The 42,363-nt window shown below is 29.4% G+C and carries 33 protein-coding genes, 1 tRNA gene and 1 pseudogene; 20 read left to right on the top strand and 15 right to left on the bottom strand.

Translation table 11 applies throughout. The annotated features are described in order from the left end of the window. Positions 1–2,941: DUF11 domain-containing protein (locus Q0049_RS02630; protein WP_298116272.1), on the bottom strand; the 2,941-nt coding region annotated here is incomplete at its 3' end. Between the two features lie 477 nt (positions 2,942–3,418). On the opposite strand from Q0049_RS02630, the gene Q0049_RS02625 reads away from it, so the two are divergent. The 7 genes and pseudogenes from Q0049_RS02625 to Q0049_RS02595 all read left to right on the top strand — a co-directional run bounded on the left by Q0049_RS02625 (position 3,419) and on the right by Q0049_RS02595 (position 11,064). After that, entirely contained in the window at positions 3,419–3,901 is a 483-nt protein-coding gene (locus Q0049_RS02625) for a histidine phosphatase family protein (protein ID WP_298116269.1), read from the top strand. Positions 3,902–3,903: 2 nt separating this feature from the next. Continuing rightward, entirely contained in the window at positions 3,904–6,024 is a 2,121-nt protein-coding gene (gene ppk1, locus Q0049_RS02620) for a polyphosphate kinase 1 (protein WP_298116268.1), read from the top strand. A gap of 4 nt (positions 6,025–6,028) precedes the next feature. Beyond that, positions 6,029–6,919: an exopolyphosphatase gene (locus tag Q0049_RS02615; RefSeq protein WP_298116265.1), complete on the top strand. Its 891-nt coding sequence runs from the start codon at positions 6,029–6,031 to the stop codon at positions 6,917–6,919. Positions 6,920–7,583: 664 nt separating this feature from the next. Continuing rightward, positions 7,584–9,167, top strand: a complete 1,584-nt coding sequence (locus Q0049_RS02610; RefSeq protein ID WP_298116263.1) for a hypothetical protein — start codon at positions 7,584–7,586, stop codon at positions 9,165–9,167. 11 nt (positions 9,168–9,178) lie between these two features. Further along, positions 9,179–9,721, top strand: a complete 543-nt coding sequence (locus tag Q0049_RS02605) for a hypothetical protein (RefSeq protein WP_298116261.1) — start codon at positions 9,179–9,181, stop codon at positions 9,719–9,721. A gap of 106 nt (positions 9,722–9,827) precedes the next feature. Then, positions 9,828–10,043, top strand: a pseudogene (locus Q0049_RS02600) (exopolyphosphatase); the annotation flags it as partial. Between the two features lie 13 nt (positions 10,044–10,056). Further along, the gene (locus tag Q0049_RS02595) at positions 10,057–11,064 is read left to right on the top strand and encodes a proline iminopeptidase-family hydrolase (protein WP_298116259.1); all 1,008 of its coding nucleotides are present in this window, start codon (positions 10,057–10,059) and stop codon (positions 11,062–11,064) included. Positions 11,065–11,114: 50 nt separating this feature from the next. Here Q0049_RS02595 and pheT read toward each other — a convergent pair whose 3' ends face one another. The 4 genes from pheT to recG all read right to left on the bottom strand — a co-directional run bounded on the left by pheT (position 11,115) and on the right by recG (position 17,771). Continuing rightward, the gene (gene pheT / locus Q0049_RS02590; RefSeq protein WP_298116257.1) at positions 11,115–13,535 is read right to left on the bottom strand and encodes a phenylalanine--tRNA ligase subunit beta; all 2,421 of its coding nucleotides are present in this window, start codon (positions 13,533–13,535) and stop codon (positions 11,115–11,117) included. A gap of 109 nt (positions 13,536–13,644) precedes the next feature. Next, complete coding sequence (locus Q0049_RS02585) at positions 13,645–14,568, bottom strand: hypothetical protein (RefSeq protein WP_298116255.1); 924 nt, start codon at positions 14,566–14,568, stop codon at positions 13,645–13,647. A 112-nt stretch (positions 14,569–14,680) separates the two neighbouring features. Next, entirely contained in the window at positions 14,681–15,544 is an 864-nt protein-coding gene (locus Q0049_RS02580; protein ID WP_298116253.1) for a bestrophin family protein, read from the bottom strand. Between the two features lie 124 nt (positions 15,545–15,668). Next, positions 15,669–17,771, bottom strand: coding sequence for an ATP-dependent DNA helicase RecG (recG, locus tag Q0049_RS02575; RefSeq protein WP_298116251.1), 2,103 nt, complete (start codon positions 17,769–17,771; stop codon positions 15,669–15,671). Positions 17,772–18,008: 237 nt separating this feature from the next. Here recG and Q0049_RS02570 point away from each other — a divergent pair, with 237 nt between their 5' ends. The 3 genes from Q0049_RS02570 to Q0049_RS02560 all read left to right on the top strand — a co-directional run bounded on the left by Q0049_RS02570 (position 18,009) and on the right by Q0049_RS02560 (position 22,849). After that, positions 18,009–20,126 (top strand): M1 family metallopeptidase, encoded by a 2,118-nt coding sequence (locus Q0049_RS02570; RefSeq protein ID WP_298116249.1) that lies wholly within the window; start codon positions 18,009–18,011, stop codon positions 20,124–20,126. Between the two features lie 152 nt (positions 20,127–20,278). Continuing rightward, a complete protein-coding gene (locus Q0049_RS02565; RefSeq protein ID WP_298116246.1) occupies positions 20,279–21,430 on the top strand; it encodes a hypothetical protein in 1,152 nt (383 codons plus the stop codon). Between the two features lie 282 nt (positions 21,431–21,712). Further along, complete coding sequence (locus Q0049_RS02560; RefSeq protein ID WP_298116243.1) at positions 21,713–22,849, top strand: hypothetical protein; 1,137 nt, start codon at positions 21,713–21,715, stop codon at positions 22,847–22,849. A gap of 65 nt (positions 22,850–22,914) precedes the next feature. Here the strand turns inward: Q0049_RS02560 and Q0049_RS02555 are convergent, their stop codons facing one another. Together Q0049_RS02555 and Q0049_RS02550 are read right to left on the bottom strand one after the other, a co-directional pair. After that, positions 22,915–23,442 (bottom strand): hypothetical protein, encoded by a 528-nt coding sequence (locus Q0049_RS02555; protein WP_298116240.1) that lies wholly within the window; start codon positions 23,440–23,442, stop codon positions 22,915–22,917. Positions 23,443–23,445: 3 nt separating this feature from the next. After that, entirely contained in the window at positions 23,446–23,955 is a 510-nt protein-coding gene (locus tag Q0049_RS02550; RefSeq protein WP_298116237.1) for a hypothetical protein, read from the bottom strand. A gap of 151 nt (positions 23,956–24,106) precedes the next feature. Between Q0049_RS02550 and Q0049_RS02545 the strand changes: the two genes are divergently transcribed. From Q0049_RS02545 to Q0049_RS02530, 4 genes are all read left to right on the top strand, one after another. Next, on the top strand, positions 24,107–26,443 hold the full coding sequence (locus tag Q0049_RS02545; protein ID WP_298116274.1) for an ATP-dependent helicase: 2,337 nt from the start codon (positions 24,107–24,109) through the stop codon (positions 26,441–26,443). A 90-nt stretch (positions 26,444–26,533) separates the two neighbouring features. Next, positions 26,534–27,154 carry an L-threonylcarbamoyladenylate synthase gene (locus Q0049_RS02540; RefSeq protein ID WP_298116235.1) on the top strand — a complete coding sequence of 207 codons (621 nt, stop codon included), beginning with the start codon at positions 26,534–26,536 and terminating at the stop codon, positions 27,152–27,154. A 785-nt stretch (positions 27,155–27,939) separates the two neighbouring features. Then, positions 27,940–28,641, top strand: coding sequence for a sensor histidine kinase (locus Q0049_RS02535; RefSeq protein ID WP_298116232.1), 702 nt, complete (start codon positions 27,940–27,942; stop codon positions 28,639–28,641). After that, entirely contained in the window at positions 28,641–29,378 is a 738-nt protein-coding gene (locus Q0049_RS02530; RefSeq protein ID WP_298116230.1) for a LytTR family DNA-binding domain-containing protein, read from the top strand. Before Q0049_RS02535 ends, Q0049_RS02530 begins: the two co-directional genes overlap by 1 nt. Before the next feature lie 61 nt (positions 29,379–29,439). Here Q0049_RS02530 and Q0049_RS02525 read toward each other — a convergent pair whose 3' ends face one another. From Q0049_RS02525 to Q0049_RS02510, 4 genes are all read right to left on the bottom strand, one after another. Further along, on the bottom strand, positions 29,440–30,270 hold the full coding sequence (locus tag Q0049_RS02525; RefSeq protein ID WP_298116228.1) for an OmpA family protein: 831 nt from the start codon (positions 30,268–30,270) through the stop codon (positions 29,440–29,442). Positions 30,271–30,348: 78 nt separating this feature from the next. After that, a complete protein-coding gene (locus tag Q0049_RS02520) occupies positions 30,349–31,347 on the bottom strand; it encodes a glycosyltransferase family 2 protein (RefSeq protein WP_298116225.1) in 999 nt (332 codons plus the stop codon). Beyond that, positions 31,344–32,255: a hypothetical protein gene (locus Q0049_RS02515; RefSeq protein ID WP_298116222.1), complete on the bottom strand. Its 912-nt coding sequence runs from the start codon at positions 32,253–32,255 to the stop codon at positions 31,344–31,346. The genes Q0049_RS02520 and Q0049_RS02515 overlap by 4 nt, the downstream gene beginning before the upstream one ends. After that, complete coding sequence (locus Q0049_RS02510) at positions 32,255–32,701, bottom strand: type I restriction enzyme HsdR N-terminal domain-containing protein (RefSeq protein WP_298116219.1); 447 nt, start codon at positions 32,699–32,701, stop codon at positions 32,255–32,257. Before Q0049_RS02510 ends, Q0049_RS02515 begins: the two co-directional genes overlap by 1 nt. Positions 32,702–32,742: 41 nt before the next feature. On the opposite strand from Q0049_RS02510, the gene Q0049_RS02505 reads away from it, so the two are divergent. The 5 genes from Q0049_RS02505 to Q0049_RS02485 are packed head-to-tail and all read left to right on the top strand — an operon-like array spanning position 32,743 to position 35,773. Further along, on the top strand, positions 32,743–33,144 hold the full coding sequence (locus Q0049_RS02505) for a four helix bundle protein (protein WP_298116216.1): 402 nt from the start codon (positions 32,743–32,745) through the stop codon (positions 33,142–33,144). 17 nt (positions 33,145–33,161) lie between these two features. Next, positions 33,162–34,166 carry a DNA polymerase III subunit delta gene (gene holA, locus Q0049_RS02500; RefSeq protein WP_298116213.1) on the top strand — a complete coding sequence of 335 codons (1,005 nt, stop codon included), beginning with the start codon at positions 33,162–33,164 and terminating at the stop codon, positions 34,164–34,166. 20 nt (positions 34,167–34,186) lie between these two features. Next, positions 34,187–34,369 (top strand): CAL67264 family membrane protein, encoded by a 183-nt coding sequence (locus Q0049_RS02495; protein ID WP_298116208.1) that lies wholly within the window; start codon positions 34,187–34,189, stop codon positions 34,367–34,369. Positions 34,370–34,389: 20 nt separating this feature from the next. Next, complete coding sequence (locus Q0049_RS02490) at positions 34,390–35,037, top strand: rhomboid family intramembrane serine protease (RefSeq protein ID WP_298116206.1); 648 nt, start codon at positions 34,390–34,392, stop codon at positions 35,035–35,037. Positions 35,038–35,083: 46 nt separating this feature from the next. Beyond that, on the top strand, positions 35,084–35,773 hold the full coding sequence (locus Q0049_RS02485) for an SIMPL domain-containing protein (protein ID WP_298116204.1): 690 nt from the start codon (positions 35,084–35,086) through the stop codon (positions 35,771–35,773). Positions 35,774–35,934: 161 nt separating this feature from the next. Here Q0049_RS02485 and Q0049_RS02480 read toward each other — a convergent pair. The 3 genes from Q0049_RS02480 to Q0049_RS02470 form a co-directional block, all read right to left on the bottom strand. Next, positions 35,935–36,015: transfer RNA gene (locus Q0049_RS02480), tRNA-Tyr, on the bottom strand. A gap of 151 nt (positions 36,016–36,166) precedes the next feature. Next, positions 36,167–37,315, bottom strand: coding sequence for a TlpA disulfide reductase family protein (locus tag Q0049_RS02475; RefSeq protein WP_298116201.1), 1,149 nt, complete (start codon positions 37,313–37,315; stop codon positions 36,167–36,169). Between the two features lie 107 nt (positions 37,316–37,422). After that, positions 37,423–38,586, bottom strand: coding sequence for a TlpA disulfide reductase family protein (locus Q0049_RS02470; protein ID WP_298116198.1), 1,164 nt, complete (start codon positions 38,584–38,586; stop codon positions 37,423–37,425). 159 nt (positions 38,587–38,745) lie between these two features. Here Q0049_RS02470 and Q0049_RS02465 point away from each other — a divergent pair, with 159 nt between their 5' ends. Continuing rightward, positions 38,746–40,710 (top strand): endonuclease, encoded by a 1,965-nt coding sequence (locus Q0049_RS02465; RefSeq protein ID WP_298116195.1) that lies wholly within the window; start codon positions 38,746–38,748, stop codon positions 40,708–40,710. A 147-nt stretch (positions 40,711–40,857) separates the two neighbouring features. On the opposite strand, the gene Q0049_RS02460 is transcribed toward Q0049_RS02465, so the two are convergent. Next, a partial coding sequence (locus tag Q0049_RS02460; protein WP_298116193.1) for a T9SS type A sorting domain-containing protein occupies positions 40,858–42,363 on the bottom strand: 1,506 nt, incomplete at its 5' end.

Here is a 42,363-nt window from a genome sequence, read left to right as displayed (position 1 = left end):
TAATTGGAGCCACACCAACAGGTACAGTTACAATAGCATTATCACAATTAGAAGGATTAAGAACTTCACATATTCTATAAGTAAGTGTATAAGTTCCAGCAGGCGTACCTGGAGCAACGTTTACAGCTCCAGTTAGAGGATTAACAGAAATACCAGAATTAGAACTACTAATTTGAGTAATTGTTACAGTTGATAATGTTGCAACACTTCCATTTAAGAAGTCATTTGCTAAAACATTTGCAACCGATACTCCACCTGTATAACCATTAACTAAAACACCAAAATCATCTCTAGCATCAATTGGAGCATTAAGAGGTAGTGGGTTTATTGAAGATGTATTGTTAGCTGGATTTGGATCAACCTCATAAATAAATACTGTAGCAGTATTGTTATAATTGTTATTATTACTAGTAGGATTTACGGTTGCAACAATGGATAATGTTGCAGAAGAACCTGTAGTCAAGCCTCCAGTAATTGTCCATACTCCAGTTGTAGAATTATAAGTACCAATACTAGGTGTGGCACTTACAAATGTATAAGCACCAGTTGGTAATAAATCATTAGCGGTAAAAGTTCCCAAAGTATTGCTTGGTCCATTATTAGTAACTAATAAATTAAAAGTTACATTGGTTCCAATAATTGGGTTCAAAGGTGTAGCAGTTTTTACAATTGCTAAATCTATAATTGGATTAGGAACTCTTGTAACTGACGAGCAATTATTTGTATTATTAGATTCAAGTTGCGTTCCTGAAATACATGCCGTATTTGTATAATCTGCTAAAGTTGAATAATTTGGATTCGCTACAGCAGTTACAACAAGATTAGCAGTTGCGCCACTTGCAAGGTTACCAATATTCCAGTTAGGATTTGTCCATGTTCCAGTTGAAGGTGTTGCACTCGAAAGAGTAAAACCTACAGGTAATGCGTCTGTAACTACTACATTTGTTGCATTACTCGGACCATTATTTGTAGCTGTTATTGTAAATGTTACCGTACTATTAACACTAAAATTTAATGGACTAATACTTTTTAACACAGTTAAATCAGTAACAGGTACAGGTGTTGTACTAACTGATGAACAATCATTACCAGATACAGGATCTGTATTGTCACCATTAATACATGCCGTATTAAGATATGGTCCACTTGCATTTACAGTAGCAGTTATTGTTAATGTAGCTGAAGCTCCACTTGCAAAATTTCCAATAGTCCAGTTTGGATTTGACCAAGTACCAGTGCTTGCAACAGGTGTTCCAACTAATGTATAACCCGCAGGTAATACATCGTTTACAACAACATTTGTATCATTACTTCCTCCTAAATTTGATGCTGTAATTGTAAACGTTACTTGACTTCCTACATTTGGAGTAGCATTATTTACCGTTTTTACGACTCTCAAATCAGAACAACCTTTAAAAATAGTTGTTGTTACACTAGAGGAGCTTAATCCCCAACCATAGGTATTTAAAACACGAACATTTCCATAATCATTACAAGTTATTCCATCAGTTTCATTTGTTCCAACAGCAGGAGCAGGAATAGTTTGTGACGCATTAGAGTTTCCACTCCATGCTCTAGCAGGACTTGGTGTTCCTGTAATTGTATTGTTGATACCAGAACCAGTTAAATTATTTTCTTGAGTTGAACCATCAGTAGCACATGTTGTTCCTACATTTGTAAGTTGGGTATCATCCCAATACATTTGTGAATTTGCTATTGCAACTGGTGCTATTGATTGTACATTAAATCCATTCTTATTTAATTCAGCATCATGGAGTGGCATATTATATCTTCCTGCTAAATAAAATAGTGTTAAAGTCATACTTGAACCATCAGCTACTGGATTACCTAAGCCATCTAAACCATCCCAAGAAAGAGTATTATTACCAGCTAAAACTCCAAAGGCTTCAATTAATCTATCCGATGAACCTAATTGAAATCCTGGTACGCCATTCAAATCGATAACTAATCTAACATCACCTGGTTGCGAAATGTTATAACCAATATTATATGGACCACAACCAGAAATCGCAGGATTTAAAAAGGTTGGAGGTGATGGAATTGCCGCAGTTGGATAAAGAGTACTATCAGGTAAATTTAAGAATATCTTAAAACCATTTGCAAGTGCTGGTGCTGTTAATGAATTTATGGATCGTCTAGTGATATTAAATGCACCAACAGGATTTACCCCGTAACTATTTACAGCTAAATTGTATGCAATTGGTTGAAAACCTGGTCGGAAATCAATAAATAATACAACTTGATCAGCAGTGTAAACATAAAAATTAGGTTCAGAACTTGCAGTTACTAAATTTCCATAGTTTGTATCAACAGCAACTAAACCCCATTTATCAGAGTGTACACGACCATTTCTTCTAACTCCAGCTGTAGTTGCAACTGTCATATCAAAAAGTGCTGCAACAGCTCTATCAGCGTTTGTAGTTAATGGTGTAACACCACCATCATTACTTCTGTAAATTTCAATCCAATGTTCCCCAGTTACAGTTGGGTTAAAAGTTAAAGGAGAATAACCCGTCGTAACGGATCCAATATTTGGACCAATTAGTGCTCTAGCATGCGTGTCAATACTTCCTGCAGAACCCAAAGTACTATTCCACAATGCTGTTACAGCCACAGTTCCATCAGGTCTTCTAATTCTATAGTAGACATTATTTAATCTTGGAACTGCACCAACAGCATATTGTCTAAAGTCGAAACCAAAGTACAATCTCTCAGTTGCTGCATTTGCAATGTTGAAATAAATTCTATTGTCTTCACTACAGTTGTAGAATGAACCACTCTGTAAATCAGGTGCACTTAATACCGCAGTTATGTTTGCAGCATTAGGCGAAAGTGTTGGAGTACCTTCGGCAAATGATTTTGAAGTAAATAAAATTGTAATCAATGAAAGGATAAACGAATACTTGTTTATTGTTTTCATAAGCTGGGTTTTAGGCATAAATTGTATCATGCTATATTTATTTTTTGTTTGGGTTTCATTGTTAAAAAAGTTATTAACAATGAGGCAAAATTTTACACGGTCCAAAAATAGTTTCAAATATTTCAATTTTACTATTTTATCTATGAATTACATTAAAACTCGATAAAATGTCATTTTTTAATCAAAAATCTTTGTAATCCCTTATTATTACTAACTTTTTTACATTATTGTTGTAGATTTTGTTCTACTTTTTTTGTGCTTTTTTTTATATTTTTGTATCATAAAAGATGATTTTTTGGATTCATCAATTATTTGTCGAAATTAGAAAGCATTTTTATTATACACAAGAAAATAATCGATAAAGTGCAAAAAATAACGGATAAATGGTTTAAAATACAATATTTAACTTAAAATTTCTTACAATAATTATTTGTTTTATTCAATTATTTGTATTGTTAATAACTAAAAAGTGAAATGATGAAAAAAATAATACTCATACGACACGCTAAAGCATCATTGGAATATTATCTAAATGATTTTGATAGACCACTATTAGAAGTTGGAATAGATAAATCCATTAAAGTTGCCCATAAATCAAAATTATTTATCGACCATGATTCATTAATTATATCAAGTAGTTCAAAAAGAACTTCTGAAACTGCAAAAATATTTTTAGAACATTGGAATATTGACATCACAAAAGCTACTTTTTTGAAAAGTCTCTACACTTTTGATGTTAATCAACTTGAACAAATTGTTAAATCTTCTTCAAATAGTTATAATAATCTTATTCTTTTTGGTCATAATAGCGCAATTACAGATTTTGTTAATAAATTTGGAGATATTTTTATTGATAATGTTCCTACATCTGGATTTGTATCAATTATATTTGAAACAACAAGTTGGGACGATATTAATAGAGGTAAAACCAATAAAATTATTTTTCCACGTGATATTTAATTATGAGTTTAGAAAAAAATTACAACTACATAGATAGAGAAAAAAGTTGGCTAGCATTCAATGCTCGTGTATTACAAGAGGCAGCAGATGAGTCAGTTCCATTATTAGATAGATTGAGGTTTTTAGGAATCTTTTCAAATAATTTAGATGAATTTTTTAGAGTTCGTTTTGCAGCAATAAGAAGGTTAAGTCTTTCGGGTAAAACAGGAGAGAAAGTACTTGGTGGTATTTCAGCGCAACAGCTTGTAAAAGATATTACCGATATAGTAATTAAACAACAATCTGAAAGTTTAAAGGTTTTAAGTATCATTGAAAAGCAGCTTGAAAAAGAAAATATCATTATTGTTGATGAAAATGAACTTTCTCAAGAACATCAAAATTTTGTTCACGATTTTTTTATCAATAATGTTAGTCCTGAATTAGTTACCATTATTCTTAATGATTTAGATGAGTTTCCACTTCTAAAAGATACTGCCGGATATTTAGCAGTTAAATTAGTAATGAAACCTGATTCTAAATCTAAAGTTTTAGGATTAGTAAAACCTAAAAAAGAAATTCGTTATGCTCTCATTGAATTGCCAAAAAATATTAATCGAATTGTAGTACTTCCTGCTGTTGGAGAGAAAAAGTATATTATGCTTTTAGATGATGTAATTCGTTATAATTTAAATAGTATTTTTAATATTTTCGATTATGAAAAAATTGCAGCACACATGATTAAAATTACTCGTGATGCTCAATTAGATATTGATAGTGACATGAGTAAGAGTATGTTACAAAAAATTGCAACTTCCGTTAAAGATAGAAGAATAGGTGAACCAGTTCGCTTTGTTTATGATAAAACCATCGATAAAGATACACTTGCTTTTTTCTTAAATAGAATGAAAATTGAATCTACTGATAGTATAATTCCTGGAGGAAGATACCACAATAGAAGAGATTATATGAATTTTCCAAGTCTTGGAAGATTTGATTTGCTTTACCAGCAAAAAAGTCCGCTTCCTGTAAAAGGTCTTTCGCTAGAAGGAAGTATTTTAAGTAAAATTAATCAAAAAGATTATCTAATTTTTGCACCTTATCAATCCTACGCATACTTGATTAAGTTTTTGCGTGAAGCTGCTTTAGATCCAAAAGTTACTTCGATTAAAATTACACTTTATCGTTTAGCAAAAAACTCTCAAATCATTAGTTCTCTTATCAATGCAGCAAAAAATGGAAAACGAGTTGTTGTCCAAATTGAGTTGCAAGCTCGTTTTGATGAAGCAAATAATATTTCTTATGCCGAGCAAATGCAGCAAGAAGGAATTGAACTTATCTTTGGAATTAAAGGTTTGAAAGTACATAGTAAAATTTGTGTTATCGATAGACTTGAAGAAGGAAAAACCAAACGATATGGATTTATTTCAACGGGAAATTTCAACGAAACAACAGCAAAATTCTATACTGATGTAACTTTGTTGACGGCACATCCTCAAATTTTGAAAGATATTTCTAAAATATTTGAATTCTTTGATATTAATTATAGATTACATCGTTATAAACATTTAATTGTTTCTCCTCATTATTCACGTTCAAAATTTTATAAATTAATTGATAGAGAAATTTTAAATGCTCAAGTTGGAAAATCGGCTTATATTGACTTGAAAATGAATAGTTTATCTGATTTTGAAATGATTGATAAATTGTACGATGCAAGTAACGCTGGAGTGAAAATTAGATTGCAAATTAGAGGTATTTGTTCCTTAATTCCTGGTGTAAAAGGAATGAGTGAAAACATTCAAGCCATCAGTTGTGTTGATAATTATCTGGAACATTCCAGAGTATTTATTTTTGGTAATGAAAATAATCCTGAAGTGTTTATTTCATCTGCCGATTTTATGACTAGAAACCTTGATGGTAGAGTAGAAGTAACATGTCCAATATATCAAGATGACATCAAAAAACAACTAATCGATACTTTTGAAATAAGCTGGAAAGGAAATGTAAAATCAAGATTACATTCAGATAAATTAGACAATAAATATAGAGGAAGAAAAGAAAACGAAACTATTTTTAGAGCGCAACACGAAATCTATAATTATTACAAAAAACAACAAGAAGAGGAAATAAATAACAAGTTTTAATTAAATGATTTCAATAAAAAAATATGCAGCAATTGATATTGGTTCTAATGCCATGAGATTGCTGATAACTAATATTGTAGAACAAGAAGGAAAGGAAACGCAGTTTAATAAATCGGCATTAATTCGTGTGCCTATTCGTCTTGGTCAAGATGCCTTTACCGTTGGTGAAATTTCAGAAGAAAATATAAATCGAATGGTAGATGCCATGGAAGCTTTTCGCCTTTTAATGAAAGTTTATAAAGTTGAAAAATATAAAGCTTGTGCCACTTCAGCAATGCGTGAAGCTTATAATGGTAAAGAAGTTACTGATATTATAAAACAAAAATCTGAAATTGATATCGATATAATTGATGGAAAAGTTGAAGCCGCAATTATTGCTTCTTCAGATTTGAATAGTTTTCTCGCTTCAGATAAAACCTATTTATATGTAGATGTTGGTGGTGGAAGTACTGAATTTTCTTTGTTTTCTGAAGGAAAAATGATTGCATCAAAATCATTTAAAAATGGAACAGTTCGTTTGCTTAATAATATGGTAAATGATATCGTTTGGCAAGAAATTGAAAAATGGATTAAAACTAATTGTGAACCTTTTGATAATATTGCGCTAATTGGTTCGGGTGGAAACATCAATAAAATCCATAAATTATCAGAGAAACATCAAGACAAACCTCTTTCATTTTTATATTTGAATTCGCAATATCAATATTTGAATTCTTTAACTTATGAACAACGAATTGCCGAATTAGGTTTAAATACTGATAGAGCAGACGTTATTATTCATGCCATGAGAATATATTTAAGTGCTATGAAGTGGAGTGGAGCACGACAAATTTATGTACCAAAAATTGGACTTTCTGATGGAATTGTAAAAGCAATGTATTATAATAGAATTTAATTGTTTAGTCGTATTTTAATACGTTCCAACATACTTTTACCACGTTAGGTAACGTATATTAATACGTTCCGTGCTACTTTTAATACGTTCCGAACCTATAATTATACGTTCTTGACCACATTTAATACGCTACCTTACGTATAAAAATACGTTACCAGCCACTTTTAATACGTACAGACACGCATTAAAACCACCTCAAGACGTATTAAAATACGTTTTTTTTAAGTCCTGCATTCAAAATAGTGTTACTTTCAAAAAAACTATTATATTTGAATATAAATACTAATAAAATGATACCATAAGATAAATTTAAATTAAATACAATATTATAGCGTTTCGCTTTACAATTCCTTTCAGAGAATACGACCATATTTAAAGTAGTAAGGGAAAAGTAATTTAGAAATGTCTGCGTTAAGCGCAGGCGTTCTATTTGCTTTTACTACTGCCTTTGGTCGGGCTCTCTGGAAAGTATAATTTGAATGTCCTGCGCTGTTGTTTTATAAATACGCAGACTATGAAAATTGACCAACGACTAAAAGTTAGAAAAAAAATCCCTCCATAATTTGTTGTTCTTTAATGACTTTGAAAAAAAAGTTACAACACGTTCCAACCTTTTTATAAAAAAGGTACTCATATATAATTATAAACCTTAAACAACAAGATTATGAATCAAAAATTAAAAAATGTAAAACACTTTTTATACATTTGTATAACAGTTTTACTACTAAACAGTTGCACAGAAGAGAAAGAATTTATTGAAAATGCTAACACTGAAAATCAATTAATACTTAAAACAGTAAATTTAAAAACACTAACAAATAAACCTTTAGATATTGTAAAATTTCAAAGAAAAATTGAAGCTAGAAACAAGGCAAAAACAGAGAACAGACTTGTTTATGATTCTGTAAATAATTTTTATATTGACGAAGATTTTGCAAAATACATTGAATATAACGGCAAAATATCTTATACGATACCTATAAAAAGACATAGTTCAGAAAAAATAGAGAATATTTTATTAAACGAAAAAGAAAGCGGAAGTTATGATATTTATTTAGTTAAATATGATTTTACACCTGAAGAGTTAAAACAATTATCTTTAGCTGAAATAAATCAAAAACAGCCAATTTATATTTTATCTGAGTTTGATGAAAACGGTTTAATGTCTGCAAAAATAGCGAACCCAATGGATAATATTATTTGTACAACTTCCTATACTTGGCAATATGCTAGCGAACCACAAGGTGGTCAATCAACTCTAGCTCCTCTATGGTCTTGGCAATTAATTGCAAGCGGTTCGTCTTGTTATACTTATTATGATGATTCATATAGTACAGGAGGAACTATGTCAACATCAGGAGGAGAAAACAATTCAAATAACACAGGATTTTCAGGGCAAAGCGGAGCAGGAACGGGTTCATCAACAACAAGTAACACAAATACTGTTTATACAATGCCTCAACCGTTTGTTGATATTGAAGATGATGATCATACAGATGACATTTATTTTGAAACAATGATTGATAGTGTGTTAACAAATACTAATTTAGGACCTTGCAGTACTACAATTGTTAATAATTTTTTAAATGGATCTATACCTACAAGCAAAAAATTAACTAAAATTTTGGATAGATTAAATTTAAAAACAGGACCACAAACAGGTTATACTTTTGAAATTAAAACGGACGTGTTGACAGGCACTGATTTTGGTTCAACTTATAATAGAGTTGATCCATTAACAAATCTTAATATTCCATTTAATTATTTAGTCATAATTGATTCAAATTTTAATCAAAATGGTACACGAATTGCAAAAGCTAATGTAATAGTTCATGAATTAATTCATGCTTATATTTTGAGTTTAATTGATGATAATTCTTTACAGCTTGCACCTTATCTTGAACCAAGTGCAGATTTAACTAATTTATCAATTATTTTTAACGCTATTGAACGAAAAAAATATGGTTTGAATCCTAACTATTTTCAACATAATGAAATGGCACAATCCTTTATTTCTGTAATTGCAGAAGCAATAAAAATTATTGATGGAGGCACGCAACCAAATCAATATTATCAAGATTTAGCTTGGGGTGGTTTAACAGATACAGGGGCATTCCTTACGTTACATCCTGTTGGAACTGCAAGCTATCAAAGAATAAAATACACTATACTATCTGAAAATACTAACACACCATATCCAACAGCTTTAGCAGGAACAATAACACCAAAAAGTACACCATGTCCATAGTAAATAAAATAATGTCTTTAATCTTTATTGCTTTAATTACATCATGCAATACTCATAAAAAAAATATCATTAATGATATAAATAATAATGATGATTATAAAATTATTAATCTACTTTTTAATAAATATTCTGACACTGTATTTTATAATGATGCTAAAACTTTATTTATTGTCTATGAAGATTCTATGATGTTAAACAATCGATTTAGAACCACTAAAGAAGATAAACAAAAAAACGTTGATGAAGTTTTTTATAAATATATTGATAAAAATAAAATTCAAAATAAAAAATTTGTTGTTGTATCAAATGATGAATATAATTATAAAATAGATTATCCAAAAACACCATTCAATTCTAAACCTGATAAACATAAATTTGTTATAAAAGAATTATATTACAATGACACTAAAACTGAAGCGTTTCTAAATTATTGTGAAGTTGTTTACACGCCTATTTATGGAACTGTATGGAATAATACATGCTATGAGATGAGATATAAAAAGGAAAATGGAAAATGGATAGAATTAGGAAACTTCAATAGAAAACTAAATTAGTCTAAAAGCGATTTCAATAAAAAGTAATCGCTTTTTCAAAAAAATAGAAAATTATATCTAAATGAAGCACAAAATATCCATAATAAAAATAATTTCGACACTAGTTTTATACTTAAATTCACAATATCAATATTTAAATTCTTTGACTTATGAACAACGAATTGCCGAATTAGGTTTAAATACTGATAGAGCAGACGTTATTATTCATGCCATGCGAATATATTTAAGTGCTATGAAGTGGAGTGGAGCTCGACAAATTTATGTACCAAAAATTGGACTTTCTGATGGAATTGTAAAAGCAATGTATTATAATAGAATTTAAAAATAAATTTGATATGAAAGCTAGTCATTTATTCAGCTATTTTACTCTCTTTTTTTTGTTGATTTCTTGTAAAAATGAAGTCAAACAAAACGATTATTTTAATGCGACTTCGGAAGATAATATCAAAGTTGGCGGTGTAAAAATGGTTACTATTGATACACCAAAAGGGAAGTTTAAAGTTTGGACAAAACGCATTGGTAACAATCCTAAAATTAAGCTGTTATTGTTAACTGGTGGACCAGGACTTTCACACGAATATTTAGAATGTGTAGAAAGTTTTCTTCCAAAAGAAGGAATTGAATTTATCTATTATGACCAACTTGGAACTGGTTTTTCAGAAAATCCTAATGATACTACAATGTGGGATTTACCTCGTTATGTTGAAGAAGTGGAGCAAGTTCGTAAAGCTTTAAATCTTGATAAAGACAATTTCTTTTTGTTAGGACATTCTTGGGGTGGAATTCTAGGAATGCAATATGCTTTAAAATATCAATCAAATATGAAAGGATTGATAGTTTCTAATATGATGGCTAGTTGTCCAAAATATGGAGAATATTCTAAAGTTTTAGAAAAACAAATGAATCCAGAAGTTTTAAAAGTGATTAAAGATTTAGAAGCAAAAAAAGATTACTCAAATCCAAAATATATGGATTTGTTAATGAATAATTTTTATAACCAGCACATTCTTAGAAAACCTGTAAACGAATGGCCAGAACCTGTAAATCGTGCTATGGGAAAAATAAATTCATCACTTTATATTACAATGCAAGGTCCAAGCGAATTAGGAATTTCGGGAAAATTAACAAATTGGGATGTTTCAAGTCAATTACCTTCTGTTACTATTCCTACTTTAGTCATTGGAGCAAAATACGATACAATGGATCCAGAATACATGAAATGGATGTCCACTCAATTTAAAAAAGGAACTTATCTTTACTGTAGTAATGGAAGTCATATGTGTATGTATGACGATCAAGAAACTTATTTTAAAGGACTAATTGACTTCTTGAAAAAGGAATAAAAAAAATCCCGATTTTTATAAAATCGGGATTTTTTTTAATTATTTAATTTCTATCTTAAACTTGCACCAAGTTCTGTTTCAAAATTGTGTTGTAATTTACTCATGATTTTGTCAATTTGAACATCAGTTAATGTTTTTGTTGCATCTTGAATAGTGAAACTTACAGCATACGATTTTTTTCCTTCAGGCAAGTTTTTACCTTCATAAACATCAAATAAATTAATGTCTTTCAATAATGATTTTTCAGTTTGACGCGCTACATTATATATAGAGTCAAAAGTCACAGCAGTATCAACTAGTAAAGCAAAATCTCTTCTCACTTCTGGATATTTTGGAATAGCTGTAAACTTAATTTTATTTGATAATAATTTGATTACCAAATCCCAATTAAACTCAGCATAAAAGACTTCTTGCTTGATGTCAAAATGTTTCAAAATCGATTTTTTAACCGTTCCAAGTTCTACTAAAACATCATTACCCATTCCTATAGCGACACCTTCTGCAAAGAAGTCACTTTTTACTGGCAGATTTGTAGTTTTGTCAAATCCCAATCTTGATAAAATTGAATTTACATATCCTTTAAATAAAAAGAAATCGGTTGGTTTTTGAGCGCTAGTCCAACTCTCATTACTTCTGTTTCCGGTAATAAACAAAGTCAAATGTTTCTTTTCATTATATCCTGAAAGTAATTTTCTATAACTTTTTCCGAATTCAAATAATTTTAAATCACTGTTTCTTCGGTTTATATTGTATGATATTGCTTCTAATCCTGAAAATAATAAGGATTGACGCATTGTTGATAAATCATTGCTTAAAGGATTTAACATTGTTACATTATATTCTTCTTTTAACATTTCTGAAAGTTGAGTATATTCAGGCGTAGTCAATGAATTTGCCATCATTTCATGAAATCCAAAAGAGTTCAATTGAGCAGCAACAATATTTTGTACTTTATAATCTTCAGTTCGAGATGATTTTGCAACCGTTGCATTTAATTTTTTAGAAAAGCTGATGTTGTTATATCCATAAACTCTTAAAATTTCTTCAATAACATCTACTTCTCTTTGAACATCAACTCTGTATGATGGAATGATTAATCCTAAACCAGCATCGGATGAATTATTTACTTTAATATCTAAAGAAGCAACAATTTTTTTGATGGTTTCCTTTGGAAGTTCTTGTCCAATTAACTTGAATGCTTTTTCATAATTCAAGAAAACAGTAAAATCTTCAATTTTCTTTGGATAAATATCAATAACATCCGAAGTAATTTCGCCTCCAGCAACTTCCTGAATCAATAATGCGGCACGTTTCAATGCATATTCAGTTATTGAAGGATCAATTCCTCTCTCAAAACGGAACGATGCGTCAGTACTCAAAGTGTGACGTTTTGCCGTTTTTCTAATCGTTACCGGATTGAAATAAGCACTTTCTAAAAATATTGCCGTTGTGTTTTCTGTTACTCCAGAATTTTTTCCGCCAAAAACTCCTGCCAAACACATTGGTCCTTTATCGTCACAAATCAATAAATCTTCTTCATGTAAAGTTCTTTCTACATCATCAAGTGTGACAAATTTTGTTCCTGCTTCAACTGTTTTTACAGTAACTTTTCCGTTAATTTTTGAGGCATCAAAAGCATGAAGTGGTTGACCTAATTCATGTAAAACATAATTAGTAACATCAATTACATTATTTTTAGGAGTTAACCCAATTGCTTTTAATCTATTTTGTAACCAACTTGGAGATGGTTTTATAGTAATTCCCGAAATAGTAACACCACAATATCTTGGAGCTAAAGTAGCATCTTTTACATCAACATCAATTTTTAATATACGTTTGTCAACTTTAAATTTTGAAACCGAAGGTGTAATTAATTCTAATGAAGCATTTTTTTGAATTAATGCAGCACGTAAATCACGAGCAACACCCATATGTGACATAGCATCGGCGCGATTTGGAGTTAAACCAATTTCAAAAACTTCATCATTTTCAATATTGAACACCTTTGCAGCTGGAGTTCCAGGAACTAAACTTGAATCAAGAATCATAATTCCATCGTGACTAGTTCCAAGACCAAGTTCGTCTTCTGCACAAATCATTCCGTGGCTTTCTTGTCCGCGAATTTTTCCTTTCTTGATTTCAAATTCGTTTCCGTCTTTGTCAAAAAGTTTTGTTCCAATAGTTGCTACAGGAACTTTTTGACCAGCATCAACATTACTTGCACCACATACAATTTGAACAGGAGTTCCATTGCCTAAATCAACCGTTGTAATTTTTAAACGATCAGCATCAGGATGTTTTTCGCATGTTAACACATGTCCAACAACAACTCCTTCTAAACCACCTTTTACCGATTGATATTTTTCAACTATTTCAACTTCAAGTCCTAAATCGGTTAGCATTTCTGAAACTTGTTCTGAACTTGAATCGATTTTTAAAAACTGTTTAATCCAATTGTATGAAATTCGCATTGTATCTTATTATTTTGAGCGTGCAAATATAGGTAATATTCAATTATTTTCAAGTATCAAATTCTGATAAATGAAGTAATTTAAACTATAAAATGATGAAAAGTAGTTTTTAGTTTGGTAAAACCATAAAACTAGTATTATCAGGATTGAAAATGTGAAAGAAGGAATTAAAATCAGTATTTGAAATTAAAACACCATCAAGTGGAAATTTTGTAATTTCCGAGTTAACCATCACATCACTATCTTTTTCAATAAGTTTTATCTTTAATAAAGAAGGATATACTTTTTTATAAACTAAGCTATAAATATTTTCCGAAGGATTGTTAAGGTATATTTGAACTACAGAATTTGTTTTATCAACATTATCAAGGATTACGGCAAAATCTTTATTACCGTCATTATTGAAATCGCCATAAATTAAACTGTTATTAAAACGTTCTGTATCTTCTGCAAACTTATATTCTATATTATCAATAAATAAATTACTTTCAATAGTTGACTTAATTGCTGATTCAATTTTAATAGGTTCAATTTTCTTTTCCTTTGGTTTGTAATTCTGAAATTCTTCCTTCTGAATAATGTCGTCTTCATGAATATAGCCAACTGGTTTTTCCGAAAGTAAAACAGGTTCTTTAGCATAAATAGCTATGAATTTTCCACGTTTTTCTCTTTCTAATAGTGTTTCGTCGATATCTTCAACGTCACTTTCTTCATCAAGATTTTTAGTATATACTTTTGTTCCAAATTTCAATTTGTATATTGAATTATACATTGCTTTATTTGGAGTTCTTCTCACGTCAGCATCTTCTGTTATGACATAATTTTCTTTAGCACAAAATCCAAATTTTGCTAACGTGTCATCTTTTACATCAGCGTTGTAATATTCGTAGTCGTCCTCTGTTAGAACTCTTCCATTAGCATCAGTTCTAACTTCTTTTTTTATGAAAATGAAATATATTAAAATCCCAACAAGAATAGTTGATACTATTATTATTGGCTTCTTAAATTTAGAAATAAAATTCAGTACTTTCATAAGTGCAAAATTACTCTTTTATGTTAAAGTTTCACTATATGATTTGTAGTAGTTCATCTACAATTAGATAGATTTAAAAAGCTAATATACTAAAAAATGTTAAAATCAATGATTACAGTAATTCTTCAACATGTTTTTTAATATTTGAGGCAATTTTTGCTGTTGGTAAATCATTTGCATCACCACCAAATGGATCTTCAATTTCTTCAGCAATTAACTCTAAACTTGCTAACACATAGAAAATAAAAATGACAACAGGAATGGTATAATATCCTAAACTAAATACATAACCAAAGGGTAAAGTCATTACATAAAAGAATATGAATTTCTTTATAAAAGCACTGTAAGAATAGGGAATAGGTGTGTTTTTAATTCGTTCGCAAGCGCCACAAACATCTGTAAAAGACTGTAATTCAGAATTAATAATTATCAATTGATCGCCAGAAATTTTTCCAGATTGATGTAAGTCATTAATTTTTTTAAACAACATTCTAGCCACTTGATTTGGACGATGCTTGTGATGGTCAATTTCTAAATCTAATCCTTCAAAAAGCATTTGTGTTACCTCTTCATTACTTAAATGTTTTTGCAAAACAGAAGCATAGCCAGGAATCATTCGCTTAAAATAATTTCGGTCATTTTCATCTTTTAAAATTGCAGAAAGTTTAATTGCCAAATTCCTTGAATTATTAACTAATGAACCCCATAGTTTTCGTCCTTCCCACCAACGGTCATAAGCTGTGTTGGTTCTGTAAGCAAGTAATAACGAAATTACAAAACCTAACATTCCATGCATTATTGTAATATTTTTTACGTGACTATCATCGGATAATTTCCAATACTCTATTTCTAAATAACCAATGATTCCCGAATAAATTCCAATAAAAATCATCATCGGAAGTAATTGTCGAAACGTATCCGATTTGTGAAATCTGAAAATAAAAGTTAACCAGTCTTTTGGGTTGTATTGTACCATTTGTGTAGTTTAAAAAGTTTATGTGTTTAAGAGTTTAAAAGTTTAAAGGTTTAAAGGTTTAAAAGGTTTTGTAATCTATAATCTGTAATCTGCAACCTGTAATCTGAAACCTGCAATCTGAAATCTAACTTATATAATTCCAAATATTTTTTTTCGCACTCATTTCTATAAAAATGTTTCTAAGATTTTGATGTTCTGGTTTTTCCATTGCTGCATCATCTTTTAATAATTTTATAGCATATTCTCGTGCTACCATTAAAATATCTCGGTCTTTAACCAAATCAGCAATTTGTAAATTTAAGATGCCGCTTTGTTGTGTTCCTAAAATATCTCCTGGACCACGAAGTTTTAAATCGACTTCTGCAATTTCAAATCCATCGTTAGTTTTACACATGGTTTCTAATCTAGTTTTACTGTCGTTACTTAATTTGAAACCTGTCATCAAAATACAATAACTTTGATCAGCACCACGACCAACGCGACCTCGCAATTGATGCAACTGAGATAATCCAAATCGTTCCGCACTTTCTATTACCATTACACTTGCATTAGGAACATTTACTCCAACTTCAATTACCGTTGTTGCAACCATAATATTGGTTTTTCCAGCTACAAATCGTTGCATTTCAGATTCTTTTTCGGCAGGTTTCATTTGACCATGAACTATTGATATGAAATAGTGTGGTAAAGGAAAATCTCTTGAAATACTTTCATAACCATCCATCAAATCTTTGTAATCTTGTGTAGAACTTTCATTAATCAATGGATATACAATATAAACTTGCCTTCCTTTAGCAATTTCATCTTTCAAGAATTTCCAAACCTTTAATCGGTTAGAATCAAAACGATGTACTGTTTGAATTGGTTTTCTTCCTGGAGGCAATTCGTCAATTACAGAAATATCTAAATCGCCATACAAACTCATCGCTAAAGTTCTCGGAATTGGAGTAGCCGTCATGACCAAAACGTGTGGTGGAATTTCATTTTTCTTCCATAATTTACTTCGTTGTTCTACACCAAAACGATGTTGCTCATCTATTACTGCTAATCCTAAATTATGAAATTTTACTTTATCTTCAAGCAACGCATGTGTTCCAATGATAATATCTAAACTGCCATTTTCAAGTTCCTCATGAATGATTTTTCTTTCTGAAGTTTTGCTTGAACCAGTTAGAATTTTTATATTAATATTTAAATCTTTAGCCAATTCAGATAATCCAATAAAATGCTGATTAGCAAGAATTTCTGTTGGCGCCATCAAACAACTTTGAAAACCATTATCTTTTGCTAAAAGCATACACATCAAAGCCACAATTGTCTTTCCTGAACCCACATCGCCTTGAAGCAAACGATTCATTTGGGCATTGCTTCCCATGTCGTTTCTAATTTCTTTAATCACTCTTTTTTGAGCATTGGTCAATTCAAATGGTAAATGATTGTTGTAGAAATCGGTGAAGTTTGTCCCAACTTTATCAAAAGGATGTCCTTTAATTTTATGTTTCCGAATTAAGTTTTTGGTAATTAATTGCAATTGAATGAAAAATAATTCTTCAAATTTCAATCGAAATTGTGCTTTCGCCAAAAGTTCCTGACTTTTCGGAAAATGAATATTGAACATTGCCTCATTTTTAGAAATAAGTTTTAAATTTTCTAAAATATTGGAAGGTAATGTTTCTATAAATTGGGCTTTAGTTTCAATAAAGAGTTGTTGCATGGCTTTGTTTACAACTCTATTGGTAATGCCACGTTGCGTAAGTTTTTCGGTACTTGGATAAACGGGTTGCATCGCACTTCTCAAGCTAGCTTTGTGTTCTGCTAACAATTCCATTTCTGGATGTGCCATGGAATATTGTCCTTTAAAATCGGCTATTTTTCCAAAAATCACATACGTTTCATTGAGTTTCAAACTTTCACGAATCCATTTTACACCTTGAAACCATGTTAAATCCATTTGCCCAGTTTCATCAGTAAATGTGGCTACCAATCGTTTTTGATTTTTACCAAATTCAACCGTTTTTACATGAATTATTTTACCAATAATTTGAACTTCGGCAGTTGTTCCTTGCAATTGGTTGATTTTATAATAGCGAGTTCTGTCAATGTATCTATTTGGAAATAAATTCATTAAATCTCCATAACGATGTATGTTGAGTTCTTTCCGTAGCAATTCGCCACGAGAAGGACCAATACCTTTCAGATATTCTATTGGAGTTTGTAATGGATTCATTTAAATAGCAATTGCAATTTCAAAATTCAATTTCAATAGAGCGAAGATAAGGTTTCAAATTCAATTTCAAAATTCAATTTCAAAAACAATGTCAAACTGAGCTAGCTTACACTGAGTTTATCGAAGTGAAGTGAAAATATCAATTTCAAATTGAGGATTTTATAAATTTCTCAAATTTGTATTTCTAAAGTTTAATTTGATTCTCAATAACTATATTTGTAATTCAATAATAATTCTATGAAATATTTAATTCTTCTCTTCTTTTCATTTCTTTCTTTTAGTCAACAAATTTCAAAGGTTGATTTTATAAAATGTGATGCAAATGTTCAGCCAAATTTTAAAACTAAATCTGTTTATGGAGAAATCACTTATGAATTTAAAGTGCTTTCCGAAATTGATTCCATTAGAATTGATGCAAAAAACATAGATTTTAAAGAGGTTTTGATTAATGGAAAATCTGTAAATTATAAAAATAATAAGAAGGAATTAATTCTATTTGAAGGATTTAAGAAAGGTAAAAATAAGGTTTCATTTACTTATAATGCTATACCAAAACAGACTATATATTTTACAGGAATTGATAAAGGACAACAAATTTGGACTCAAGGACAAGGGAAATTCACAAGTCATTGGTTGCCAAGTTTTGATGATGTAAATGAGAAAGTAATTTTTAATATTAGTGTTACTATTGTTGAAGAAATGAACGCTATGTCAAAGTTTACAGCTATTTCTAATGGTGTTTTAACTGAAACAAAAGTTGCTAGAAGTTGGTCAGAAGGAGATAATTATTTGTCGTATAAATTCAAAATGCAACGACCAATGTCATCCTATTTAGTGATGATTGCGATTGGAAATTTTCTTCATAAAACAGAATCTTCAAATAGTGGTATTCCATTAGAAAACTATTATAAACCAATGGATGAAGATAAATACCAATACACTTATAAAGATTCGAAAACTATTTTTGATTTCCTTGAAAAAGAAATAGGGGTGAAGTATCCATGGAAAATTTATCGTCAAGTTCCGGTTGAGGATTTCCTTTATGCTGGAATGGAAAACACATCGGCGACTATTTTTTCACAAGATTATGTAGTTGATGAAAGCGGATTTAATGATAGAAATTATTTGAATGTAAATGCACATGAGTTGGCACATCAATGGTTTGGCGATTTGGTTACAGCAAAATCGGGTAAACATCATTGGCTTCAAGAAGGATTTGCAACATATTATGCATTGCTTGCGGAACGTAAGGTTTTTGGTGACGATTATTTTTATAATCAATTATATAGTTATGCTAATCGATTGAAAGTTGCTGCAAAAACAGATACAATTCCTGTAATGAATGAAAAAGCAAGTTCGTTAAGCTTTTATCAAAAAGGTGCTTGGGCTTTACATTATATTAAGGAATCTATTGGAGAAAAGAAATTTAGAAAAGCGGTTAAAAATTATTTGAAGCGATACCAATTTAAAAATGCTGAAACAGATGATTTTTTAGCAGAAATTAAAAAGGTATCCGATTTTGATACTGAAAATTTCAAGAAAGTTTGGTTGGAAGATTATAAATATCCTGCAAATGATATTAATTTTCTTTTAACAAAAAATGCTTACATCAAAGATTTATTAAAATTGCAACAAGAGCGAAAAACTATCTTAAAAGACAAATATTATTTATTTAAAACAATTTTAGAATCAAACGGTTATTTTCCACTCAAGATAGAAGTGATTTATCAAATTAGAAATGAACCTTTTGAAAAAGTCTCTGAATTGTATGATTTGGCAATGAAATCTAATGATGTTGCAATTCGTAAAGCTGTAGCTGAAACACTATCTAAAGTTCCAGTTTCATTCAAATCAGATTACGAAACATTATTGAATGATACCTCATATGAAACTAAACAAACATCATTTATTACTTTATGGAAAAATTTTCCTGAGCAACAAAGTAAATATTTAGAAATTGCAAAAGATTGGCAAGGACGAAGTGATAAAGAGTTACGAATACTTTATTTAACATCATGTATTTTATATGCTGATACTCATGAGAATGATCAAAAAGCATCAATTATTGCATTAAAAGCTATAGATGAGTTGAAAAATTACACGTCACCAAGTTATGAAAGTTCAATTCGTCAAAATGCCTTTGATAGTTATCTTTCAATTTATCCTGAAAATGATGAAGTTCTCAAAAATTTGGTTAATGCCACAACACATCATAAATGGCAATTTACAAAATATGCTCGAGATAAAATTAGAGAGTTGATAAAGAATGAAAAAAGCTATCTTCAATTTGAAAAATTACTTCCTGACCTTTCGATTGAAGAAAAAAATCAATTACAAAGACTTCTAATTAAGTAGTATTTTGTTAATTTTTGTCTTTTTGATTAGCAATATTGCAATTCAACGAGTTTTGAGGTTTTCTAACGATTTTTTTTTTGTGTTTCACAACTTGTGTGTTCTTTCGCACCGTGTAAATCCCAAATTTATTATTAAATTAAATTTATTAAAATATGAAAACGAATAAACTTTTTATTTTAGGCCTTTCTGTCTTGTCTATTTTATTCACAAATTGTGATAACAAAGAAGACGCAACTACATCTCAAAATGAATTTAATTTTGGTGCTACTGTATCAAGAGATTTTAAAGGAAAAATTGTTGATGAAAACAACAATCCAATTGCAAATGCAACCGTTACTTTAAATGGATATGAAGTTACTACTAATTCAAGTGGTATTTTTTCTTATGTAAATGCATCTGTAAAAGAGCGTTTTGCTTATTTCACCGCAGAAAAGGATGGTTTTTTAAGTGGTTCAAGAACAGTTATGACACATGATGGTTTGAATGAATTAACTATTATGTTATTAACTCCAAAAGTAGATATGATTCAAACTGGAGAAATAGCTACAGTAACTGTAGGTAATACTTCAATCAAATTTGATGGAGCTTTTACAACAGAATCTGGTGAAGTATACAATGGTACTGTAAAAGTTCTTTCAGCAGATTTACCTGCTAACGATCCAAAAGTTTTTGATAAAATGCCAGGTTCTTTACTAGCAATTGATAGTAATGGTGATTACAAAGGTTTAGAGACTTTTGGAATGGTTAATGTTGAGTTATATGGTTCAGATAATCAAAAATTACAATTAACAGAAGGACATACAGCAAAAATCACAATGGATATTGCTACTCAAGCTCAACAAGCTATTGCGCCAAACATTATGCCTATGTGGTATTTTGATGTAAAAAAAGGTGTTTGGGTTGAAGAAGGTTTTTCTGAAAGAATTGGAAACCAATATGTTGGAAATGTTTCTCACTTTACAGTTTGGAATAATGACTGGGCTTATCCAGTTGCTAATTTAAATGTAGTGGTTACAAATGCTGATGGAACTCCAGTTCAAGGCGTTAAAGTTGAAATTTTTAGACCAAGTGTAACTGCACCTGCTGACCACTGGAATGTTCCTTTAATTTCATTAGGTGTAACAGGAAGTAACGGTACTTTATCTGCTGGTGTACCTTACAATGAAGTATTTGTTTTTAGAGCTTATAATATCAATGGTCTTTTAATTAATACACAAGAATTACCTGCTTCTACATTAGCAAATAGAACAGTTTATGTAGTTATTCCTTTTAACGACAGAGTTGCTACAACAAAAAAGAATTAAAAAAGAGATTTTTAATATATAAAGACCGACTGTTTTTCAGTCGGTCTTTTTTTTTACCAAAAAATTGCTTTTAACCTATTTAAGAAATGATTTAATATTAATGTAAAGTCGCATTAATACTACAAAAGTAAATTTTTAAAGCATAAAAAATTTTCATTATTCTTCTATTTATGCATTTTGTCGACTATTGATGTTGTATAACGAATTTTTTTTCAAAATCTTCAACATGTGCGTTCTTTTGCCATGTGTATTAAACCCAAGTTAATAATAAAATAGAATAACATGAAAACAAACAAACTTTTATTTTTAGGAATGGCAGTTTTATCTTTAGTCTTCACTAATTGTGATAGTAAAGAAGAGGCTACTAAGGAAAGCGAATTTACTTTTGGAAATGTAGTAAGTAGAGATTTTAAAGGAAAAATAGTTGACATCAACAATAACCCAATTGCAAATGCTACTATATCTTTAAATGGATATGAAGTAACTACTAATTCAAGTGGTATTTTTTCTTATGTAAATGCAAATGTAAAAGAGCGTTTTGCTTATTTCACAGCTAAGAAAGAAGGATATTTAGATGGTTCAAGATTAGTAATGTCTCATGAAGGTCTTAATGAATTGACAATAATGATGTTACCTATGGATGTAACTGCTACAATTCCAACAGGTGTAGTTTCTGAAGTAACATTACCAAATACAACTAAAGTTACTTTTGATGGTTCTTTCATGTTAGAAAACGGAACAGCATACAATGGAGATGTTAAAGTTATAGTAAATCATTTAGATGCAGCAGATCCAAAAGTTTTTGATAAAATGCCTGGTAACTTAATTGGTGAGAGAGAAGATGGTTCAATTTCTGGTATGGAAACTTATGGTATGATTAATGTTGAATTAAGAGGTGATGATAATCAAAAACTTCAAATTACTACTGGTCATACAGCTAATATTTCATTACCAATTGCAGCTAATCAATTAGATACAGCACCTTCAACTATTCCGTTATGGCATTTTAATGAAACTTCTGGTATGTGGGAAGAAAATGGTTTTGCTAGAAGAATAGGTGGTAAATATGTTGGAAATGTGTCTCATTTTTCTTGGTGGAATTGTGATTATGCATACCCAGTTGCAACATTAAATGTTTTTGTTACTAATGCTGACGGAACTCCAGTTCAAGGTGTTAGAGTTACAATTAGCAGACAAGCAGGTTCAACAGGAGATGTTTTAATGGATTTAGGAATAACAGGAGCAAATGGATCTTTATCTGCTGGTGTACCAAGAAATGAAGTGTTGACTTTTAGAGCTTATAATGTTAACGGTGTTTTAATTAATACGCAACAACTACCAGCTTCAAATTTAGCAGTAAGAAATGTTTACGTTGTAATTCCATTCAACGATAGAGTTGCTGCACCTTCAAAAAATTAAACTAAAATTTTAGATATAAAAAAACCGATTGAAAATTCAATCGGTTTTTTTTTGTTTTATAGTGATTATAAAAATTCTTTAACTTCACTTTTTAAATAACTTAATGCTATTGAGGTTGCTGTAGAAGATTCACTTTCAAATAAATTACTCAATATTGTTTCTCTAAGTTTATCTGAATTTGCAATTTCTTGACTTAAAGTTGTTTTTCTTATGTTTTGAATGATGGTGTTTTTTGCTGTTACAATCATGTTCCAACATTCATCTGAAACATAGATTTGTTGTGTTAAATTGTGTTCGTATTCTTGCTCAATATGATGAATTAATAAATTTTGATAATCTCTTTTATCATCATTTAATGGGGCAACTCTTATTAAAAGTTTTGACGGACTAATTCTTTCTAAAAACAAGGCAAGTCTTTCATACGCCTGAAGTTTTAATGGCAATGATTGCTTTTGATTTTCTTTCAATAAATTAAAACGTCTTCTTTTGTCTTCGCTATCAGTAAATGTTTTAAATGAATAATACGCTACAGCACCAGTAATTAATGCTGGAAGTGTATAAAAACTCAATTCAATAATTTTATCTGCATTCATAGTTTAAAATTGTATTTGTTTAGCTTTTTTAGCAAACCAAATTCTATCTCTTTCAATTTGATTTTCAACTGTATAAATTTTCTTTCTTGTATTAACATTCAATTGACCAAAATAAGTTGTTTTTCCTTCTTTTATCTCAAATTTCATGTTAACAGGAATTTCCATTATTGAAATGTTGTTTCTTGAATTATTAAAAATTTTGATTTTAAAAAACTTATATTTTCCTTCTGGCTTAGCAACACTAAAAAGAAAATACGATTTGCCTTTTTTCTTAAAATCTGCTCTGTCATATTTGTAAGTAAAACTTCCTTGTTCATTTGGATAATCATTAATTGATGGAATATCATCACAATAAGAGAAAGTATAGCCATTATATATTTTTTTATCTATACAAATGGTACCAACAATCATTCCTTCACCTGCATTGTAAGTTTTTTGCATTTTTTTTGCAGCAGTTGAACATCCAAATAAAGTTGAAACTAATAAAAAAGAGAGTATAAATTTTGCTTTCATGTCTAATAAAATTAAGTGTTTACAAAGGAAAACAATTTTTAAATTGGATGCAAAAAATAGTTGATAAATCGAAGGTTTTTTTATTGTTATTATTGGTAACTAAACCTATTTTTGTAAATCTCTAAAACTATGATAGAAGTTTAAACTTATGATGCAAAAATATATAAGCCAACTCAACGAAGCACAACAAGAACCTGTTTTGCAAAAAGATGGACCAATGATAATTATCGCTGGTGCAGGTTCGGGTAAAACACGTGTACTTACAATGCGTATTGCTTATTTAATGAGTCTAGGTGTTGATGCATTTAATATTTTAGCGCTAACTTTTACTAACAAAGCAGCACGTGAAATGAAAAAACGTATTGCTGATATTGTTGGAACTAATGAAGCTAAAAACCTTTGGATGGGAACTTTTCACTCGGTTTTTGCAAGAATTCTTAGAAGTGAAGCAGATAAGTTGGGTTTTCCGTCAAATTTCACTATTTACGATACACAAGATTCTGTTCGATTAATTTCTTCTATTATAAAAGAAATGCAATTGGATAAAGATGTTTATAAACCAAAGCAAGTTTTAGGTAGAATTTCTTCTTATAAAAATTCATTAATAACAGTAAAAGCTTATCTCAATAATCCTGAATTGCAAGAGCAAGATGCCATGTCAAAAAAGCCTCGTTTGGGCGAAATCTATGCGAACTATGTTGATAGATGTTTCAAAGCTGGCGCCATGGATTTTGATGATTTACTACTTAAAACTAATGAATTATTGAATCGTTTTCCAGATGTTTTAGCAAAATATCAAGATCGTTTTCGTTATATAATGGTGGATGAGTATCAAGATACTAATCATTCTCAGTACTTGATTGTTAGAGCTTTATCTGATAGATTTCAAAATATTTGTGTTGTTGGTGATGATGCTCAAAGTATCTATGCATTTCGTGGCGCAAACATCAATAATATTTTGAATTTTCAAAAAGATTATGATAATGTAAAAACATATCGACTTGAACAAAATTATCGCTCAACAAAAAATATTGTGGAAGCGGCTAATTCAATTATTGATAAAAATAAAACCAAATTAGATAAAGTAGTTTGGACAGCAAATGATTTTGGCCCAAAAATTAAAGTACATCGCAGTGTAACTGATGGTGAAGAAGGACGTTTTGTTGCAAGTGAAATTTTTGAGCAAAAGATGCGCAATCAAATGCTCAACGGACAATTTGCTATTCTTTACAGAACGAATGCGCAATCAAGAGCTATGGAAGATGCCTTGCGTAAAAGAGATATTCCTTATAGAATTTATGGAGGTTTGTCGTTTTACCAAAGAAAGGAAATTAAAGATGTAATTTGCTATTTACGATTAGTGATAAATCCAAAAGATGAAGAAGCATTAATTCGTGTAATAAATTATCCTGCAAGAGGAATTGGTGACACAACAGTTGAAAAATTGACAGTTGCTGCAAATCATTACAAACGTTCCATTTTTGAAGTTATGGAACATATTGATAAAATTGATTTGAAATTAAACTCAGGTACAAAAGCAAAATTGCAAGATTTTGTAACGATGATTAAGAGTTTTCAAGTCATTAATGAAAATCAAGATGCATTTTATTTAACCGATCATATTACAAAAAAGACAGGATTAGTTCAAGAATTAAAAAAAGACGGAACTCCAGAAGGTATTGCTCGAATCGAAAATATTGAGGTTTTAATGGGTGGAATCAAGGATTTCATCGAAGGTCAAAAAGAAGTTGATGGTGCTCGAGGTGCTTTGTCAGAATTTCTTGAAGACGTGGCACTTGCAACCGATTTAGATAAAGATACTGGCGATGATGATAGAGTAGCACTGATGACAATTCACTTGGCAAAAGGATTAGAATTTCCTTATGTTTTTGTAGTTGGAATGGAAGAAGATTTATTTCCAAGTGCCATGAGTTTGAACACAAGAAGCGAACTTGAAGAAGAACGTCGTTTGTTTTATGTGGCCTTAACTCGTGCTGAACACCAAGCCTATTTGACTTATGCACAATCACGTTATCGTTGGGGAAAACTTACTGATAGCGAACCTTCACGTTTTATTGAAGAAATTAAAGAAGAGTTTTTAGAATATGTAAATCCAATAGATAATGGAGGTTATCGATACAAACCAATGATGGATATTGATATTTTTGGTGATATTGATAAATCAAAATTGCGTTTGGCAAAACCTGTTGCAGGAACGCCACCAAAACGATATGGAGAAGAACCAGTTTCATCAGCAAATATTAGAAAACTCAAACCAGTTTCTGGTAACGCTCCAAGTAATTCCAATGCCAATTTATTTGACAGTAAATTAATAGCAGGAAATATTGTAATGCACGAACGATTTGGAAAAGGCGAAGTTATTAACCTTGAAGGTGTTGGTGCTGATAAAAAAGCAGAAATCCGTTTTGAAGTTGGAGGAATAAAAAAATTATTGCTGCGTTTTGCAAAATTGGATGTAATTGGATAGTTTAAATTGTTCAATGTTGCTTAAAATGGTTTAATTTCGTAAGCAACAACTTTAAACTCTTGAACTCTTTTAAATTTTAAACAAGAAAACATGGCACAATTCATCAAAATATACGAAGACAATCCTAACGAATCGGCTATAAAAAAAGTAGTTGAAGTACTAAAAAATGGCGGATTGATTATTTATCCAACGGATACTGTTTATGGTTTAGGTTGTGATATCACAAATCTGAAAGCTGTTGAAAAAGTAGCCAAATTAAAAGGAATAAAACTTGAAAAAGCTAATTTATCCTTTATATGCTATGATTTAAGTCACATTTCAGATTATGTGAAACAAATTGATACATCGACATTTAAACTTTTAAAAAGAGCTTTACCTGGCGCATATACTTTTATTTTGCCAGGAAATAATGATTTGCCTAAAGTGTTCAAAAATAAAAAAACTGTTGGTATTCGTGTTCCTGATAATTCCATTATAAGAGCTATTGTAAAAGAACTTGGAAACCCAATCATTTCAACTTCCATTCACGATGATGATGAAATTGTAGAATATTCAACTGATCCTGAATTAATTTTTGAAAAATGGCAAAATCTAGTTGACGTAGTCATTGATGGAGGTTATGGTTTTAATATTCCATCAACCATAATCGATTTATCTGGTTATGAACCAGAAGTTATCCGTGAAGGTAAAGGAAGTTTGGATATTTTGTAATTCTTTTCACTAAGCTTTTTTTACTATTCACTAATTTAAATTTTATTACTATTGTCATTTTATTGACTTTTGAAATGAATTTAAAATTTAATATTATGAAATCTTTTCAGAAGTTTTTGTTTTTGGGATTATTACCTTTAATAATTATTACTTTTATCATTGTTTTTAGAGGCAATCTTTCAGATTTATCTAACATGAGGGTAAACTATTTTACAGCAAGTTTTTTTTTAAATATTTCTTTTTGTAGTGTTTATGTTTTCGAAAAAATAAATAAAAGTTTTTATAAGAAAACATTAATTTCAATTCTAATATTGGTAATATTAACGTCTATTTCAATTCTTTATTTTCAATATTTTTATTTTAAAAGAGGTATTGTAACATTTTCATTTACCACTTGGTTTTTTCAAATTTTATTAAATATTGCTATTTTTCTTTTTTATGTTTTTATTCTTGACGTAAGTAAAAAGATGACTAAAAGATTTGATTTAGTTTTTCAAGAAAAACTTACTTTTTATATCAAATTTGTTCTTTTGCTTTCTGTAACAATGACGCTCTTTTTAATACTTTTTTATATTTTCGACTATATTAATATTTATAGTTTTGAAGTTGCATTAATAAAGTTATTTACAAAGTTTTTTTCGTTTTCATTAATTGTAAATACAATATCAATAATTTCAGTTTATCTTTTAAGTCAAATCAAATTTATTAGACATAACTTTTTTTTACTTATATTTTTGACTTCAATTCTATCATTTCCCTCGCTTTTTGCACTTGGATTTCCAAAATTGAATTATTTTTTAGGATATGTTGGTTCATTTTATGTTCTTCAATTATTTTCTCCTACAGTAATAATTTCAATTTTGTTTTACAGAATAGATCAACGAAATAAAAAAAATAGATTAATTGAACTTCAAAACTTAAACATCAAAAAAAATTCAGAATATCTACAACTTAAGCAACAAGTTAATCCACATTTTCTCTTTAACAATTTGAATACTTTGATTTCTTTCATAGAAATTAACCCCAAAAAAGCCATCGAGTTTGGACATCATTTATCAAATACCTATAGACATTATCTAAAATATCAAGAGGAAGATTTTGTTTTATTATCTGATGAAATAAGTTTTATAAAAGAATATTTAGAAATTTATAAAGCTAAATTTGAAAATGGATTTTCATTTAAAATTAATGTTGAATCGTATAATTATCAATATATTCTATCTTTATCATTACAAGAAATTATAGATAATATATTTAAACATAATAGTTTAGACGAAATAAATTCTATTGAAATTTCAATTTTTATTTTGGATGATAATTTATGTATTTCTAATTCTATCACTTTTAAAAACTCCTTATCAACTACAAAATTAGGTTTAGAAAATATAAATAATAGGTATCTTTTGTTAACAGATAAAAATATTAAAGTAACATCATCTCAAGGTAATTTTCAAGTAGCAATTCCTATTTTAAATTTAGAAAGATAATGACAGCGGTAATAATTGAAGATGAAATTCCTGCAGCAAATCGTTTGCAAAAATTATTAATTTCTAAAGAGTTTGAAGTTTTAACAACTCTTCATTCAGTAAAAAATGCTATTCAATGGTTTAAAGAAAATAATCATCCAGATTGTGTTTTTGTAGATATAAAATTAAGAGATGGAAATTGTTTTGAAATTTTAGATAAAATCACTCTTAAGTCAAAAATTATATTTACAACCGCTTATAATGAATTCGCATTAAATGCATTTAATTATAATTCAGTTGATTATCTTTTAAAACCAATTGATGAAGAAAAATTAGATAAACTAATTTTAAAAATAGAAACGTTAAGAATTGGTTTTCAACATGAATTTAGTTGGAAGGATTTTGAACAAAACGATTATCAAAAAATAAAAAACTCGTTTTTAGTTTCATCGGGTTCATTGTTAAAAAAGATTAATGATTTAGATATTATTTGTTTTTATAGCGATAACAATTCAACGTTTTTATTAAATAATGTAAATCGAAGTTTTATTGTAAATAAATCTTTAGAAAAACTTGAAGAAGAATTAAATCCAAATTTATTTTTTAGAATAAACAGAAAATTTATTATTAATAAGAGTTATATTCAAAATGTGAAAAATGAATATCAAAAACAAATATTTCTATCAATAAAAACTGATTTTGAATTCATTATAAGTAAATTAAAAGTTAAAGCATTTCTGGATTGGTATAAAAAATAAACGCCTCGATTTCTCAAGGCGTTTTATATCTAAAATCTAATATCTAAAATCAAATATTAAATTACTGTTTCTTCATTTCTTTTTCAATCATTTCGTAGAACTCGTCAATTTTAGGTAAAACAACGATTCTAGTTCTTCTGTTTGTAGCTCTATTTTCAGCGGTGTTGTTACTTACTAATGGAATAAATTCTCCACGTCCAGCAGCAATCAATTGTGATGGTTTTACTCCTAATTCTTTAGTCAAAACTCTAACAATAGCAGTTGAACGTTTCACACTCAAATCCCAGTTGTCAAGTAAAATTGCATTTCCAGTAAAAGGAACATTATCTGTGTGTCCTTCAACCATACACTCAAATGTTGGTTTGTCATTGATTACTTTTGCAACTTTAGCTAAAACTTCTTTTGCTCTGTCACTTACAACGTAACTTCCACTTTTAAATAATAATTTATCAGCAATAGAAATAAAAACTACACCTTTTTCAACATTTACTTCAATATCTGGATCAGAAATTCCTACTGAACTTTTTAAACTTGTAACCAAAGCCAACGTAACACTGTCTTTTTTGGTCAAAGCATCTTGCATTCTTGAAATTTTCAAATCTTTTTCTTTGATAGTTTCTAATGCTTTTTCAATATTTTGTGCACCTTGAGTTGTTAATGTCGTCATGTTTCCAACATTATTAATCAACTCCGAATTGTTTTTCTTTAAATATTCGTTTTGTTTTTCAAGTGCTTCTCTTTCTGTTAAGCACATATTCAATTTTACCGTAGTAGAATTTAATAAATCTTGACATTCTTTATTTTTTTGCTCTAATTCGGCAATTTTCTTTTTTGTTCCGCACGATGTTAATGTCAATGCAGCTAATGAAAACATAAAAATTACTTTTTTCATAATTGATTTGATTTTTGATATTGCAAAATTACAATTTCTTGATTGTTTAAACGAAGATTTACTATAAAGTATTGTTAATTATTGTTCAAAAACCTTGCCGCCTTTAACAAAATAATTGTAAACGATACTTTTTGTTTGAAAATAATTTTCTTTTTGAGAAGCATTTCTTTTCTTTAAATTTCTAGAAATCAAATGATAAAAATGAAAATGTGACTTTAAAATTGCAAAAAAATGTTTGAATTTTCCTTGAAATATAAATTTGATTCCAGCAATTCCGTCTAAAACTAATCGCATGAAAAGTATTGGAAACAATTTATTTTTTGGTAAATTTTTCAAAAGCATCAACAAAGAATTTCTAAAATTTAAAAATGTCTTCTTAGGGTTTCCCTCGTTTAAAGTAGCACCGCCAACATGATAAACTATTGATTCTGATATGTATTTTGCTTTGAAACCTAAATTAAATGCTCTCCAACACAAATCAATTTCTTCTTGATGTGCAAAGAAATCACCATCAAATCCGTTCAGTTTTCTGTAAACGTCTTTTCTAATAAAAAAACACGCACCACTTGCCCAGAATATTTCTATTTCATCATCATATTGGTGATTGTCTTTCTCAATAGTTTCAAAAACCCTTCCTCTACAAAATGGATAACCATATTTATCAATAAATCCACCAGCTGCACCAGCATATTCAAAGTATTCTTTATTTTTAAAATCTAGAATTTTCGGTTGTATGATGGCAATATTATTTTCGTTTTCAAATAGCGATAGAATAGGTGTAAGCCAATTTTTAGTTACTTCAACATCGGAATTTAAAAGACAATAATATTCTTCCTCAACTTGTTGTAAAGCAATGTTATAGCCATTTGCAAAACCATAATTTCCATTGTTTTGAATAATTTTTACAGTCGGATAATTATCTTTTACAAATTGAACCGAAGCATCAGTTGAAGCATTATCTGCAACATAAACTTGGGCTTCATCTGAAAAGGAAACAATTGATGGCAAAAACTGTTCCAACAATTTTACACCATTCCAATTCAAAATTACTACGGCTATTTTTTTATGGTTAATCATTGATAAAATTTGTATTTCAAATTCAATGCTTTATGAATGTCATCAAATGAGGTCTTTTTTTCAACTAATTTTAGAAATTCTTGAATTTTTTTTGTTGCTTTTGAATTAGGATATTTTTTTACAAAATCATCATATACTTCTATGTACTCTGGATAGATTAGACCTGTTTCTTCTTCATAAGTTGGAGTGTTTTCTAAACCAAAAATAAAATCAGTAAGATAGTTGTTATAAATATCTTTAGCTTCATCTACCAATTTACTATTTGGATGTTTTGTTAAAAATTGTTCCCAAGAAGCAACTCTTCTTCCTACTTCATCAAAACTTACTACAAAACCTGCATCTGCTGAATAAAGTTCCTTTTCATCTTTAGCAATTAAATCTAAAAAATCTTGATAATCTTGAGAAACCTTTCCTTTAAACATTGTAGGATAGTGACTTGGAATGCTTCTAAATTCGGTATAACCTTCACCAACATACCAAAATTCGATTGCTACTTTTTTTAATTGGTTTGTAATTCTTTTATAATCAGCATTTAAAACATAATCTTCTTGTTCTTCATTGTATTGATTGACATAATTTGAAAGCAATGTATCATTAGATGTACTCATATTATAAATATACTTTTTTCTAATAGTATGATATTCTTCATACAACTCATTGTTTTTTATACTTGAATTAGTTTCATTTAGTTTTTTAGTGTAATCGTTTTTTAAATACTCTAAGGCAATGCAATAATCATCAATTGTATTAGTTTCACTGAAAGTTGTATCAATGACTTCTAAAGTTTCACTAATTAAAACTTTGCTTGAGTCATTTACTTTTGTTTCAACAGAAGTTTCATTTTTCTTTTCTTTTTCACAAGAAAAAAAACAAAATAAAATACAAAGAACTAGAAGAATTTTTTTCATTATTTAGTATAGCTTGGTAATTCTTTTAAAAAAATATATTTCTCGTTATCGAAATCCATCTGGCAAAAATAATGATTTAAACCATTAGTAACCATAAGATATTTAGCATTTAAAACTAAATTATAACGCGCAATTTGGTCGAAAGTTTGTTGTGATATTTTTACTTCAGGTGCTTTACATTCAATTAATAAAAATAATTCACCATTAGGTTGATAAACTACAATATCGTAACGTTTGTTTAAGTCGTTGATTTTTATAAGTTTTTCAACGTTAATATATGATTTTGGATATTTTTTTTCTTGCAATAAAAACTGAACTACATGCTGACGAACCCATTCTTCAGGAGTGAGAATGATAAATTTTTTCCTAATTTCATCGAAGATAGCTACTTTATTTTCACTATTTTTGAACCGAAACGTAAAAGTTGGAAAATTGAGTTTTTGCAAAATTTGTTGTTTATAGTTTATTGTTAATTGTTTTTAGTTGTATGGCAAAAATAGAAAAATTTGAAGATTTAGAAATTTGGAATAAGTCAAGAGAGATTTGTATTGACATTGAACATTTGTTTGAGACCACAAATTTAGGTAAAAGATATTCATTAAAAGATCAAATGGATAGAAGTTCTGGTTCGATTATGGATAATATTGCTGAAGGTTTTGAAAGAAATGGAAATAGAGAATTTATAAATTTTTTAAGTTTTTCAAAAGGTTCTTGTGGCGAATTAAAATCTCAATTGTATAGATCTTTAGATAAAAAGTTGATTTCTCAAAATGAATTTGAAAATGTTTCTTTAAAAGTGGAATTAGTAAAAAACAAAATTGGAGCTTTTATGAAATATTTAAACAATTGTGAAATGAAAGGTTTGAAATTCAATAACAATAAACAATAAGCTACAAACTATAAATAATGGATGAAGTAGTAAAAATTATCAACGATATTAAGGCAGGAAACATTAAACCTATTTATTTTTTTATGGGTGATGAACCTTATTATATTGATAAATTGACAGAATATATCGAGCAAAATGTTTTACAAGAACACGAACGTGATTTTAACCAAACGATTCTTTATGGTCGAGATGTAACCGTTGAGGATATTATTGGTAATGCAAAACGATTTCCGATGATGGCTGATAGACAAGTTGTTATTGTTAGAGAAGCACAAGAATTATCAAGAACTATTGACAAAATTGAAAGTTATGTCGAAAATCCTCAACCTACTACCGTTTTAGTTTTTGCCTATAAATATAAAACACTCGATAAACGTAAAAAAGTGACTAAACTCTTGGACAAGCATGGAGTAGTTTTTGAGAGCAAAAAAATGTATGACAATCAAGTGGGTACATGGATTTCAAGAGTTTTGCAAGGAAAAGGTTATGCAATTGAGCCAAAAGCAAACGCAATGTTAGTTGAATTTCTTGGAAACGATTTGAGTAGGATTAGTAATGAATTGAACAAACTTCAAATCATTTTACCTAAAGGACATACTATAAATCCTAAAGATATTGAAGAAAATATAGGTTTTAGTAAAGACTTCAATGTATTTGAATTACAAAATGCTTTAGGTTCAAAAAATCAATTGAAAGCGTATCAAATTGCTCAATATTTTGCTGATAATCCAAAGGATAATCCAATGGTTGTTACGACAAGTTTAGTATTTAGTTTTTTTGTTAAACTTTTAAAATATCATGGTTTAAAGGATAAAAATCCAAAAAATGTAGCTTCTGTTCTTGGTGTAAGTCCATTTTTTTTGAAGGATTATGATGTAGCTTTGAAGAATTATCCAATGAAGAAAGTAAGTTCAATTGTTGCAACTTTGAGAGATATTGATGTAAAAAGTAAAGGAGTTGGTGCAAACGCATTATCAACGCACGACTTATTAAAAGAAATGTTAGTTAAAATTTTTAGTTAGAATAATAAATAAATAGAATTATGGGAATGAATAAAAACACAGTTTTTGGTTGGGCAACATTAATTATGATTGTAATGGGCTTGATTTTAATTGCACTTGGAGCATTTAGATATGATGAAACTGCGGGTTGGGGTTTTGCTGCAACAGGAGTTGGATTTTTAGCAAATGCTTGGGTTTTTAATGCTTTGAAAGGAAGAGTTTAAAACAGAATAATAAAAGATATATGGATTTAAATATTTTTATGCTTGCAATAATTGCGGCTAATGTAATTTTCAGTTTAAAAGGATTTGACGATGTGTCTTTTTTTAGAAAATATGAATTTCATGTAGGAAGTATTCGTTCTGGTGAGCAAATTAGAATGATTACATCTGGATTTTTACATGTTGATATTCCTCATCTGGCTTTTAATATGTTGACATTGTATTTTTTTGCACCAATTGTTTATGGTTATCTGGGAAATCTTACTTTTTTGTTAATTTATATAGGTAGCTTAATTTTTGGAAGTTTACTGACTATGATGTTTCACAAAGATGAATATAGTTATCGAGCTGTTGGAGCTTCTGGAGCAGTTACAGGAATTTTATATTCAGCTATTTTACTTGAACCCAACATGAGTTTATACTTGTTTTTTATTCCAATACCAATTCCTGCTTATCTTTTTGGAATTGGATATTTATTATATTCAATTTATGGAATGAAAGCAAAAAATGATAACATTGGACATACGGCTCATTTTGGCGGAGCGATTGGTGGATATGTTATAACATTGTTAAAAGTTCCATCTATGTTTACAGATAATTTATTGATGGTTATTTTGTTAGCCGTTCCAATAATTATTTTATTTATAATGGCTAAACAGGGAAAATTATAATTGGCACAACTTTTGAAATTATAAATAAAACTAAACAATAGAAATCATGAAGAAAGCAGTATTAATTTTATTTACATTATTTGTAACAATGACACAAGCGCAAGAGCAAAAACAAATTCCACAAGTTTCTGTAAGTGGAGAAGGAAAAATTAAAGTAAAACCAGATCAAGTTGAAATTAACTTTGGTGTTGAAAATTTAGGTAAAGATGCTAAAGAAGTAAAAAAACTAAATGATGAAAATGTCGATAAAGTGGTTAAGTTCATCAAGAAATTTGGAATTGCATCGACTGATTTTCAAACTACAAATGTGAGTTTGAATAGAAACTATGATTATGACAAAAAGAAATATAACTATCAAGCATCACAAAGTATTTGTATTTTATTGAAAGATATTACAAAGTATGATGAATTAATGATGGGATTAGTTGACAACGGAATCAATAACATTAGTCATGTTGAGTTCAAATCTTCAAAAATTGAAGAGCACAAAGCAGAAGCTAGAAAAGCTGCTATGAGAGATGCAAAAAAGAAAGCTGAAGACTATGTTTCAGTTTTGGGACAAAAAGTAGGGAAAGCACTTTTAATTACGGATAATCAGGTTAATTATTTTCCACCACAACCAATGTATAAAGCTGCTATGGCGGAAATGGCTGATGCTGGTGCGTCACAAGAAACTTTAGCAGTTGGTGAAATTGAAGTAAATGCTAATGTTTCAGTTAGTTTTATATTAGAATAATAATCAAACTTATATAGCAAAAAAAAAGTCTAGAAATTTCTAGACTTTTTTTGTTAGGATTAACTTCGTTTATTTGGAAAAGATTCACTTTGAAAACAGTTCAAAATTAAAAAAACGCTCAAGAAATCTTGGCGTTTTTTTAATTTCGAATTATTCATTCGTGGGGAGAGCAGGATTCGAACCTGCGAAGTTTTCACAGCAGATTTACAGTCTGCCCTCGTTGGCCGCTTGAGTATCTCCCCATTCGCTTAACGAGGTTGCAAATATAAAAACACTTTTGATGTTTGCAAACTAATTTTAAATATTATTTTCTAATAAATTTTAATCTTTTGGGAATGAATGGAATAAAATTCTTGTTTTTAAAAGATTTTTACATTTCAAATTATAATTTCCTTATTTTTTCTCCAAAAGTTCCATTATTTTAGCTCTTAGTTGTTCGCCTCTCAAATCTTTTGCAACTATTTTACCATTCGAATCGAGAATGTAAGTTTGAGGAATTGACTCTATATGATATAATTTAGCAATTGGATCTTGCCAACCTTTTATGTTTGACATTTGAGTCCAAGTAATTTTATCTTTAACTATCGCTTCTTTCCACTTGTTTAAATCTTGATCTAATGAAACACCAACAATGTTTAAACCTTTTGAATGAAATTCATTGTATAAAGCTACAACACTTGGATTTTCTCTTCGGCATGGACCACACCAAGAAGCCCAAAAATCAATAATGGTTACTTTTCCTAAGCTTTCTTTTAATGAAATTGTTTTACCTTCAGGTGATTTAGCAGAAAAATCTGGAGCAATAGCATTAATATTTAAATTACTTTTTGCTTTATTTTGTGTTTCAATTTGAGTAATTAAATCTTTTACTTTTTTTCCTTGTTTTGTGTTTTTTACAGTTTCAGAAAAACTATTATAAATTTTTGTCACTCTTGAAAAATCTTGATTTGGATTCGCTACAAGACTTTCTAAAATTAAAGCAGCAACAAAAGAGTTTGGGTTATTTTCAGCGTAATTTATGAAAAGATTTGAATGTTCTGCTTGTAATGCATCGTACTCGTTTTTAATTCTAACTAGTGTAGATTCGTCTTTTTCTTCGGATGCTTTTTGATACAAACTCATATTTTTGGTTTGAAAAGCATTAATTTTTTCAGAAATTACTTTTGATGAGTTGACAATTTTTTGCATTTCATCATTGTTAAATGTACCAATTACTTTTGCGCTATTGTTTACGGCATCTTTTGTAATATCAACTGAAACAATTCCTTTTTCAACAATAAATGGAATTCCATTAATGTCTTTGTGAAACAACACACATAATCTTGGCTCACTTGTTTTAATTGTAAATTCAAATTTTCCGTTCTTGATTATAGTTGAATCTAAAGTTCTGAGTTCTTGTTTGTCATTGCTTTCCTTTAAATAAATATAGTCTCCATTATTTAATCCTTTTACAGAACCTTTGACGATGCAATCATCAATAATGATTTTACTGAATGAAACTAGAGAAAAAAAGAGTAATAATGTTAAAAGTAGATTTTTCATAATGTTTAATTTATATACAAACGTATTTATAAATAATTAATTGCAAGTAATTTTAAATAAAAAAATCTCCTAAAGAAGGAGATTTAATATTTTTAATATGAAGTAAATTATTTAACGCCTAAAAGTTCTTTTACTTTAGCTTTTAATTCATTACCTCTTAAATCTTTTGCTACTATTGTACCATTTGCATCAAGTAAAAAAGTAGTTGGAATTTGTTCTACTTTATATGTTTTAGTTATAGTTTCTAATTCCCATTTTTTCAAATTAGACATTTGCGGCCACGTAATTTTATCTTTTGCAATGGCATCTTTCCATGCTGCTAAATCTTCATCTAATGAAAAACCAACAATATTTAAACCTTTTGAATGTAGCTCATTATATAATGCAACTACGTTTGGATTTTCTGCTCTACATGGTTTGCACCAAGAAGCCCAAAAATCGATAATTGTTACTTTTCCTAAATTTTCATTTAAAGAAATTGATTTACCATCAGGTGTTTTTGCCGAAAAATTTGGAGCTTTTTTTCCAACTGCAACTTCATTTGAATTTTTAATACCTTTCAATTCATCAAGTTTCGTTTTAACTTTTTTACCTGGTTTCGTTTTCTTTAAATTATCTTCAAGATTGTTATACATTTTCTCCACTTTTTTCACGTCAACATCAGGTGAGCGAAACATTCCGTCGATAATATAAACAGAAATGAATGATTTTGGATTATTTTCAGCATAATTAATAAAGAAATCAGGATATCTTTTTTGAATATCTTTAAATTCTTTTGTCATTTTATTTAAAGTAACGGTATCATTACTTTTTTGAGCAGCTTCAATTGCAGATTTGTTTTTATTTTGAAAAGTTTCCATTGCTTTTTGAATACTTTTTTGCTCTTTTTTAATGTTGATATTGAATTTATAAAATTCATCATTATTGTAAGTTCCAGAAACTTTTGATGCTTGAACACTATCTTTATAAACTTCAACTTCAATATCTCCATGTTCAGCAATAAAAGGGATTGCTCCATTTTGACTAGGAAAAACTAATGAATATATACTTGGCTCAGTTATTTTCCCTGAAATTTCAAATTGTTCATTTTGAACTTTTACAGTATCAAGAGAAATTGTATTCATACCTGATTCATCAATTGTTTGAAGAATTACAAGTTTTCCATTTTCAATGCCTTTTGCAGATCCGCTCACAAAAAACTCACCATCTTTTGCTTTACCACAAGAGAATAATAAAATAGATAAGGATGCAAACAATGCTAATTTTTTCATTTTTATGTTTATTAAATAATTCGTGCAAAAGTATTCAAATTTTAACAATATCAAATCACTTTTAAGATATGTTTTTTAAATGTTATACTTATAAATTAACTTAATGTTCATGTTTTATCATTATATTATTAATAACTTTGTATGTTAATTTTTTAAAAAATGTATAAAAAACTGCTTCTCCCAATTGTTTTTTTTTGTAGCTTTTCAATGAATGCTCAGATTTTCATAAATGAACTTGATTGCGATACACCAAGTACAGATGATAAAGAGTTTATAGAGTTAAAATCGTCAACTGCTTTTTTTCCACTTGATGGCTACGTTTTAGTTTTGTATAACGGAACAGGTTCGCAAATTAATTTAAGTTATTATGTCATCGATTTAGATGGTTATACAACAGATGTTAATGGAATTTTTACTATCGGAAATCAACTGGTTTCACCCGTTCCTGATAAATTTTTGCCTGAAAGTATTTTTCAAAATGGTCCAGATGGAGTTGCTCTATATTTAGGTAGTTCCTCAGATTTTCCTAACAATACTTTAGCCACTAATGTTAATCTAGTTAATGCGATAGTTTACGGAACAGCCGATCCTGATGCTACGAGTTTGATGTCTATTTTAGGCGTAACTACGCAACTTAATGAAAGTGCTGGAACAGGTGGAAGTACGGTAAATTCTATACAAAGGAAAAATGATGGAACTTATGAAAGTAAAACACCAACACCAGGCGCAAATAATGATGGAACTGGATTTATTTATAATGGAATTACAATAACAGTTTCAACAAATTCTACAACAGAAGTTGGATCTTTCAATGTTACTTTTACTACTCAAACCAATGTAACATCTGATTTGAATTTTAATTTTTCCTTAAATAATAGTACATTCAATACATCAGATTTTACAGGAAATACCTCTGTTTTTATACCAACAGGCTCAAATACTTTTAATACAACTATTACTCTTGTTGATGATGTTTTAGATGAAGGAGATGAATTAGCAAAAGTAAAATTTGGAGTTCTTCCTTCTCAATACAACAGATTAAATGATGAAATTGAAGTTAGAGTCATTGATAATGATTTCTATACATTGCCATTTGGAACACCTTTAAATCCTACTTATGGTTTAGTTTCTAGCACAGCGCCAACAGGATATTATGCTTCAATTGAAGGACTTTCAGGTGCAGCTTTAAAACAAGGTTTACAAGATATTATTGCAAATCCTTCTGTAGTACGAGCACACAATTATGGTGATATTGTTGATATTTTAAAAGTGGCTGATCAAAATCCATTAAATAGTAATCAAGTTTGGTTGATGTATGTAGAATCTCCAAAGGCCAAATTTGATTTTCAAACTTCTAGTAACAATACAGGAAAGTGGAATAGAGAACATATTTATCCTCAATCACGAGGTGGTTTCACTGATGGAACTTCTGAAGTGGCAGATGGAATAGGAGTTTGGCTACCAACAAACGCAAATGATATTATTGCTGGACATGCAGATGCACATCATATTCGAGCAGAAGATGGTCCAGAAAATAGTATTAGAAATAATAAAGATTATGGTTTGACAGGATACAATGGTCCAAGCGGAAATCAAAGCTCTTGGAAAGGAGATGTTGCTCGTGCTGTTTTTTATATGGCTGTTCGTTATAATGCTTTGAGTGTTGTAAATGGCGATATTCCTGATTCAACTGTTGGTCAATTAGGAGATTTAGCATCTTTATTATCATGGAATACTTTAGATCCAAAAGATGATTTTGAGATGAATAGAAATAATTACATTTATACTTGGCAATATAACCGAAATCCTTTTATTGATTATCCAAATTTGGCTGATTATATTTGGGGTGCAAATGCAGGTCAACCTTGGTTTTCTAACCTTTCAAATTCAAGTTTTGAAGATATTAAAGTTGTTATTTATCCAAATCCTAGTAAAGGAGAAATTACAATTTCTGGATTAGATTCTGAGTATTCGGTTGAAGTTTATAATAGTTTAGGTTCAAAAATATATGAATCAAAATTTGTTGGAATTAACCAAATCCAAACTAATTGGTCAAGTGGAATTTACTTTGCTAAAATAACTTCCGATTCAAAATCTGTTACAAAGAAAATAGTTGTAGAGTAATAAAGTTTTGTATTAACATAAGTATGTTTAAAACGTTTTCCTAATTGGTGAAAATTTTCTTTTATTTTCCTAATTCATTTAATCTATTTGAATAATAAAAAAAGACCGTCATTACCGACGGTCTTTTATAATTTAAATAATTAAATATTATCTTTTAATTACTTTAACAATTTTAGATTTTCCATCCGAAGTTACTTTAACTAAATAAGTTGCAGTAGGTAAAGATGATAAATCAATTTGAATTTCAGTGCTATTTGTATTTCTTGTAAAAATAGCTTGTCCTAATAAGTTTGTAACACTTACTTCTGAAATCACTTCACTGTATTTAATATTTAAAATATCGGAAGTTGGATTTGGATAGTAACTGAAATTTAGGTTATTGAAACCTTCTGTTCCTAATTCAACTGTAATTGTAACTGCAAGTGGTGTACTAGAACAAGTTCCTGAAACAGATACAGCATAATAAGTTGATCCTGTTGTAACTACAGTAGTTGGATCTAGAGCATTGATTCCAGCTAAAGCATCTGCTGAAGAGCCGTACCAAATTACATTAGTTGGACTAACAACAATATCGGCAATAGTAGCATCATTAGTATTCGTTACTGAAAGAGTTTGCGTACTATTTCCTGTTGGAGTAGCAACAGAATTAATTGTCAAATTCAAAATCTCAGTTGAACAACCTGAAACAAAGTTATAAGTACCAGAAGTTGTGTAAGTTGTTCCATTCACAGCCCAAGTATACGAATTACAAGCAGCAACATCAGTTGTATTAGTTGTATTTGGTGTAATTGTTAAGTTCAGAACCTCAGTAGTACAACCTGAAACGAAGTTATAAGTTCCAGAAGTAGTATACGTAGTTCCGTTTACAGTCCAAGTATACGAATCACAAGCTGAAGCTGTAGTCGTATTAGTTGTACTTGGTGTGATAGTTAAATTTAAAACTTCAGTAGTACAACCCGAAACAAAGTTATATGTTCCAGAAGTAGTGTAAGTTGTTCCATTTACAGCCCAAGTATACGAATCACAAACTGAAACATCAGTTGTATTTGTTGTGCTTGGTGTGATTAATACATTAACTGCTAATCTGATACTTTCACAACCATTTAAAGTTTGAGAAACATAGTAAGTAGTTCCATTAGTTAAAACATCAGTTGCATTTAATGCAGTTCCACCAGTTGGAGCAACAAACCATTGAATAGCTGTTCCAGTTGCTTGTAAGTCATTTACAGTTGCAGCATCACAGAATGATTGAGTTGCATTGACAGTTGGTTGCGGAGTTGTAGCAAAGTAAGTTACATCTACCGAATCAAAAGCTGAACAAGTTCCGTTAGTTGCTGTAAGTGTATATGTACCAGCAGAAGAAACCGAAACGCTTAATTGATTATTCGCACCTACGATTGTTCCTCCATTGCTTGCTGTCCATTGTAAAGTTGGAGTAGCAGAAGCAACAAAATTACTAAAAGTAACAGTTGCAGCACCAAAAGAATTATCAAGAGTAAATACATTAAAACCAAATGTTTGACCAGCAGTAACCGGAACTGTCATTGTTCCTGATTGTGTACTAGAACCAGAAGTATTATATCCCGTAAGGACTGTAGGAGTTCCATTGATTAAAATTCTTGGTCTGTCCCAATTAGCACCATCAGCACTATT

The sequence above is a fragment of the Flavobacterium sp. genome (assembly GCF_027484205.1).
In the GTDB taxonomy this organism is placed as follows: Bacteria; Bacteroidota; Bacteroidia; order Flavobacteriales; family Flavobacteriaceae; genus Flavobacterium.
This window is presented reverse-complemented; position numbering and strand designations above follow the sequence as displayed.

Coding starts and splice junctions, on each gene's coding strand:
- Q0049_RS02625 (WP_298116269.1), top strand. CDS start 3,419: ATGAAAAAAATAATACTCATACGACACGCTAAAGCATCATTGGAATAT.
- ppk1 (WP_298116268.1), top strand. CDS start 3,904: ATGAGTTTAGAAAAAAATTACAACTACATAGATAGAGAAAAAAGTTGG.
- Q0049_RS02615 (WP_298116265.1), top strand. CDS start 6,029: ATGATTTCAATAAAAAAATATGCAGCAATTGATATTGGTTCTAATGCC.
- Q0049_RS02610 (WP_298116263.1), top strand. CDS start 7,584: ATGAATCAAAAATTAAAAAATGTAAAACACTTTTTATACATTTGTATA.
- Q0049_RS02605 (WP_298116261.1), top strand. CDS start 9,179: ATGTCTTTAATCTTTATTGCTTTAATTACATCATGCAATACTCATAAA.
- Q0049_RS02595 (WP_298116259.1), top strand. CDS start 10,057: ATGAAAGCTAGTCATTTATTCAGCTATTTTACTCTCTTTTTTTTGTTG.
- pheT (WP_298116257.1), bottom strand. CDS start 13,535: ATGCGAATTTCATACAATTGGATTAAACAGTTTTTAAAAATCGATTCA.
- Q0049_RS02585 (WP_298116255.1), bottom strand. CDS start 14,568: ATGAAAGTACTGAATTTTATTTCTAAATTTAAGAAGCCAATAATAATA.
- Q0049_RS02580 (WP_298116253.1), bottom strand. CDS start 15,544: ATGGTACAATACAACCCAAAAGACTGGTTAACTTTTATTTTCAGATTT.
- recG (WP_298116251.1), bottom strand. CDS start 17,771: ATGAATCCATTACAAACTCCAATAGAATATCTGAAAGGTATTGGTCCT.
- Q0049_RS02570 (WP_298116249.1), top strand. CDS start 18,009: ATGAAATATTTAATTCTTCTCTTCTTTTCATTTCTTTCTTTTAGTCAA.
- Q0049_RS02565 (WP_298116246.1), top strand. CDS start 20,279: ATGAAAACGAATAAACTTTTTATTTTAGGCCTTTCTGTCTTGTCTATT.
- Q0049_RS02560 (WP_298116243.1), top strand. CDS start 21,713: ATGAAAACAAACAAACTTTTATTTTTAGGAATGGCAGTTTTATCTTTA.
- Q0049_RS02555 (WP_298116240.1), bottom strand. CDS start 23,442: ATGAATGCAGATAAAATTATTGAATTGAGTTTTTATACACTTCCAGCA.
- Q0049_RS02550 (WP_298116237.1), bottom strand. CDS start 23,955: ATGAAAGCAAAATTTATACTCTCTTTTTTATTAGTTTCAACTTTATTT.
- Q0049_RS02545 (WP_298116274.1), top strand. CDS start 24,107: ATGCAAAAATATATAAGCCAACTCAACGAAGCACAACAAGAACCTGTT.
- Q0049_RS02540 (WP_298116235.1), top strand. CDS start 26,534: ATGGCACAATTCATCAAAATATACGAAGACAATCCTAACGAATCGGCT.
- Q0049_RS02530 (WP_298116230.1), top strand. CDS start 28,641: ATGACAGCGGTAATAATTGAAGATGAAATTCCTGCAGCAAATCGTTTG.
- Q0049_RS02525 (WP_298116228.1), bottom strand. CDS start 30,270: ATGAAAAAAGTAATTTTTATGTTTTCATTAGCTGCATTGACATTAACA.
- Q0049_RS02520 (WP_298116225.1), bottom strand. CDS start 31,347: ATGATTAACCATAAAAAAATAGCCGTAGTAATTTTGAATTGGAATGGT.
- Q0049_RS02515 (WP_298116222.1), bottom strand. CDS start 32,255: ATGAAAAAAATTCTTCTAGTTCTTTGTATTTTATTTTGTTTTTTTTCT.
- Q0049_RS02505 (WP_298116216.1), top strand. CDS start 32,743: ATGGCAAAAATAGAAAAATTTGAAGATTTAGAAATTTGGAATAAGTCA.
- holA (WP_298116213.1), top strand. CDS start 33,162: ATGGATGAAGTAGTAAAAATTATCAACGATATTAAGGCAGGAAACATT.
- Q0049_RS02495 (WP_298116208.1), top strand. CDS start 34,187: ATGGGAATGAATAAAAACACAGTTTTTGGTTGGGCAACATTAATTATG.
- Q0049_RS02490 (WP_298116206.1), top strand. CDS start 34,390: ATGGATTTAAATATTTTTATGCTTGCAATAATTGCGGCTAATGTAATT.
- Q0049_RS02485 (WP_298116204.1), top strand. CDS start 35,084: ATGAAGAAAGCAGTATTAATTTTATTTACATTATTTGTAACAATGACA.
- Q0049_RS02475 (WP_298116201.1), bottom strand. CDS start 37,315: ATGAAAAATCTACTTTTAACATTATTACTCTTTTTTTCTCTAGTTTCA.
- Q0049_RS02470 (WP_298116198.1), bottom strand. CDS start 38,586: ATGAAAAAATTAGCATTGTTTGCATCCTTATCTATTTTATTATTCTCT.
- Q0049_RS02465 (WP_298116195.1), top strand. CDS start 38,746: ATGTATAAAAAACTGCTTCTCCCAATTGTTTTTTTTTGTAGCTTTTCA.